At 72.6% G+C, this 57,671-nt stretch carries 50 protein-coding genes and 1 pseudogene (1 of these 51 running past the window's edge); 31 read left to right on the top strand and 20 right to left on the bottom strand.

Translation table 11 applies throughout. The annotated features are described in order from the left end of the window. The 4 genes from H299_RS35530 to H299_RS0121930 form a co-directional block, all read left to right on the top strand. A protein-coding gene (locus H299_RS35530) for a cytochrome P450 (RefSeq protein ID WP_037759991.1) crosses the window boundary here: on the top strand, window positions 1-705 show its 3' portion. Its footprint begins 540 nt before the window's first position; 705 of the gene's 1,245 nt are visible here — the last part of the coding sequence; its start codon lies off the left edge, out of view; the stop codon is at window positions 703-705. Window positions 706-759: 54 nt separating this feature from the next. Further along, complete coding sequence (locus H299_RS0121940; protein WP_027750156.1) at window positions 760-1,752, top strand: hypothetical protein; 993 nt, start codon at window positions 760-762, stop codon at window positions 1,750-1,752. Beyond that, window positions 1,752-2,960 (top strand): hypothetical protein, encoded by a 1,209-nt coding sequence (locus H299_RS37685; RefSeq protein WP_051262716.1) that lies wholly within the window; start codon window positions 1,752-1,754, stop codon window positions 2,958-2,960. The genes H299_RS0121940 and H299_RS37685 overlap by 1 nt, the downstream gene beginning before the upstream one ends. 125 nt (window positions 2,961-3,085) lie before the next feature. After that, complete coding sequence (locus H299_RS0121930; protein ID WP_027750155.1) at window positions 3,086-4,069, top strand: MBL fold metallo-hydrolase; 984 nt, start codon at window positions 3,086-3,088, stop codon at window positions 4,067-4,069. Between the two features lie 48 nt (window positions 4,070-4,117). Here H299_RS0121930 and H299_RS35520 read toward each other — a convergent pair whose 3' ends face one another. Next, window positions 4,118-4,915 (bottom strand): alpha/beta fold hydrolase, encoded by a 798-nt coding sequence (locus H299_RS35520; RefSeq protein ID WP_037759989.1) that lies wholly within the window; start codon window positions 4,913-4,915, stop codon window positions 4,118-4,120. A gap of 147 nt (window positions 4,916-5,062) precedes the next feature. Here H299_RS35520 and H299_RS0121920 point away from each other — a divergent pair, with 147 nt between their 5' ends. Both H299_RS0121920 and H299_RS0121915 read left to right on the top strand, forming a co-directional pair. Continuing rightward, window positions 5,063-5,407 (top strand): acyl carrier protein, encoded by a 345-nt coding sequence (locus tag H299_RS0121920; protein WP_051262715.1) that lies wholly within the window; start codon window positions 5,063-5,065, stop codon window positions 5,405-5,407. Then, window positions 5,404-7,176 carry an acyl-CoA dehydrogenase family protein gene (locus H299_RS0121915; RefSeq protein ID WP_027750153.1) on the top strand — a complete coding sequence of 591 codons (1,773 nt, stop codon included), beginning with the start codon at window positions 5,404-5,406 and terminating at the stop codon, window positions 7,174-7,176. Before H299_RS0121920 ends, H299_RS0121915 begins: the two co-directional genes overlap by 4 nt. 74 nt (window positions 7,177-7,250) lie before the next feature. Here the strand turns inward: H299_RS0121915 and H299_RS37680 are convergent, their stop codons facing one another. Continuing rightward, a complete protein-coding gene (locus tag H299_RS37680; RefSeq protein ID WP_486587369.1) occupies window positions 7,251-8,576 on the bottom strand; it encodes a helix-turn-helix domain-containing protein in 1,326 nt (441 codons plus the stop codon). A gap of 941 nt (window positions 8,577-9,517) precedes the next feature. On the opposite strand from H299_RS37680, the gene H299_RS0121905 reads away from it, so the two are divergent. The 6 genes from H299_RS0121905 to H299_RS35505 all read left to right on the top strand — a co-directional run bounded on the left by H299_RS0121905 (window position 9,518) and on the right by H299_RS35505 (window position 16,232). Next, window positions 9,518-10,429 (top strand): helix-turn-helix domain-containing protein, encoded by a 912-nt coding sequence (locus H299_RS0121905; RefSeq protein ID WP_158692370.1) that lies wholly within the window; start codon window positions 9,518-9,520, stop codon window positions 10,427-10,429. Between the two features lie 185 nt (window positions 10,430-10,614). Next, on the top strand, window positions 10,615-11,976 hold the full coding sequence (locus tag H299_RS35510; protein ID WP_486587368.1) for an MFS transporter: 1,362 nt from the start codon (window positions 10,615-10,617) through the stop codon (window positions 11,974-11,976). A gap of 67 nt (window positions 11,977-12,043) precedes the next feature. After that, complete coding sequence (locus tag H299_RS0121895) at window positions 12,044-13,093, top strand: 3-oxoacyl-[acyl-carrier-protein] synthase III C-terminal domain-containing protein (RefSeq protein ID WP_051262713.1); 1,050 nt, start codon at window positions 12,044-12,046, stop codon at window positions 13,091-13,093. Window positions 13,094-13,143: 50 nt separating this feature from the next. Then, window positions 13,144-13,440 carry a phosphopantetheine-binding protein gene (locus tag H299_RS0121890; protein ID WP_027750150.1) on the top strand — a complete coding sequence of 99 codons (297 nt, stop codon included), beginning with the start codon at window positions 13,144-13,146 and terminating at the stop codon, window positions 13,438-13,440. Then, window positions 13,437-14,957, top strand: coding sequence for an AMP-binding protein (locus tag H299_RS0121885; protein ID WP_037759987.1), 1,521 nt, complete (start codon window positions 13,437-13,439; stop codon window positions 14,955-14,957). Before H299_RS0121890 ends, H299_RS0121885 begins: the two co-directional genes overlap by 4 nt. Before the next feature lie 126 nt (window positions 14,958-15,083). Further along, entirely contained in the window at window positions 15,084-16,232 is a 1,149-nt protein-coding gene (locus tag H299_RS35505) for an AfsR/SARP family transcriptional regulator (RefSeq protein ID WP_051262712.1), read from the top strand. Between the two features lie 46 nt (window positions 16,233-16,278). On the opposite strand, the gene H299_RS0121875 is transcribed toward H299_RS35505, so the two are convergent. The 3 genes from H299_RS0121875 to H299_RS0121865 all read right to left on the bottom strand — a co-directional run bounded on the left by H299_RS0121875 (window position 16,279) and on the right by H299_RS0121865 (window position 20,056). Then, window positions 16,279-17,403: a branched-chain amino acid aminotransferase gene (locus tag H299_RS0121875; RefSeq protein WP_037759984.1), complete on the bottom strand. Its 1,125-nt coding sequence runs from the start codon at window positions 17,401-17,403 to the stop codon at window positions 16,279-16,281. 13 nt (window positions 17,404-17,416) lie between these two features. Beyond that, window positions 17,417-18,436: a methyltransferase gene (locus H299_RS0121870; protein WP_051262711.1), complete on the bottom strand. Its 1,020-nt coding sequence runs from the start codon at window positions 18,434-18,436 to the stop codon at window positions 17,417-17,419. Between the two features lie 261 nt (window positions 18,437-18,697). Then, a complete protein-coding gene (locus tag H299_RS0121865; RefSeq protein WP_486587367.1) occupies window positions 18,698-20,056 on the bottom strand; it encodes a D-alanyl-D-alanine carboxypeptidase family protein in 1,359 nt (452 codons plus the stop codon). Window positions 20,057-20,164: 108 nt separating this feature from the next. On the opposite strand from H299_RS0121865, the gene H299_RS40560 reads away from it, so the two are divergent. After that, complete coding sequence (locus H299_RS40560; RefSeq protein ID WP_051262710.1) at window positions 20,165-20,455, top strand: SCO4848 family membrane protein; 291 nt, start codon at window positions 20,165-20,167, stop codon at window positions 20,453-20,455. Beyond that, on the top strand, window positions 20,452-21,747 hold the full coding sequence (locus H299_RS0121855) for a metallophosphoesterase (protein ID WP_027750144.1): 1,296 nt from the start codon (window positions 20,452-20,454) through the stop codon (window positions 21,745-21,747). The genes H299_RS40560 and H299_RS0121855 overlap by 4 nt, the downstream gene beginning before the upstream one ends. On the opposite strand, the gene H299_RS35500 is transcribed toward H299_RS0121855, so the two are convergent. Next, on the bottom strand, window positions 21,713-22,762 hold the full coding sequence (locus H299_RS35500) for a helix-turn-helix domain-containing protein (protein ID WP_051262709.1): 1,050 nt from the start codon (window positions 22,760-22,762) through the stop codon (window positions 21,713-21,715). The two genes, H299_RS0121855 and H299_RS35500, sit on opposite strands and share 35 nt — an antisense overlap. Before the next feature lie 72 nt (window positions 22,763-22,834). Between H299_RS35500 and H299_RS35495 the strand changes: the two genes are divergently transcribed. After that, the gene (locus tag H299_RS35495) at window positions 22,835-24,160 is read left to right on the top strand and encodes an MFS transporter (RefSeq protein WP_486587366.1); all 1,326 of its coding nucleotides are present in this window, start codon (window positions 22,835-22,837) and stop codon (window positions 24,158-24,160) included. Window positions 24,161-24,175: 15 nt separating this feature from the next. On the opposite strand, the gene H299_RS39695 is transcribed toward H299_RS35495, so the two are convergent. Both H299_RS39695 and H299_RS0121835 read right to left on the bottom strand, forming a co-directional pair. Then, entirely contained in the window at window positions 24,176-24,688 is a 513-nt protein-coding gene (locus H299_RS39695) for a hypothetical protein (RefSeq protein WP_027750143.1), read from the bottom strand. A 70-nt stretch (window positions 24,689-24,758) separates the two neighbouring features. Next, complete coding sequence (locus H299_RS0121835; protein WP_027750142.1) at window positions 24,759-26,024, bottom strand: MFS transporter; 1,266 nt, start codon at window positions 26,022-26,024, stop codon at window positions 24,759-24,761. Window positions 26,025-26,096: 72 nt separating this feature from the next. On the opposite strand from H299_RS0121835, the gene H299_RS0121830 reads away from it, so the two are divergent. Next, window positions 26,097-26,609 carry a MarR family winged helix-turn-helix transcriptional regulator gene (locus tag H299_RS0121830; protein ID WP_486587365.1) on the top strand — a complete coding sequence of 171 codons (513 nt, stop codon included), beginning with the start codon at window positions 26,097-26,099 and terminating at the stop codon, window positions 26,607-26,609. Window positions 26,610-26,797: 188 nt separating this feature from the next. On the opposite strand, the gene H299_RS0121825 is transcribed toward H299_RS0121830, so the two are convergent. From H299_RS0121825 to sdhC, 6 genes are all read right to left on the bottom strand, one after another. Then, entirely contained in the window at window positions 26,798-27,409 is a 612-nt protein-coding gene (locus H299_RS0121825) for a HEAT repeat domain-containing protein (protein ID WP_027750140.1), read from the bottom strand. 201 nt (window positions 27,410-27,610) lie between these two features. Beyond that, window positions 27,611-28,414 carry a hypothetical protein gene (locus H299_RS0121820; protein WP_027750139.1) on the bottom strand — a complete coding sequence of 268 codons (804 nt, stop codon included), beginning with the start codon at window positions 28,412-28,414 and terminating at the stop codon, window positions 27,611-27,613. Between the two features lie 148 nt (window positions 28,415-28,562). Beyond that, entirely contained in the window at window positions 28,563-29,327 is a 765-nt protein-coding gene (locus tag H299_RS0121815) for a succinate dehydrogenase iron-sulfur subunit (protein WP_027750138.1), read from the bottom strand. Next, window positions 29,327-31,081 carry a succinate dehydrogenase flavoprotein subunit gene (gene sdhA / locus H299_RS0121810; RefSeq protein WP_027750137.1) on the bottom strand — a complete coding sequence of 585 codons (1,755 nt, stop codon included), beginning with the start codon at window positions 31,079-31,081 and terminating at the stop codon, window positions 29,327-29,329. Before sdhA ends, H299_RS0121815 begins: the two co-directional genes overlap by 1 nt. 22 nt (window positions 31,082-31,103) lie before the next feature. Next, window positions 31,104-31,574: a succinate dehydrogenase hydrophobic membrane anchor subunit gene (locus H299_RS0121805; RefSeq protein WP_027750136.1), complete on the bottom strand. Its 471-nt coding sequence runs from the start codon at window positions 31,572-31,574 to the stop codon at window positions 31,104-31,106. Between the two features lie 5 nt (window positions 31,575-31,579). Further along, complete coding sequence (gene sdhC / locus H299_RS0121800; RefSeq protein WP_037759982.1) at window positions 31,580-31,960, bottom strand: succinate dehydrogenase, cytochrome b556 subunit; 381 nt, start codon at window positions 31,958-31,960, stop codon at window positions 31,580-31,582. Between the two features lie 280 nt (window positions 31,961-32,240). On the opposite strand from sdhC, the gene H299_RS0121795 reads away from it, so the two are divergent. From H299_RS0121795 to H299_RS0121760, 7 genes are all read left to right on the top strand, one after another. Continuing rightward, a complete protein-coding gene (locus H299_RS0121795) occupies window positions 32,241-33,848 on the top strand; it encodes a family 20 glycosylhydrolase (protein ID WP_027750134.1) in 1,608 nt (535 codons plus the stop codon). 441 nt (window positions 33,849-34,289) lie between these two features. Further along, complete coding sequence (locus H299_RS0121790) at window positions 34,290-35,036, top strand: RNA polymerase sigma factor (protein WP_027750133.1); 747 nt, start codon at window positions 34,290-34,292, stop codon at window positions 35,034-35,036. Next, window positions 35,036-36,478: a hypothetical protein gene (locus H299_RS0121785; protein ID WP_027750132.1), complete on the top strand. Its 1,443-nt coding sequence runs from the start codon at window positions 35,036-35,038 to the stop codon at window positions 36,476-36,478. Before H299_RS0121790 ends, H299_RS0121785 begins: the two co-directional genes overlap by 1 nt. A 415-nt stretch (window positions 36,479-36,893) precedes the next feature. Next, window positions 36,894-38,474: a methylmalonyl-CoA mutase family protein gene (locus H299_RS0121775; protein WP_027750131.1), complete on the top strand. Its 1,581-nt coding sequence runs from the start codon at window positions 36,894-36,896 to the stop codon at window positions 38,472-38,474. A 111-nt stretch (window positions 38,475-38,585) separates the two neighbouring features. Continuing rightward, window positions 38,586-40,526 carry a hypothetical protein gene (locus H299_RS0121770; RefSeq protein WP_027750130.1) on the top strand — a complete coding sequence of 647 codons (1,941 nt, stop codon included), beginning with the start codon at window positions 38,586-38,588 and terminating at the stop codon, window positions 40,524-40,526. A gap of 257 nt (window positions 40,527-40,783) precedes the next feature. Continuing rightward, on the top strand, window positions 40,784-41,554 hold the full coding sequence (locus H299_RS37675) for a hypothetical protein (protein ID WP_027750129.1): 771 nt from the start codon (window positions 40,784-40,786) through the stop codon (window positions 41,552-41,554). A gap of 386 nt (window positions 41,555-41,940) precedes the next feature. Next, window positions 41,941-43,425 carry a GntP family permease gene (locus H299_RS0121760; RefSeq protein ID WP_027750128.1) on the top strand — a complete coding sequence of 495 codons (1,485 nt, stop codon included), beginning with the start codon at window positions 41,941-41,943 and terminating at the stop codon, window positions 43,423-43,425. Between the two features lie 78 nt (window positions 43,426-43,503). On the opposite strand, the gene H299_RS0121755 is transcribed toward H299_RS0121760, so the two are convergent. Further along, window positions 43,504-44,205, bottom strand: a complete 702-nt coding sequence (locus H299_RS0121755; protein ID WP_027750127.1) for a FadR/GntR family transcriptional regulator — start codon at window positions 44,203-44,205, stop codon at window positions 43,504-43,506. A gap of 127 nt (window positions 44,206-44,332) precedes the next feature. Between H299_RS0121755 and H299_RS0121750 the strand changes: the two genes are divergently transcribed. Continuing rightward, window positions 44,333-44,833 carry a gluconokinase gene (locus tag H299_RS0121750; RefSeq protein ID WP_027750126.1) on the top strand — a complete coding sequence of 167 codons (501 nt, stop codon included), beginning with the start codon at window positions 44,333-44,335 and terminating at the stop codon, window positions 44,831-44,833. Window positions 44,834-44,857: 24 nt separating this feature from the next. On the opposite strand, the gene H299_RS39250 is transcribed toward H299_RS0121750, so the two are convergent. From H299_RS39250 to H299_RS0121730, 4 genes are all read right to left on the bottom strand, one after another. Further along, window positions 44,858-45,013 (bottom strand): SCO1431 family membrane protein, encoded by a 156-nt coding sequence (locus H299_RS39250; protein ID WP_106965841.1) that lies wholly within the window; start codon window positions 45,011-45,013, stop codon window positions 44,858-44,860. A 158-nt stretch (window positions 45,014-45,171) separates the two neighbouring features. Beyond that, window positions 45,172-46,365 (bottom strand): acyltransferase family protein, encoded by a 1,194-nt coding sequence (locus tag H299_RS35485; RefSeq protein WP_078512927.1) that lies wholly within the window; start codon window positions 46,363-46,365, stop codon window positions 45,172-45,174. Continuing rightward, window positions 46,362-47,723 carry a polysialyltransferase family glycosyltransferase gene (locus H299_RS0121735; protein WP_027750125.1) on the bottom strand — a complete coding sequence of 454 codons (1,362 nt, stop codon included), beginning with the start codon at window positions 47,721-47,723 and terminating at the stop codon, window positions 46,362-46,364. The genes H299_RS35485 and H299_RS0121735 overlap by 4 nt, the downstream gene beginning before the upstream one ends. Beyond that, window positions 47,723-48,700, bottom strand: a complete 978-nt coding sequence (locus tag H299_RS0121730) for a glycosyltransferase family 2 protein (protein ID WP_027750124.1) — start codon at window positions 48,698-48,700, stop codon at window positions 47,723-47,725. The genes H299_RS0121735 and H299_RS0121730 overlap by 1 nt, the downstream gene beginning before the upstream one ends. Before the next feature lie 187 nt (window positions 48,701-48,887). Between H299_RS0121730 and H299_RS0121725 the strand changes: the two genes are divergently transcribed. The 5 genes from H299_RS0121725 to H299_RS0121705 all read left to right on the top strand — a co-directional run bounded on the left by H299_RS0121725 (window position 48,888) and on the right by H299_RS0121705 (window position 55,082). After that, window positions 48,888-50,456, top strand: a complete 1,569-nt coding sequence (locus H299_RS0121725) for a DUF6716 putative glycosyltransferase (RefSeq protein WP_078512926.1) — start codon at window positions 48,888-48,890, stop codon at window positions 50,454-50,456. Window positions 50,457-50,539: 83 nt separating this feature from the next. Then, on the top strand, window positions 50,540-51,868 hold the full coding sequence (locus H299_RS0121720) for an acylneuraminate cytidylyltransferase (RefSeq protein ID WP_078512925.1): 1,329 nt from the start codon (window positions 50,540-50,542) through the stop codon (window positions 51,866-51,868). A 19-nt stretch (window positions 51,869-51,887) separates the two neighbouring features. Beyond that, a complete protein-coding gene (locus tag H299_RS0121715) occupies window positions 51,888-52,826 on the top strand; it encodes an N-acetylneuraminate synthase family protein (RefSeq protein ID WP_027750121.1) in 939 nt (312 codons plus the stop codon). Between the two features lie 203 nt (window positions 52,827-53,029). After that, on the top strand, window positions 53,030-54,232 hold the full coding sequence (locus tag H299_RS35480) for a hypothetical protein (RefSeq protein WP_486587370.1): 1,203 nt from the start codon (window positions 53,030-53,032) through the stop codon (window positions 54,230-54,232). A gap of 85 nt (window positions 54,233-54,317) precedes the next feature. Continuing rightward, the gene (locus H299_RS0121705) at window positions 54,318-55,082 is read left to right on the top strand and encodes a YqjF family protein (protein WP_486587364.1); all 765 of its coding nucleotides are present in this window, start codon (window positions 54,318-54,320) and stop codon (window positions 55,080-55,082) included. A gap of 305 nt (window positions 55,083-55,387) precedes the next feature. Here H299_RS0121705 and H299_RS40555 read toward each other — a convergent pair. After that, window positions 55,388-55,681: pseudogene (locus H299_RS40555) on the bottom strand (flavoprotein); the annotation flags it as partial. A 157-nt stretch (window positions 55,682-55,838) separates the two neighbouring features. On the opposite strand from H299_RS40555, the gene H299_RS0121695 reads away from it, so the two are divergent. Next, window positions 55,839-57,083, top strand: coding sequence for a helix-turn-helix domain-containing protein (locus H299_RS0121695; RefSeq protein WP_027750118.1), 1,245 nt, complete (start codon window positions 55,839-55,841; stop codon window positions 57,081-57,083). A gap of 153 nt (window positions 57,084-57,236) precedes the next feature. After that, window positions 57,237-57,566: a DUF6415 family natural product biosynthesis protein gene (locus tag H299_RS0121690; RefSeq protein ID WP_027750117.1), complete on the top strand. Its 330-nt coding sequence runs from the start codon at window positions 57,237-57,239 to the stop codon at window positions 57,564-57,566. Window positions 57,567-57,671 lie beyond the last annotated feature (105 nt).

Below are 57,671 nucleotides of genomic sequence, written 5' to 3'. Positions count from 1 at the left end.
TCGTCGGCCGAGGGAGTGCCGACCGAGGAGGAGACCTGGACCTCCCGCAACGGCCTGCTCCTCTACTTCTCCGAGCTGGCTGCCGAGCGCCGCGCCAAGCCGTACGACGACGTGGTGAGCCTGCTGGTGACCAAGGAGATCGACGGGCGGACGCTGACCGACGAAGAGATCATCTTCAACTGCTACAGCATCATCATGGGCGGCCACGAGACCACCCGGTTCGCCATGATCGGCGGTCTGCTGGCGCTGATGGACAACCCGGCGCAGTGGAAGGCGCTGAAGTCCGGGCAGGTGGCGACGGCCTCCGCCGTCGAGGAGGTGCTGCGGTGGACCACCCCGGCCCTGCACAGCGGGCGGACCGCCACCCAGGACGTCTTCTTCGGCGGCCAGTTCATCGAGGAGGGCGACATCGTCACGACCTGGCTGTCGTCCGCCAACCGGGACGAGGAACTCTTCGCCCGGCCCGACGAGTTCGACCTCTCGCGCAGCCCGAACAAGCACCTCACCTTCGCCTACGGGCCGCACTTCTGCCTGGGCGCGTTCCTGGCCCGCGCCGAGCTGTCCGCGCTGCTGGAGAGCCTGACCGAGCTGGTGGCCGAGGCCGCGCCGGCGGGGGAGCGGCGCTGGGTCTACTCCAACTTCCTCGGCGGCCTCTCCGCCCTGCCGGTCACCCTGGCCCCGGAGCCGTCGGCGCCGCTGGACTGACTCCCCGGGCCGACCCGGTGAAACACGTGCCGTCAGCGGGTGGATCATCGGACGGTGGACAGCAGCACGGAGGACATACGAAGACTCTCGGACTGGCTGGAGCCGGTGCAGGAGATCCTCCTGCGGCACGGCTACGGCCGCTCCTTCGTCGGCGGCAGCAGCGCACGCGAGATCCTCGATCACGTCCTGCTGGGGAAGCCGCTCGCGCTGCGCGACCTCGACCTGTACCTGGTCCGCGGCGGCACCGTCCGCCCCCGGGATCTGCGTGTGCTCTGCGACGCCGTACGGGAACGCGGCCTGGCGCGCGTGGGCCGCCGCAGGCCCAAGTGCCGTGCCAACCCCGCTTTTTCGGGTGCCGACTGCTACGCGTACCTCGTCGGCTACGGCGCCCACCTGTTCACGCCCGGCCTGCCGATCCTCAGCCTTGGTGTGCTGCACCACCCGAGTGACCTGGCCCTCAACGGCCTCTTCGACATCGACGCCGTCTACCTGACCCTCGACAACGAGCAATCCCTGCGTACCTACGCGGACCGGGTCGCGCGCGGCGGCCCCACCACCGGCCTGGTGCTCGACCCGTACGGCGGCTACGGCGCCTGGCGGCGGAAGGCACCGGCGATCGTGCACTGGGCGGAAGTGGAACGCTGTCTCGTGCGCAACGCCTACCGCATCGTGCGAAGCCTCGCCAAGGTGCGCACGCTGCACCTGCCGGACGGGCTGCGCGAGGCATACCTCAGCCGCGGCCCCGGGGCGGTCGCCGACGACGAAGTCCCCGAACTGCACCGGGACTTCCTCAAGGTGCTGGGAGACACCCACTGGGCGGAGGAACTCGGCATGCTGGCCCGGCTCCGCGCCCTCGCACCCCTGTGGCCGCCCCTGCAGGCGGAATTGGAACAGTCCACACCCCAGGGGCTGCGCCGGGCGATCCCCTCCCCGCCGGGCGCGGGCCCGCACGAACTCTCCTGCCTCCGGGCACGTGCCCTGTGCCGCGACCCGGCGATCCTCGCTGCCGTCCTCTCCGTCGCACCGCTTGTCTTTGGAGCCCCATAGTGCGTGCTTTCCGCACCCTTGAGGAGGCGTCGGCCTACCTCACGCCGCTGCTGGACCGGCCCGTCCCGGCCGGACACGCGCAACTCACCCCCGACATCGGCTTTTGTGCCGAACCCCTCGGGCTGGGCGGCGGCACCTTCACCAACTCGTACACGATCAGCTGGAGCGCTGCGGCGGCCTCGGAGATCCTCGTCGCCGAGCCGCCGACGTGCACGGCCGAGTACGCCCGGCGGCACGAGGCCGCCGTCACGGCCACCGGCGGATTCTTCTTCCTCGCCGACCGCTCCCGCTACCGCCCCCGGACCCTGAGCCTCAACCTGGCGGTCCGGGACGGGAAGGTGCTCAGCCTGCCCGCCGCGGACCAGGACGCCCTGGTCGACCAGGGCGGCACGCTGTCCGTGCGCGAGGTGCCCGCCCGCGGGCGGCTGACGCTGGACGGCCGCACCCTGCACTGGGCGGGCACGCGGACCGGGGCGGAGGCCGAGTGCTACGCCTACGGGAACGCCAACTGCGTCATCGTGCACGAGCCGGACGCGCGGACCGGAAAGGTCCGCACACTCCGTGAGGACTCCCGGCTCACCCCCGTGATCACCGGCGGCCGGTGGAGCGACCTCGGGTTCACCGCCACCCGGGACGGCCGTTTCACGGCCACGGCCCGCAGCGATCACGGGCGGCTCGACATCTTCGACCATGACATCGTCCTGCGCTGCCCCAGACCCCTCGCCCGGGTAGGCGCCCTGCTGGAACCACACACGATCGGGCCGCTCTCGCTGAGCCCCTCCCTGCGCGGCGCGATATCCGTGGGCCCGTCCCTGTTCCACCCCGACCCGCAGGCCCATCCGCTCAACACCGACCGCTCGCTGGGCAGCTTCCCACTGCTCAAGGACCGCGCGACGACCCGTCTGGTCTTCTACGGGACGGCCGACGGCCGACAGCATCTGCGGCTGTTCGACGGGCGCCCCGGAAGCCCGGTCTTCCCCGGCGTCGGCCTCGACCAGGCGATCTCCCTCGTGCTGGCGGGCGGTGACGTGACCTCTGGGTGTCTCCTGGACTCCGGCCACTCCTGCCGGCTCAACATCCGGCAGGACGGCCGCGTCACGAGCTTCGGCAACCGCCACTACCTGCGCTGGCCCACCGAGCGCGACCCGCGCTTCGTCTGGAACCCGGACCAGGGGCGGCAGGTGGCCAGCCTGATCGTCCTGCGCTGACCCGGCGCGGCCTGGTGGCGGCCGGGCGGAAATCCGCGGCGCCCCTGCGGGCGGTGCCGTTACGATCGGCCCTCGTGCGGACGGCGGACGGCCTCGTCCGCCGCGGGTCGGGGAAGGGCGCATCCATGAGGCAGGCTCCGCAGGCGCAGACAGACAGCCCCCAGCGGCTCGAACGGGGGCACCCGTTCCGGCAGTGGAAGACCTGGCGGATTCCTGGCACCCGGTTCACCCTCACCGGCTATTCACGTGCGAACGACAAGACGTTCTTCCACATACCCGAGCTGCGGTGCACCCTCGACGCGGGGCTGTGCGAGGGGCGTCAGGCGGACACGGTGCTGCTCACCCACACCCATCACGACCACGTGAAGGATCTGGACTTCCTCGCCTCCCGTGCGGGCACCGACATCTATCTGCCCGCCGACGCCGTGCCCTACGCCGAGTCCTTCCTGCGGTCCTCGGCGCAACTGAACCACGGAGCGGGCTACGACCCGGCACTCGCCGGCGGCTACCGGCTGCACGGGGTACGGCAGGACGACGAGTTCACCTTCGGCCGTCAGGCACACCATGTGCGGGTGGTGGAGTGCGCGCACAAGGTGCCCTGCGTGGGGTACGCCGTCTCCGAGGTCGGCAAGGCGCTGCTGCCCCGCTACGAGGAACTGCGCCGCTCGCTCGTGGCGGAGGGGCGTGGCGGCGAGTTCGGCCGGATGATGGCGCGACTGCGCAAGGAGGGTGCCGAGGTGGACGGGCAGGTGCGGCGACCGCTCTTCGCGTTCCTCGGCGACACGCACGTCAGCGTCTTCGAACGGAACCCCTGGCTGTTCACGTACCCGGTGATCATCACCGAGTGCACGTTCCTGCACGACAGCGAACGGGAGCGGGCGGACCGCGTCGGGCACACCGTGTGGAGCGGGCTCAGGCCGTTCGTCGAGGCGCATCCCGAGACGCTGTTCGTGCTGACCCACTTCAGCCTGCGGCACTCGGACCAGGAAGTGCGGGACTTCTTCGGACGGGAGGGCGGGGGCGCGGGCGGGCCCCGTCTGGACAACGTGCTGCCGTGGGCGCACGCGGCGAGCCTGCTCCCCGAACAGCACCAGCACGGCGGCACGTAGGGGCGCCACCCGGCCTCCGCGTTCCTCCGGAACTGCCCCGGCGAGGCACTACCCCGGCGTGGCGCGGCCCGTCCCGGTGAGCGCGGTGTGCAGGGCCGCCACCGTCTCGCCCGGATGCGTCTGGGGAAAACCGTGGCCGCCGGGCAGTACGTGCGCGTCGTGGGCGGCGCCGGCGTACTCGGCCCAGGGCGCCACCAGGTGTGGCGGAGCCACGGCGTCCGCCGCGCCCGCGAGGGTGATCAGCGGACAGTCCACCGGCACCGGGGCCGGGATCACATACCGTTCGGCGATGCCGACGTCCGCCCGTACCGAACGCAGGAGCACTTCCAGGAAGTCCGGGAACTCCAGCAGTTCCTCGGGCAGACCGCCGTTGGCGCGCAGCCAGTCGGTCAGCCCCGCGTCGGTGGCCTCGGCCACCGGCTCGCGCTCCAGCGGCAGATGCGGCGCCCGCGCGCCGGAGACCACCAGTGCCTCGGGGGCCCGCAGCCCCTCCCGCCGGGCGCGCAGTGTCAGCTCGTAGGCCAGTACGGCGCCGAAGCTGTGCCCGAACAGCACGTAGCGCAGGGAGAGTTCGGACGCCAGCCCGGCCGCGAGCGCCTCGGTCAGCGGCTCCAGGAGGGCCGGCGGCGGCTCCTCCATGCGCGAGCCCCGGCCGGGCAGTTCCGCGGGGGCCAGCTCCCAGCCCTCCGGCAGGTGGGCCCGCCACGGGCGGTAGGAGGCGGCGCTGCCGCCCGCGTGCGGCAGGCAGATCAGCCGCAGCCGGGGCGTACCGGCGGCGTACCGGGTGGTCACCCAGCTGCCGCTGCTGGTGCTGCGGTCTGTCGTGCGGGCATCGGCTCTGCTCATGCAGGCCAGCCTGGCCCGTGACCGCCGGGGCGGCCAGGCAGTACGGCGGCAACTTGGCGCCGCCGGGTGCGTGCGGCGTGAGTTGCCGTGTGCTTGCCGGGTCTGTTGCCTGGGGTGCCCGCCGCGGGGAGTCCTACGGTCGGTGCCATGACTGACTCTCCCGATACGATCGGCGCCGAGGCCGTAGGCCCCCTGGTGAAGGGCCTGATCCAGCTCACCGCACCGGCTCGGCCGGAGCAGGTCGAGGACTCCCACCACTTCGTGGGCGATCTCGGCTTCCACTCCCTGCTCCTCGCGGAACTCAGCTACAACCTGGAGGAGTTGTTCGAACTCGGGGAGATCGGCCCCGGGGTGGCGATGACGCTGGAGCGCGTCGCCGACCTCGTCCAGTTGGTCGAGAAGAACGTCGCCGACGGCGAGGCGGTGCTGCCGGAGCGCGAGCTGATCGAGGACCTGTTCTCCCGCTACGACGCCAAGGCACCGGTGCTGTGACCGGCCGGCCGCCGGCCCGCCCCTCCTACGACCTGGTCGCCGACCTGGAGCGCCTCCTGGGCGATCCGCTGGCGCCCGGCGGGCCGTTCAGCTTCGCGGAGATCGTGGCGCACGAGGAGGCGGACGAACTGCCGCCCGGCGCGGTGGACCTCCTGCGGTCCTGGGGGTTCGCGGACTTCCTCGTGCCGGAGCCGTTCGGCGGGCGACTGCGGAACCTGGAGCAGATCTCCCTGCTCACCCGCTCGCTGGCGCGCCGCAACCTCACCCTCTCGGTGATGTTCGGCTCGGCGCTGCTGGGCGTCAACTCCGTGTGGCTGTGGGGCACCGAGGAGCAGCGCGGCCGGGTCGCCCGCGGCCTGATCGACGGGGACCTCGCCTGCTTCGCGGTCTCGGAACCCGACCACGGCAGTGACCTGGGCACGAACGAGACGACCGCCACCGGCAGCGGCGAGGACGGCTACCTCCTCAACGGCGAGAAGTGGCCCGTCGGCAACGCCACCCGGGGCCGGTTCGTCACCGCGTACGCCTCCGTGGAGGGCGCCGGGCCGTCGCTGCTCCTGCTCGACAAGGAGCGGATGCCACAAGGGAGTTGGACCAACCGGCCGGTCGTGAAGACGGTCGGGCTGCGCGGCCACGACCTGAGCGGCATTGCCTTCCACGACGTCCCGGTGACCGCCGGCGACGTGCTGGGCCGGCGTGGCGCGGGCCTGGTGGGCATCCTCCAGGTCCTCCAGATCACCCGGACCGCCATCGGCGCGCTCTCCTTGGGCACCATGGACTCCGCGCTGCGCATCGCCCTGCGCTACGCGGTGCGCGAGCGGCGCCTGTACGGCCGGGAGATCTACCAACTCCCGGTCATCCGGCGGCATCTGCTGGGCGCTCACCTGGACCTGCTGATCGCCGAGTGCACCGGGCTGCCGGTGGCCCGCTCGCTGTCGGCGGCACCGTCCCGGCTGAGCCTGTGGTCGTCCGTGGTCAAGTACCTGGTGCCGACGCTCGGCGAGGAGGCGGTGCGCGAGGCCGGGCTCGTCCTGGGCGCGCGCAGCTACCTGCGGGAGGAGGTCGCCTCCGGCGCGTTCCAGAAGCTCCAGCGCGACCACGCGATCGCGAGCATCTTCGAGGGCACCACGCACGTCAACCTGCACAGCATCGCCACCCAGCTGCCCGCGGTGGCACGGCGCGCGGAGCACCCCGTACGGGGCGGCGAGGAGCTGCTGCGGCAGCTCTTCGACGACGCGGAGGAGGCCCCGGTGTGGCAGCCCTCGGGCCGCGCCCTGCGGCTGACCAGCGCCAGCGAGGACGAGATCACCCGCGGCTGGCCCGCGGCCTCCCAGGAGGCGTGCCGGATCGCCGAGCGCGAGCTGCCGGGCGCGGAGGCCGCCGCGCTGTCCGAGGTGATCGGGGAGTTCTCGGCCCGGCGCAAGGCGTTCTACCAGCGGGCGGGCACCGAATCCTTCGACGCTTCCTCCGCCGAGGGGCAGGACCTGGCCACCGAGCACTGCGTACACCACGCGGCGGCGTCCTGCCTCTACACCTGGCTGTACGGCTTCGGTGAGGTGCGGGGACGGGAGGGCGGCAGCGGCTGGCTGGTCCTCGTGCTCCAGCGGCTGCTGCGGCGGCTGGACCCCGCGGCGCCGCTGGGCGCGGAGGGCCAGGCGTGGCTGGAGGCCCACATGTGCGAACTGCTGGACGGCGGCGAGTACTTCTCGCTGCGGTCCGTCCGGGAGGCCGCCGCGCGCGAACCCGTCGCGACCCGGCTGCACCCCTAGCTGGAGGGGCGGGTGCGGCGGGGACCCGTCGCACCCACCCCCTCCTCGTCGCCGGTCCTCCCGTGCTGCCGGGATCAGAAGCTGCCCACGACCGCCGGTCTTCGGGAGGTGCTGGGGGTGTCCCGCAGCATGCCGTCACGCGGATCGCAGCCCGCCTCGCAGACGAAGTGCCGCAGCAGGGCGTGGACCCGGTAGCGGTACTGCTGTCCGCGCTCCACCTGTACGAGCGAGGCGTCCGCCAGCTCGGCCAGCAGATGCGCGACCCGGGTGGCCTCGAACCCGCCCGGCGGACGGGCCTGCAACGCGTCCTCCAGCGTGAACACGTCCGGCAGCACGGCCAGTTCACGCAGCAGCTCGCGGTGCGCGTCGGGCAGCAGGTCGTAGCTCCACCGGACGTTGCCCCACAGCGTGCGGTGCCGGGAGAGGTCCCCGGCGTCGATCCGGCCCAGCAGGTGGAAGAGCGTGTCCTGCCGGAGCAGGGACGCCAGGGGGAGCGAGCGCAGGCACTGGGCGGCGATCTCGATGGCCAGCGGCACGCCGTCGACCATCCGGCACAAGGTGGTGATCGGGCCGAGATCGGCGCCCAGGTCGAGCGCGGGAAGGCTGGACTGCGCCCGGCGGAGGAAGAGTTCGACCGCGCTGGGCACGGACACGTCGCCGTCCTCCGGCCGGTCCACGCGCAGTGGGCCCACGTCCCAGGTCTCCGCCGCGCCGACCGCGAGGGCGCGGCGCGAGGTGATCAGCAGGTGGAGGCCGGGGTGTTCGTCGAGCAACTGCCGCGCGATGCGGGAGGTCTCGCGTACCAGGTGTTCCGCGCTGTCCAGGACCAGCAGCCGTGGTCCGCGCTCGGAGACGGGCGTCGCCGACCCGTCGGGAGTTAACTGCTGCCGCACCGTACGTGCCACCGCCGCACGGGCGGCGTCGGGGGCGAGGTGCTCGGGCGGGCAGTCGTGCAGCTCGGCGATGCCCACGCCGTCCCGGAAGAGCGGGCGCAGCCGGGCGGCGACGGCGAGCGCCAGGCGGGTCTTGCCCACCCCGCCGGGCCCGGTGAGGACGACCAGGCGGCTGCGCTGGGCCGCCGCCAGGACGTGCCGCATGTCGCTCTGCCGGCCCACCAGCGGGTCGTACGGGGGCCTCGGCCCCCGCCAGGGCGGCGCGGCTCCGGCGGTGCCGGTGGCGGCGGGCCGGGGCGGCTCCCAGGCGGGTTCGGGCATCCGCGGCCAGCCGCCGCTCCACAGGGCCATGTCGGGACGGCCGGCCGCCGTGTCGCCGAACGCGGCGAGGAGCAGGGAGATCGAGCTGCGGCGCGGGTTGGTGTTCGCGCCGGTCTCGAGGTTGCGGATGGTGCGGACGCTGACGCCGGAGCGCTCGGACAGCTCCTCCTGTGTCCAGCCGTTCACTCTGCGTTGGTTGACCAGGAAATCGCGTAGATGATGAATATCCGCGCGACTGACCGGGAAGGCATTCTGTGGTATTGCCATGTGCAAATATCCCCCGATAAAGCCTTTGGTGTTCCTACTCGGCTCCATACTTTGCATACGCTCGGTGAGGTGCAAGAAATCCGCGACGCCACCGTGCGCATGAGTGCTGCCACGCCACCGGCGGATCACGTCGTGCGGCGAGTTCGCTTGGCCGACGCTACTCCACGGATCTCCGAGTGGGGAGTCACCCGCTTGGCAGGAAACGTCCGTGGCCGCTTGGTGCCAAGCCCGGCAGCCGTGTGCCGCCGGGCCGGAAGGTCCTCGGGAATGGCGCGAGAAGGTTACTCGCGCACCGCTGCGAGGGCCTGTGCGGTCCCATGATCAAGGGCCGCCAAGTGGGTACTTTAATCCGGGATTACTCGGTGTGGAATTCATGGGTGTATCGGTTCAACGCAACTTGCGGGCCGACTCGTCCAGCGGTCTATACCACAGGAATGGCTACCCGGGGAATATGGTTTCGGCGACGGCCGTGCCACTGCTGTGTCACCGTTTCGTGAAGTGGCGGCGTGATAGCGGGTGTTCCTGGTCGGCCCCGGGATCGGTGCCCGTCGATGGAGGGCGGGGGTCCACACCAGTGGCGGTCCACCGGCAGAACCGGCAACTTCCCGGCAGGATGTGGGGTGGTTGTGCGGATAATCCGGATCGTCGGTAGGATGATCTTCACACTTGCATCACCGCGGTACTACTGTGGAACGCTGAGTCTCCGTAGGGTGTGCTGTGGAACGTCGCCGTCCATCCCCCTCGTGTGACCAAACGATTCTCTGCGGGGTGGCCCGGCGAGGGCTCACGGGCATGCTAGGGGGCGTACGGTGTTGCAGCGCTTGGGCTTGGACGGCCACGCGGAGACTGTGTACCAGTGCATGCTGACTCGCCAGTGGCAGGACGCCGAAGAGCTGTCCGCGCATCTGGCGCTGCCCGTCGAGACCGTGCGGACCGCGCTCAAACGCCTGGAAGATCTGGACCTGCTGCGCCTCTACGGTGACGGCGTCGGGCAGTTGGTCGATCCGCGCCTCGGTCTGACGGCGCTGCTGCTGCGGCAGATCTCCGCCTTCGAATCCCGCCTGGCCGACTTCGAGGAGGACCGCGCGGCCGTGCTCGGGCTGCTCGACCGCCACCGCGAGCGGCACCCCGGCGGCACGGGCGCCAGCGGCGAGTACGTGGTCGGCCGCGACGCGGTCAACGAACGGCTGCTCGCCCTCATCTCCGGTGCGGAGCACGAGATCGTGGCCTGCGTACAGGGCGGCGCCGCCTCCGCGGGCTGGCTCCACTACGCCTGGCGGCTGGACTGGCAGGTACGCCGCGGCGGCGTCTCGATGCGCGTGGTCTCGACCGACAGCATCCGCAACGACCAGCGGATCGCCCGGCGTTCCGCCCTGACCTGGGTGCGCACCGTCCCCTCCCTCGCGGTGCCGATGATCGTGGTGGACCGTGCGGAGGCACTGCTGCCGGTGGACGTCTCCGACCCCGGCGGCGGCGCCGTACACCTCACCACGCAGGGCACCGTCGCGGCGATGACGGCGCTCTTCGAGGAGGTCTGGAGCAAGGGCGTGCCCCTGACCACCGACACCGAACGCGACGAGCACGGACTCAGCCCGCAGGAGCGGGAGTTGCTGCGGCTGCTCTCCCGGGGGCTCACCGACGACGCGGTGCGCCGGCGCCTGGGTGTCTCGCTGCGCACCGTGCGCCGTATGGTCGCCGACCTGTCCGCCCGGCTGGACGCCAGCAGCCGCTTCGAGGCCGGGTACCGCGCCGCGAAGCGGGTCTGGATCTGACGGCGGGACGCCCCCTGCGCGCCGGCGGCAACTTGCCGAGGTGAGTTGCCGAGCCGAGTTGCCGGTGCTCTGCCTGGCACCACCGGTGACGCATCGACCAGCATCCCTGTCAGAGCCGGTGGGCCTCAGGACGAGGCCCTGGCGACAGGCCCAGTGGGCGCGGTGATTCAGCGGATGGGGGTCGGATGACCACGGCGCACATGCGTCCCGCCGAGGCCGAGAGCCCACCGCCGAAACCCCCGTCGCTGTGGAAGAACCGCGACTACATGTTCTGGTGGACGGCGAGCGGCATCTCCAAGCTGGGCAGCAGCGTCTCGGCCATCGCCTTCCCGCTGCTGATCATCTACACCACCGGTTCCGCGGCCCAGGCCGGCAGCGTGACCGCCTCGCACATGGTGGGCGTCCTGGCCACCACCGCGCTCGGCGGTGTCCTCTCGGACCGGGTGTCCCGGCGGGCCATCATGGCGGTCACCCCGCTGGTGCAGGCGCTGTCCATGGGCAGCATGGCCCTGCTCGTCTACCGGGGCGACCCCTCGATCCCGGCGCTGTGCGGGCTCTCGCTGGCCGGCGGCCTGGCCGCCGGGCTGGGCAGCGGGGTGGCCCTCTCCGCGCTGCGCCGCCTGGTGCCCAGGGAGCAGGTGGCCAGCGCCACCGCGCAGGGGATGGGCCGCGACATGGTCGCCGAGATGGCGGGGGCGCCGCTGGGCGGTGTGCTCTTCTCGCTCTTCCGCTGGGTGCCGTTCCTCTTCGACGCGCTCTCCTTCCTCTTCCTCAGCCTGGGCGCCCTGCTCATCCGCCGCCCCCTGGGCCCCGACAAGCAGCCCGGGCCCCGTGCCACGGTCCGCTCCGACATGGCGGACGCCGTACGCATGGTGCGGCGCAGCGACTACCTCGTCTTCACGATCATCTGGGGCGCGCTCCTGAACGTGGTGGCGGAGGGCGTCATCCTGCTGTTCATCGTGCTCGTGCACGAACGCGGCGGCGGACCCGCGGCGGTCGGCGTCGCGACCTCGATGGCGCTCCTGGGCGGCGTCATCGGCGCCGTCATCGGGCCGGAGCTGATGCGGCGGATGGGCGCCCGCAAGGTGCTGGTCCTCGCCGCCTGGGCGTTCGTCGTGTCGTTCGCCGTGGTGGGTTTCGTGCCCGAGCCGTGGCAGGTCGGCGTGGTGCTGATGTTCGGCATGATCAGCATGGTGCCGCTGAACGTGGTGACCGAGTCCTACGAGGTACGCCTCGTCCCCGACGAGTACCTGGGCCGCGTCGCCTCCATGAACCGCTTCTGCATGCAGTCCGTGCAGTGGATCGGCCCGCTGGGCGCCGGGTTCCTCGCGGACTCGCTGGGCGTGAGCGTCGCCGTACTGATCCTGGCGGGCTGCATGGCGCTGCTGGCCCTCGCGCTGCACCACTGGCGGAAGCGGCTGCGGATTCTGGACACCCCGATCTCCGAGGTGGAGCCGCTGCCGCTGCCCGGCGGCGCGTCAGCTGCCGAACGGCACGCCGGGGGCGGCCCCGAGGCCCCCGAGGCCCCCGAGGGCGAGCGGACGTAAGGACGGCACCGGCCCCGGCGCCGGTCCGAAGACTGTTCTGTCACCCCGATGTGAGGAGTCTGGTCACGTGGCAGCGGAAGGACGACGGGCGGATTCCGCCGACCGGCTGGGGATCGTCACCACCGGCACCGCGTTCGGCGAACGGCGCGACGTCGCCGCGACGGCGGGGGAGTACGTCCCCGATCCCGAGGTCGTCCTCGGCTGGGGCTACCAGACGTACCACCGCGCCACCGGACCGGGCGCCACCGCGGCCCTCGGTGCCGCGGCGGCCCGTGAGGCGCTGGAGAACGCCGAACTGTCCGTCGCCGACGTGGACTTGATCATCGTCGGCATCTCCGACGTCCCCGACTACCTCGGCTGGGACCCCTCCGCCGCGGTCGCCCGCGAACTGGGCGCCACGGACACGCCCACGGTGCTCTTCACCCAGGCCTGCGCCGCCTGGTCGTTGGCGCTCGACCACGCGGCGGGCGCCATGGCGCTCGAAGGGGAGACCGAGACCGTGCTGACGGTCATGGTCAACGTCATCAGCGAGGCGCACAGCAACCGGATGGCCTTCAACCCCACCGTCGGCAGCGACGGCGCCGTCGCCGCGGTCCTGCGGCGCGGCCACCCCAGGCTGCGCAGGCTGTCCTCCGCGCACCTGACCCGGCCCGCCTACGTCGACCTCTACCGCATCGAGTACGGGGGCGCCGCCGTACCCGTCCCGCCAGAGGGGCAGACGCACCTCGACGTCGACCCGCTGGCCTCGGTCTACCGCCACTTCGACTGGGACCCCGAGCGGTTCGAACTCTTCCTCAAGGAGATCAACGAGAACGTCGGCGCGGTCGTGGACGAGGCGTTACGCCGCGCCGGGCGCGACCGGACCGACCTGGCCCGGCTGATCTTCCTGAACGACAACCAGCAGGCGATCCAGGAGGCGGCCGACGCCGTCGGCGTACCGATCGACCGCACCAACGCCCGACTGGCCCGCTCGCTGGGCCACATGGGCACCGCGGACCAGCTCGTCTGCCTGTGGCAGCACATCGAGGACGGCGATCTCGGCCTCGGGGACGTCGTCGCGCTCGCGGGCGTCGGCGCTCCGGGCATGCACTGGGTCTGCACGCTGATCGAGATCTGACAGGACGGGGCGCGCCCGGAGTGCCGCGTCCGCCGGAGAGAGGAAGCACTATGTCCCCCGAGTCCGAGGCCGCCACGGTGGCCTCCGCCGCGATCCCCGCGCAGGAGATCGCCCGGTTCGTCGTGGAACGGTTCCTGCCGGGCGTCGCCGCGGAGGAACTCGAGGCGGAGTACGACCTGTTGACCACCGGGGTGATCGACAGCCTCGGCGTGCTGCACGTCGTCGCCTGGCTCCGGCGCGAACACGGCGTGCAGCTGGCGGAGTCCGCGGTCAACATCCGCAACTTCCGTTCGGTCGCGGCCATCCAGCGGACCGCGGCCGACGCCTCGGCGGGAGACCCGGCATGACGGCACTGGTGGACGCGATCCGACAGCAGGTCACGATCCGGCCCACGGCCACCGCACTCATCTGGCAGGACCGGCACGTCAGTTACGGCGAGCTGCACGCCATGGCCCGCCGGGCGCGGACCCGGATCGAGGAGGTGTCACCGGACCCGGAACGCCCGGTGGCGCTGTCGCTGGCGGAGTCCCCGGAGGCGGTCGGGGTCATCCTGGGCGCCCTGTACGCCGGACGCGGCTTCCTGCTGCCCCCGGTGGACCTGCCGGCGGAGCCGCTGCGCCGCCTGTGCGCCCAGTCGCGCTGCGGCGCGGTCCTGGGCCTGAGCGCGGGGCCGCTGGTGGACCACGTCGTCGACCCGCACGGCCCCGACTCCGGCCCCGACTCCGGCTCCGGCCCCGGCCGCGAGCCCGAGCCCGACCGCGAGCCCGCCAAGGTGTCCGCCGACACCGTCGGCTTCATCTCCACCACCTCCGGCTCCACCGGCCCCAGCAAGCTGGTGCCGCACTCCTACGGCGCGGTGGACCGCTTCCTCCGGTGGGGCGCGGACACCTTCGGCATCACCGTCGGCACCCGCGTCCTCAACCACGCGCCGCTCAGCTTCGACGTCTGCCTGCTGGACGTGTGGACCACCCTCGCCCACGGCGGCACCGTGGTGATGGTCGACCCGGACCGCGCCACCTTCCCCGACCACCTGCGCGACCTGATCGCCGGCCACGCGGTCGAGGTCATCCAGGGCGTCCCGATGCTCTTCCAGCTGCTGGCCGAGGCGACCGGGCAGAGCGGGCCGCTGACCTCCCCCCGCCATGTCTTCTTCCACGGCGACAAGTTGCCCTCGCGCACGCTGGAGGCGCTGCCCCGCGTCTTCCCCGCCGCCCGCCGGTACAACATGTACGGCACGACCGAGACGAACAACAGCTTCCTCTACGAGCTGCCGCGCGACCGCCCGCCCCGCTCCCCGCTGCCGATCGGCGAGCCGCTGGACGGCGTGCACTGGCTGCTGGAGGGCCCCGACGGGCGTGCCATGACGGGCCCCGGCGAGGGCGAGCTGCTGGTACACACCCCCTACCAGTCCGCCGGCTACCTCAACGCCCCCGCGACGGGCAAGTACGGCACGCACCCCGACGGCCTGCCCGGACTGACCTACTACCGCTCCGGCGACCTCGTCCAGCGGCACGAGGACGGCGCGCTGAGCGTCGCCGGGCGCACGGACCTCCAGGTCAAGGTCCGCGGCATCCAGGTCAATCCGCAGAACGTCGAGCGGGTCCTGCTCGACCACCCCGGGGTCGCCGAGGCCGCCGTCGTCGCGCTGCCCGACCCGCTCGCCGGGCACCGGCTGCACGCGCGCCTGCGCCTGACCGGGCCGGGGGCGGCGTCCGTACTGGCGCTGCGTCAGTACTGTGCCGGGCGCCTGGTGCGCGCGGCCCTCCCCGCGGTCCTGGAGCTGGTCTCCGAGCCGCTTCCGCGCACCGCCAGCGGCAAGGTGGACCGGCTGCGGGTGCGGGACGGCCTGCTGCCGGGCGGCTGACCGTCCGGCACCCCCGGCACCCCCGGCACCCCCGCCACCACCCCGACTACTCGGCGGGCGCCCGCAGCGGGCGCCCGCACATCCACTATCCAGGGAACGGGCTTCTTGACCACGGTGGGAGAAGGCGTGAAGTTCAGAGTTCTGGGACCGACGGAGCTGTACGACGACGTCAACCGGCGCAGGGTCGCCCTCGGCAGCCAGAAGCAGCGCACCCTGCTGGGCGCGCTCGTCCTCCGGTGCGGCTCCGCGGTCTCCGCCGAGCAGCTCAGCGACGAGATCTGGGGGGACGCGCGGCGGCCCCCGTCCACCGCCAACGCCCTCCAGGCGCAGATCTACCGCCTACGCCGGACGCTGGACCAGCTCGGCGGCGAGGCGGACGGCTCCTCGCAGTGCCTGGTCACCGAGGAGTCCGGCTACGCGCTGCGCGCCGACCCCGCCGAGACGGACAGCGGGCGCTTCGCCCGCGCCGTCGAGCAGGCGCGCCGGCTGGCCGACCAGGACCCGGTGCGGGCGGAGCGCACGCTCCGCGACGCGCTGAAGCTCTGGCGCGGCCCGGCCCTCCAGGGCAGCCGGGGCCCCCTCTGCTCCGCCGGGGCGGCGATGTGGGAGGAGGCGCGGCTCAGCGCCCTGGAACTCCTCTACGACGTCTCGCTGCACGGCGGCACGCAGCCCGGGGTCATCTCCGAACTGGAGGAGCTGACCCGCGCGCACCCGCTGCGCGAACGCTTCTACGACCAGCTGATGGTCGCCCTCTACCGGTCCGGCAGGCAGGCACAGGCACTGGGCGTCTACGAACGCGTCCGCCGTCGCCTGGCCGACGAACTCGGGGTCACCCCGGTGCCCGCGCTGCATCAGCGGATGCAGCAGATCCTCACCCACGCACCGGAGTTGCTCGAACCGCACGGCGAGATCCGCGCGGTCCGCGAGGCCCGGGAGCGCCGTCGGATCACGCTGCGCGCGGCGGGCCCGGCCGCTCCGGCCGCAGCGACCGGTGCCGCCACGCAGGCCCGCCCGGCCGTGCCGACGGCGCCGACCGTACCGTCCGCGCCGGGTGCCGTACGGGCAGGGCGCGACGCCCGCTCCGCCGCCCGCGCGGCGGAGCCCCGGGCGGCGGAGTCGCCGGTGGAGGCGGAGCTGCGCCGGCTGCGGCGGCAGGTGAGCGAACTCACCTCGCAGCAGCAGACGTTGCTCTCGTCGGTCCGCAACTTGTCGACCCAGCTCAAGGAGGCGATCGAAACCGTCGAGGAGCGCCGCCTGCTGCCCCAGGGACCGTAGGGGCCGCGGGCCCGCGCGGACGGGTGCCCGCGCGGGCGGCAGCCGCTCAGCGGTCCACGAGGTGGCACCAGCCGTGCGGGTCGGCCGCCTCCCCGCGGTGTACGGCGGCCAGCGCCGCGGACAGCCGGGAGCTGACCGGCCCCCGCGTGCCGTCGCCGACCGTCCACTCCCCGTCCGCCTCCAGCACGCGCCCGACCGGGGTGACCCGGGCGGCGGTCCCGCACGCGAAGACCTCCGTGATCCGGCCGTCGGCGCAGTCCTGCCGCCATCCGTCGAGCGACACCCGGGCCTCGGTGACCCGGTACCCCAGGTCGCGGGCGAGGGTCAGCAGCGTGTCCCGGGTGACGCCGGGCAGGATGGTGCCGGTCAGCGACGGGGTGACCAGTTCGGCCCGGTCCCCCTCGCCGTGGACGAAGAACAGGTTCATCCCGCCCAGTTCCTCCACCCAGCGGCGCTCGGCCGCGTCCAGCCAGACCACCTGGTCCGCGCCCCGGCGGGCGGCGTCCTCCTGGGCGAGGTACGTACCGGCGTAGTTCCCGCCGAACTTGGCCGCACCGGTGCCCCCGGGGGCGGCGCGCACGTACTCCTCGGAGACCGCCACCGTCACCGGGCGCCCGCCCGCGCCGAAGAAGTTGCCGGTGGGGAAGGCGAGGAGGACGAACAGGCAGGCGCGCGCGGGCCGCAGGCCCAGGTGCGACTCGGACGCGAACAGCACGGGCCGCAGGTAGAGGCTCTCGTCCTCGCCCTGCGGGACCCAGTCCATGTCCTGCCGGACGAGGGCCTCGGTGGCGGCGAGGAAGAGTTCGGCCGGCAGCTGAGGCAGGGCCAGCCGCCGCGCCGAGTCGGCGAGGCGGCGGGCGTGTGCCTCGGGCCGGAAGACGGCGGCCCGGTCGGGAGAGCGGCCGTGCGCCTTGAAGCCCTCGAACACGCTCTGGCCGTAGTGCAGGGCCACCGTGGCGGGGCTCAGCTCCAGCGGGGCGAGCGGGGCGAGGACGGCGTCGTGCCAGCCGCGGTCGGCGGACCACCGCGCGGTCACCATGTGGTCGGTGAACACCTCGCCGAAGTTCGCCCCGGCGGCCGCCGCCCGGCGCCGTGCGGCGGAGGAGGGCGCCGGGCGGGCGTGAAGGGCGACGGCGGGAGGGCCGGCGCCGTTCGTGGTGTCGATGCTCATCGGTACGGTCCGGTCAGCGCTTCGCGAGGAAGAGACGGCCGGTGGGGAAGGCGTGGGTGATCGCCTGGACGTCGGAGAAGCCCGCGTCGCGCAGCTTGCCCAGCCACTCGTCCTCGCTGAGCAGCCGCCGTCGCATGAACTCCCCGTGGAAGTAGGAGACCGCGGCGCTGAACCGGCGCTCCCGGTCGTTGCGCAGGTACGGCACGGCGTCGGTGATGGCGAGGAAGCCGCCGGGGGCGAGCTGGTCGCGGCAGTTGGCGAGCACCGCCTCGAAGGTCTTCTCCTGCTCCGGCAGCATGTCGTGGAAGACGAAGCCCGCGTGGATGACGTCCGCCCCGGCGAGGAAGCCGGGGTCGTCGGCCACCGACTCGATGGTGCGCTCCAGCACGCCGATCCGGTCGGACAGGCCCGCCTGCGCGACGGCCGTCTCGGCGGCCCGGCAGGCGTCGGCGGCGAAGTCCAGGCCGATCCCGGTGGAACCCGGCACGGCGTTGAGGACGTCGATCAGCAGGCGGCAGGTCCCCGCGCCCAGGTCGACCACCTTGCTGGGCTTGGCGTCCACGATCGTGTCGAACGCGGTCGGGTAGAAGGCGTGCGACCCCATCCACTGCGAACTGACCGCGACCTCGCGGTAGTCGCGCACGTAGGTCTCGGCGGCCTTCTCCCAGTCGGTGAAGAACTCCCGGGCGTGCTCGACGAAGGGCCGGTTGGCGTTCATCGTCCAGGAGACGTACCCGGCCTGGTGCCGCACGGTCTCGAAGTCGGGGCAGCCGCGGTAGCGGCCCTCGCCCTCCTTGAGGACGAGGCCCGCCGACTCCAGGGCGTCCAGGTAGCGGATCAGCGCGGGCTCGGGCAGGTCGGTGGCGGCGGCCGTCTCCCGCGCGTCCAGGACGGTCTCGCTGCTGAGGTGCGCGACGACGCCGACGCGGTCGCCCATCTCCAGCAGGGCCGCCGCGGCGGCCAGGTCGGGGGCGGGGCCGCTGGCTTCGATGCCGTTCCGCAGGTTTCTCTCGGCCACTTCGTGAGATGCCACGCGCTTGTCTCCTTCTCGTCACTGCGACCGGGTGGGAGTACGGCGCCGTGTCGTCCGGCGTCCGGGTGGGACGGTCGCGCCGGCCTGTTGCTCCGGCCTGTGTTCCGGCCTGTCGCGGTGAACAGTAGGAGAGGGGTATGACGTGGGGCTGACGGTCTGACGGCCGGCTGATGCCCCGGGGGAGAGGTCCGCCCCGGGGCGTCAGCCGGCCGTCCGCCGCGTGTGCGGGTGCCGTCCGTACGGGAGGTGCCGCGTGTCCGGCTACTTCCCGTCGCCGCGGCGGCGCAGCCCCCGGGACAGCTCCGGCAGCGGCCAGCGGCGGTGCACCACGTAGCCTCCGACCCCCAGCACCGCCAGGGCGCAGCCCGTGATGCCGAGCGGGACGCTGACACCGCCCGGGGAGCCCTCGGCGCGCGGCTCCGCCTGGGCGGCCGACGCCTCGCCGGGGCCGCCGGCCGGCGCGGTGTCGCCGTTCTTGCCGCTGCCCCCCGCGTCACCGGGGGAGCCGCCGGACCCGCCCTCGGCGGGCGGCACCAGCTCGCCCACCGGACGCACCTTGTCGGCCGCGGCGAAGCCCCAGTCGAAGAGCTTGGCGGTCTCGCGGTAGACCTTGAGCGGGCCGCCCTCGGGGTGCAGGACGGTGACCAGCAGCACCCGGCCGTCGCGCTCGGCGACACCGGTGAAGGTGCTGCCCGCCTTGGAGGTGGTGCCGTTCTTCACTCCGGCGATGCCCGGGTACGGGTCGAGGCCGACGTCCCCGGTGAGCAGCCGGTTGGTGTTCTGGATCTCGAAGTACTCGCGCTTCTTGCCGCTCTCGTCGGAGCCCTTGTCCTTCTCGTCGTCCTTGTCGTCTTTGTCGTCCTTCGCGAAGCCGCCGGGGAACTTCGCGCGCACCGTCGAGGCGTACGTGCGGAAGTCCTCGTTCTGCATCCCGGCGCGGGCGATCAGCGACAGGTCGTACGCCGAGGAGACCTGACGCGGCATGTCGTACCCGTCCGGCGACACCACGTGGGTGTCCAGGGCGCGCAGCTGCTTCGCCCGGGCGTTCATCTCCCGGACGGTGTTGGCCTTGCCCTCGTTCATCGCGGACAGCACGTGCACCGCGTCGTTGCCCGAGCGCAGGAAGACGCCCCGCCACAGGTCCTGCACGGTGTAGGTCAGGCCCTCCTTGACGCCGACCAGGCTGCTGCCCTCACCCATGCCCTCCAGGTCGGAACGCTTGACCTTGTACTTCTGGTCCTTGGGGAAGTGCGGCAGCACGGTGTCGGCGAAGAGCATCTTCAGCGTGCTGGCGGGGGGCAGCGGCCAGTGCGCGTTGTGCGAGGCCAGCACATGGCCGGTTTCCGCGTCCGAGACGATCCACGAGCGCGCCGTCAGCTTCTTGGGCAGCGCGGGTGCGTCCGCCGCCGGGCGCGGGTCGACCTGGGTGCCGGACTGGCCGAGGCGCGCGCCGCCGAGGGTGGACATCTTCGCGGGCGGCGCGGGCGCGGGCTTGTCGTCGTCGCCCGGGGCCGCGTGTGCGCCCGGCACCAGCAGCAGGGGTGTCAGGAATGCGGCAGCCGCGGCGGCCAGCGGCAGGGCACGGCGAGGACGGCGTACGGCGGAGGAAGTCGTCGGCACCCGTTGAACGTACAGGCACACAAGTCCGAACGGGGCGCTGCGGGGTGCTCGGGCGACACAGTAGCCCCCATCAGCGATCAGATTAGGCCGATAGCCATACTTGCCTTTATGCACCAGCCTTCCGGGGGGACACCCCCGCGTCCGCGCGTTCTCACCCGGCCTGTCTCCTGGTTCCTGCTCTGCTTCGGGGTGTGGTCGTGGTTCGTGTGGATCACCTTCGCCAAGAACCTCTGGAAGGACGGCAGCGGGCTCGCCTTCGACGACGCGGGTGACCCGACCGGGTACTTCTGGGTGCATCTGCTGCTCGCGATCACCTCCTTCGGGCTGGGTACGGCGATCGGCGTGCTGGGCTGGCGGGGGCTGCGCGCGCTGCGGGCCACGACGGGGGAGCGCGCGTGATCGTCGTGTTCGTGCTGGTCGCACTGGCGGTCCTGGCACTGCTTGCGGGGGCGCACTGGTACCTGTGGCGACGGCTTGTTCGCGACGTTTCCCGGCCGGGCGGCTGGTGGCGCCGCACCGGCACGGTGCTGGTCTTCGCGTTGCCGCTCCTCACCGTCGCGACCTTCGTCACCGGGCGGGGCGGTGCGCCGTTCTGGCTGGAGCGGATACTCGCCTGGCCGGGGTTCCTGTGGCTCGCGGTGCTGATGTACCTGCTGCTGGCGCTGCTGGTCGGCGAGTTGGTACGGCCGCTGCTGCGGTGGTTCCTGGCCCGCCGGGACGAGCGGCGCACGGCGGACGCGGCTCCGGCGGGCGCGGACGGTGACGGCGGCGGTGACGGTGACGGCGACGGCCTTCGGGACGGCGCGGACGGCCCGGACGCGGCGGGCGCCCCGGCGAGCCCCGCTGCCGCCGACGCAGTGCCGCCCTCCCGCCGCCTCTTCGTCGCCCGTACGGTCGCGGTCGGCGCCGCCGCCGTCTCGGCCGCCACCGTCGGCCTCGGCACGTACAGCGTCCTCAACGGCCCCGCCGTCAAGCGCGTCACCGTGCCCCTGGCCAAGCTGCCGCGCAGCGGGCACGGCTACCGCATCGCGGTGGTCAGCGACATCCACCTCGGCCCGATCCTCGGCCGGTCGCACGCCCAGCGCGTGGTCGACGCGATCAACGGCACCCAGCCCGACCTGGTCGCCATCGTCGGCGACCTGATCGACGGCACCGTCGAGGACCTCGGCCCCGCGGCCCGGCCGCTGGCCCGGCTCCGCTCCCGGGACGGCACGTACTTCGTCACCGGCAATCACGAGTACTTCGCGGGCGACCCCGCGCCCTGGATCGCCTACCTCCGCGACATGGGCATCCACACGCTGGAGAACGCCCGCACCGAGCTGCCCGCGTTCGACCTGGCCGGGGTCAACGACCTCGCGGGCGAGAGCGAGGGGGAGGGGCCGGACTTCAAGAAGGCGCTCGGCGGACGGGACCCGGCGCGGGCCTCCGTACTGCTCGCGCATCAGCCGGTGCAGATCCACGACGCCGTCGACCACCACGTCGGCCTCCAGCTCTCCGGCCACACCCACGGCGGGCAGCTGTGGCCCGCCAACTACGTGGCCGCGCTCGCCAACCCCACCGTCGCGGGGCTGGAGCGCTACGGCGACACCCAGCTGTACGTCAGCCGGGGCGCGGGGGCGTGGGGGCCGCCGGTGCGGGTGGGGGCGCAGTCCGACATCACGGTCGTGACGCTGGCCTCCCCGCAGGCGTGACGGACGGCGGCCCGGCCCCGTCCGCCTGCCCCGCCCCGTTGGGGCGGAAGGTGCGCCGGTAGGCGGCGGGCGTGGTGTGCAGGGCCTCGTGGAAGCGGCGGCGCAGGTTGACGGCCGAGGAGAGGCCCACGCGGTGCGCGATGGTCTCCACCGGCAGGTCGGTCTCCTCCAGCAGCACCCGCGTGGCGGCGATCCGCTGGTCCAGCACCCAGCGGGCGGGACTGACGCCCAGCTGCTCGGAGAAGCGACGGGTCAGCGTGCGCGCCGACATCTGCGTGCAGGCCGCCATCTCGGCCACGCTGACCCGCTGGTCCAGGCGCTTGGAGAGCCACTCCATCAGCGGGGCCAGCGAGTCGGGGACGGGCCCGGAGGTGGGCATCTCCGCGTACTGCAACTGGCAGCCCTCGCGGTGCGGCGGCATCACCATCTGGCGGGCGATCCGCATCGCGTACGCGGCGCCGTGGTCGGCGCGCACCAGGTGCAGGCACAGGTCCACCCCGGCCGCCGATCCGGCGCTGGTGGCGACGTCGCCGTGGTCCACGTAGAGCACCCCGGGATCGACCCGGACCCGCGGGAAGCGGGCGGCCAGCTCGGCCGTACGGCCCCAGTGGGTGGCGGCGCGGCGGCCGTCCAGCAGCCCGGCGGCGGCGAGCACGAAGGCGCCCGAGCAGATCCCGGCGATCCGCGCGCCGCGCTCGTGCGCCCGGCGGACCGCCGCGACCACCGGCGGGGGCACCTCGGGGTCGCCCTGCTGCCGCCAGCCGGGGACCAGCACGGTGTCCGCCTGCTCCAGCGCCTCCAGGCCCGCCGTCACCATCAGGTCGTACCCCGCCTGGGTGCGCAGCGGTCCGGGTCGCTCGGCGCAGATCCCGAACGTGTAGCGGGCGGGGATCGCCGGGCCGTGGTCGCCGAACACCTCGGCCGCGCAGGCCAGCGCGAGGGTCGACTGCGGCGGCTCCAGCAGGGCCACCACCCGGTGCGGTGCCGGGGGCTGCGGCTGTGTGCGAGACGTCATGGCGCGAAAGTACCCCTTCATGTCGTTCAGGACACTGGGGAGAGTCTATTGGTGCAGACCAATATCTGTGGAGTGACCACCGCACAGACGTGTACGCAGACCCTTCCCCCGACCCCGCGCCCGACCGCCCAGCCCCCACTGTGGGACCGGCGCTTCACGCTGTACTTCATCGCCCGCACGGTCTCGCTGCTCGGCGACGCGATGATGCCGGTGGCCGCCGCGATCGCCGTGGGCGCGCTGTACGGGATCTCCGGTGTCGGCTTCGTCCTGGGCACCTGGACCGGGACGTTCGTCGTCCTGGTCCTCTTCGGCGGGGTGCTCGCCGACCGGTTCGGCGCGCGCCGGATGATGGTCTACGCGGACCTCGTCCGGGTGGCCACCCAAGGGGTGCTGGCCGTCGCGTTCTTCGCCGGGACGCCGCCCTTCTGGCTGCTGGTGACCATGGCGGCGCTGGCCGGAGCGGCCGTCGCGATGTTCCTGCCCGGGGTGAACGGGATGGTCCCGCTGGTCGCCCGCGAGCCGCAGCGCGCCAACGCCACGCTCAAGGTGGCCGACGCGCTGGCCCACCTGCTCGGCCCCGCCCTGGCCGGGATGTTGATCGTGCTCGTCGGCGCCGGGACGGTCTACACGATCGACGCCGCCACCTTCGCGCTCAGCGCCCTGTGCCTGGGGCTCATCCGGTTCGCGCCGTCCGCCGCGCCCACCCGCCCTGCAGCGGGCACCGGCTCCCCGGCCCGCACCGGCGGCGCACTCCGACGCGACCTGCGCCAGGGCTGGTACGAGTTCCGCTCCCGCACCTGGATGTGGGCGGTGATCCTGATCTGGATGGTCTACGGCGTGCTGGTCTTCGGCCCGCTGGTGCCGCTCAGCTCGGAGCTGGTCGGCGAGCGGCTCGGCGCGAACGCCTACGGCGTGGCGGTCTCCTGCCTCGGCATCGGTACGGCGCTCGGCGGGCTGGTCGCGCTGCGGGTGCGCCCGGCCCGGCCGCTGGCGGCGGGCGCGGTGGCGATGGCGCTGTACACCGTGCTGCCGCTCTGCGTGGCGCTGGGCGCCGGGCTGCCGCTGCTGCTGGCGGGCCACGTCCTCGGCGGCGGCGCCATGGCGTTCTGGTCGGTGATGTGGGCGACCAGCGTGCAGACCCACACCCCGCCGGAGGCGCTCAACCGGGTCTCCGCGTACGAACTGGCCGGATCGGTCTCCGGGATCGCGATCGGCCAGATCGTGGCGGGCCCGGCCCTCGCGCTGGCCTCCCCGGAGCGGCTCCTGCTGGTGTCGGCGGGCGCCTGCCTGGCGGGCTGCACGGCGCTGTTCGCGATCCCGGCGATCCGTACGCTGCGCCGCGCTGCACCCCTGGGCACCGGCGGGCCGGAGGCGGCGGGCGGGCCGCACACCGGGTGACCCGCCGATGTGCGCTCAGACGCTGAGCGAGCGGGCGTACTGGAGGTGGCCCATGACCAGGCCCACGGTCGCCGGGTTGTCCACCGGCACCATCGTGGTGTGGTATCGACCGCCGCTGCTCACCGAGACCTGCACGAAGCCGATCGTCACGCGCTCCTTCATCAGCAGGAAGAGCAGGCCCAGCAGGCAGAAGGCGAAAAAGACGACGGCCAGCACGATCGCGTGCGGCGGGATGCGCTCGTCGGTGCGCGACATGTCGGTGGCCGTCCAGACCGCGCCCCTGAGCGGGAGCGGCCCGCCGGGGGTGACGATCTGGTCGTCGACGATCGCGATGTCCCCGAGGGCCAGCCGCACCGTGCCGCCCCCGGCGGGGCCGCCGCCCGGCGGGGGCGCGTCGTACGGCTGTCCGAAGCCGTACGGCTGCCCCGGGCCGGCGGGCTCCCGGTAGCCGGGCGGGGGACCGTACAGCGGCCCGTAGCCGGGGGGCGGCCCGTAGCCGGGCGCGCCGTAGGGGTTCGGGGTGTCCATGGAGGACATCGTGTCAGCGGCGGACCCCGGCGGGCAGCACGTGCGCGCGCATTGTGGCGGGAGTGTGACGTCACGCCACCGGCCGCCGGGCGCGGTCCGCGCCGCCGGCGGGCTCCGTCGCGGCAGCCCCGTCGCCCCCGCCCGGCGGCAGTGTGAACCGCCGTACGCCCGGCACCGCCGCCGTCGCCAGGCAGGAGGCCCCCACCAGCACCGCGCAGGCCGCCAGCGGCACACCCGGCCCCCACGCCTCGGCGGCGAGCGGCGCCAGCGCGTAACCCAGCGGCATCGCGCCGAACGAGACCAGCCAGTCGTACGAGGTCACGCGCGCCTGCGCGGCCGGCGGGATCACGCTCTGCACAGCGGTCTCCCAGACCGGGTTGAGGAAGCCGAGCCCGATCATCGCCACCGCGTAGCCGCCGATCAGCAGCGGGGCGGGCGCACCGGCGGCCAGCAGGGCGAGCGGGAGCGCGAAGAGCGTGCCGCCCAGGTTGGCCGCCAGCACGGGGCGCCGGGGCCGGACGCGGCCCGCGAGCAGCGAGCCGAGCAGCAGTCCGATCGCCCCGGCCTGGAGCACGGCCGCCCACACGCCCTCACCGCCCAGTTCGCGGACGGCGATGGCCGGGCCCAGCACCATCATCACGCTGGAGGTGAAGTTCCACACCGCGTGCACGATCAGGCTCGTCCAGTACCAGTCGCGGGAGCGCACCTCCGACCAGCCCGCCACCAGGTCGGCGCGGAACGACCGCTTCGGCGGTTTCACGTGCCGCACCCGCAGCGGGGCGAGGAAGAGCGCGCTCAGCGCGAGCACCAGCCCGTCCAGCAGGAACGCGCCGCCCGGCCCCGCCGCCCAGACCAGCAGCGCGCCCAGCGCCGGTCCGCCCAGCCGGGCGACGCTGCCCGCCATGCCCAGCAGGGCGTTGGCCTGCTGCCGGGTGCCCTCCGCGATGGTGCCGGTCACCAGCGGGGCCATCGACGGCATGGCGAACGCGGCGGCGGCCCCGCTCACCACCTCCGCGCCCGCGATCAGCGCCAGGGAGGGCTCGCCGCTCAACAGCTGCACGCCGACCAGCAGTTGTGCGGCCCCCCGGACCAGCGCGCTGGTCAGCATCACCGTACGGGCGTTGAAGCGGTCGGCGACCACGCCGCCCACCGGCAGCAGCACGAGCTTGGGCGCCATCGCGCACGCCAGCACGAGGGCGAGCGCGGAGGGGGAGTCGCTGACGCGCAGGACGGCGAGGGTGAGGGCGACCGGGATCACCGCCTCGCCGAGGAGGGCAAGGGAGCGGCCCGCGAAGAGCAGCCGGAAGTTGCGGTCGCGCAGAGGTGAGGGGGCCATGACGGAGAATGTATTTCGGTACCGAATTATTCGTCAACGAAATTCCTCTCCCCGCGAAGTACGATGCCTGCCATGACGCCGCAGCACCAGGACTGGACCGACCGCCACGTCGCACGCTGGAGCGCCGTCCTTGAGGGGCTCGACCCCGACGTCGAGGGTGCCGTCACGCGCATGCAGCGGCTCGTCACCCACCTCAAGCGGGTCCACGAGCAGTCGCTCGCGGACTACGACCTCCAGAAGCACGAGTACGACACGCTCCAGGCCCTCGCGGGCCGCGGCGGCGGCGCCACCCCCTCCGCGCTCGCGGCCGACCTCGACCTCGCCCCCGCCTCCGTCACCGGCCGCCTCGACGGGCTGCACGGCCGCGGCTTCGTCCGCCGTACGCCCTCGCCCACCGACCGCCGCCGGGTGGACGTGGAGCTGACCGAGGCCGGACGCGCGGCCTGGCTGGGCGCCATCGACGCCGTGGGTGACGAGGAACTCCGCCTCCTGGCACCCCTCACCCCGGCCGAACGCCACACCCTCTCCGCCATGCTCCGCCGCGTCCTGCTCCCCGTGGAGTCCGCCGCCCCGCCCCGCGACTGACGGTGCGTCAGTCGCGGAGCAGCCGCACCACCTGCCGGCCAACTCCCGGCGCGCGAGCGTGCGTTGGCGGCACGGCTGCCGCCGAGGTCGATCTCCTCGCCGTCCAGCGGTGAACCCCCGTCGTGGCCCGCGTGGGTGGCACTCCACCAGCCGGTGGCGCGCGGCACTGCGATCCGGTCGGCGAAGCCTCAGGGCTCGCCCAGCGGGTTTGCTGTCAGAAGGAGTTTCAGGGCTTGGCCGGCGAGATGACGCACTTCGCCGTCCGCGTCGCTTTCGTAAACCCTTGCGAGGTCACTGGCCAACACCGGCCATTGGGTGAGGCTTGCTGCTTCCACAGCCATGAGACGTACCTTGCGATTCCCGTCACTGAGCCCTTTCCGGAGAATCTCCAGCGAGTACGCATCTGATGCTTGGTGCGACGCGATCGCCAGCTTGACGAGAAGCGTCGGGTCCTGCTGCATCTCGTCTCTCGCCAGGTCCTGCCATTCTCGCAAGAATCGCACGGGAAGCTTTCCAGCGAGCAGGTTGCCGGATCGACGTACGTCTGTTTCGTCGCCTTCGAGCAGGATGTATAGACACTTCAGATTCTCGTCCTCCGTGACCGTCAAGAGAATCCGGGCGTCGTCGGAAGCGTAGAAGTGAGAGGTCTGGCCGTGGCCGAGGCGGCGAGTTTCCGTGAATCGGACATCGAGGGACAGGTCGGCCTCAAGGACCCCCAGCGCTTCCTCCAGATCGAAGAAGAAATCGCCTGGTATTCCTCCGGAAAGAACAAAGTACTGGCGCGTCGTCGATTCACTCACCAGGGCTCCTCATGTGGCCGACCCGGAAGGCGGCGCGGCTTTCGGGAGTGGCCGTGGAGGCCACGTAGGCAGTCGACGCGATGCGCTGCGTCGGCCGTCGCGGATTGCTGGCGGCGTGCTGGGGAGCGTACGTCACCGTTCGCGGTCCCGAATACGCGCCGACGGCATCGTCGCCAGGCCTCGTCCGGGGGCTTCGGGGGCTCAGGGGTAGAGGGTGCTGCCTGCCTTGCGTGCGAGCTGGGCGGCCCACGCAATGGCGTGCTCGCGGCCCGAGTTCAAGCCGTCCGAGACGGTGAGCAGCACACCGCCGACCCGGGCGTGCACCGTGTAACTGGTGTGCCGGCCCTCGTTGTTCAAGGTGTGGGTCTCCAGGAACGCCTCGTCGCCGATCCCCTCCAGCGGCTCCACCGTGTATTCCTTGCTCGCGGTACCGGCTTCCGCGTCGGCGGCGAAGGACGGACAGTGCCGCATGATGTCCTGCTCTACGTGCAGGAGGGCGCGGGCCGAGGCGACCGTCAGCGACGTGAGCGTCTGGGAGCCGACCTCGCGCCATGCGTTGGCCTTGCGGTCCACGTGCACCGAGATGGCTGTCACGACGGTTCCGCGGTAGGAGTCCGGGCCCAGCCAGGCTGGGTTCTCGCCGGGGGAGAGGCAGTCCTGCCAATGGCTCCGGCGCTGTTCGCGGGTGCTCTCGAAGGGCATCGTGTGCGACTCGCCCGCTCGCAGCTTCGGGCCGAAGGCGGAGTCCGGCAGCAGTACTTCGCGCAGTTCCCCGCCCGTGAAGGTCCGCCGGGGCGGGGCGGCGTCATCGCGGCCGGGCGCGGTCGCCGGCCCCCGGGGCGTCGTCACCACGGGGCCGGGGCCGGGGCTCTGCCGTGCGGCGGCGGGGCTCGCGGAGGGTGAGGGGGCACCGTCCGCCCGGCCCTGGTCGTCACCGCACCCCGTCAGGCCCGCGGCTGTCACCAAGGCCGCCGCCAGCGTCCCGATCGCTCGGTGTGCGTTCACCGGTTCCCCCTGCGCTTGCCGATCTCGGTCGCGCCACCTTAGACGACGGCCGCCGCCCGCGGCGCTGCCCGCAGCACGCGAGGGGTCCGGGTCCGAACCGGCGGCGGTTCGGACCCGGACCCCTCGTGCGTACGGCCGTGCGGAGTGCTCAGAAGCGGCGGGTGATCAGCGCCCGCTTGACCTCCTGGATCGCCTTGGTGACCTCGATGCCGCGCGGGCAGGCGTCCGTGCAGTTGAACGTCGTACGGCAGCGCCAGACGCCGTCCTTGTCGTTCAGGATCTCCAGGCGCTGTTCGCCCGCCTCGTCACGCGAGTCGAAGATGAAGCGGTGCGCGTTGACGATGGCCGCCGGGCCGAAGTACTGCCCGTCGTTCCAGAAAACCGGGCAGGAGGAGGTGCACGCCGCGCACAGGATGCACTTGGTCGTGTCGTCGAAGCGCTCCCGGTCCTCGGCGGTCTGGAGCCGCTCGCGCGTCGGCTCGTTCCCGCTGGTGATCAGGAACGGCATGACGTCCCGGTACGCCTGGAAGAACGGGTCCATGTCGACGACCAGGTCCTTGAGCACCGTGAGGCCCTTTATCGCCTCGACGGTGATCGGCTTTTCCGGGCTCAGATCCTTGATCAGCGTCTTGCACGCCAGCCGGTTGCGGCCGTTGATGCGCATCGCGTCCGAGCCGCAGATGCCGTGCGCGCAGGAGCGGCGGAAGGTCAGCGTGCCGTCGACCTCCCACTTGATCTTGTGCAGCGCGTCCAGCACCCGCTCCTTCGGATCGATCTCGATCCGGAAGTCCTCCCAGGAGGGCTCGGCCGCGATCTCCGGGTTGAACCGGCGGATGCGGAAGGTGGCGGTGATCAGGTGGGAGGTGTCGGACGTGGCGGCCCGCTCCTCCTTGTCCATGACGGGGGTGCTCATCAGTACTTACGCTCCATCGGCTGGTAGCGGGTCTGGACGACCGGCTTGTAGTCGAGCCGGATCGACTCGGCGCCGTCGTCGCCCACCTCGCGGTACGCCAGGGTGTGGCGCATGAAGTTGACGTCGTCGCGGCTGGGGTAGTCCTCGCGGTAGTGGCCGCCGCGCGACTCCTTGCGGGCCAGCGCCGAGACCGCCGTCACCTCGGCCAGGTCCAGCAGGTTGCCCAGCTCCAGGGCCTCCAGCAGGTCGGTGTTGAACCGCCTGCCCTTGTCCTGGACGCTGATGTTCTTGAACCGCTTGCGCAGCGAGCCGATCTCCTCGACGGCCTCCTTCAGGGTCTGCTCCGTGCGGAAGACCATGACGTTCTTGTCCATGGTCTCCTGGAGCGCCTTCCGGATCTCGAACACCCGCTCGTTGCCGGTCGCGTCGCGCAGGTTCTCGACCTCGTCCTCGACGAACTTCGCCGGCTCCTCCGGCAGTTCGACGAACTCGGCGGTGGCCGCGTACTCGGCTGCCGCGATGCCCGCGCGCCGCCCGAAGACGTTGATGTCCAGCAGGGAGTTGGTCCCCAGCCGGTTCGCGCCGTGCACGGAGACGCACGCCACCTCGCCCGCCGCGTACAGGCCCGGCACCGGGGTGCTGGTGTCCGAGAGGACCTCGCCCTGGACGTTGGTCGGGATGCCGCCCATCGCGTAGTGCGCGGTGGGCTGGATCGGGATCGGGTCGGTGTACGGCTCGATGCCCAGGTACGTACGCGCGAACTCGGTGATGTCCGGCAGCTTGGCGTCCAACTGCTCCGGCGGCAGGTGCGTCAGGTCCAGGTAGACGTGGTCCCGGTCGGCGCCGCAGCCCCGGTTCTCGCGGATCTCGGTGTAGATCGCGCGGGAGACGACGTCGCGGGAGGCGAGGTCCTTCATCACCGGGGCGTACTTCTCCATGAAGCGCTCGCCGTCGCGGTTGCGCAGGATGCCGCCCTCGCCGCGGGCGCCCTCGGTGAGCAGGATGCCCATCTTCCAGATGCCGGTGGGGTGGAACTGGAAGAACTCCATGTCCTCCAGCGGAAGCCCGCGCCGGTACGCGGCGGCCTGGCCGTCGCCGGTGAGCGTGTGCGCGTTCGAGGAGACCTTGAAGAACTTGCCGTTGCCGCCCGAGGCGAACACGACCGCCTTGGCGCGGAAGATGTGGATCTCGCCGGTGGCCAGCTCGTAGGCGACCACGCCGGCGGTCTTGCGTACGCCGTCGACCTCGGTGAGCAGCAGGTCCAGGACGTAGAACTCGTTGTAGAACTCCACGCCCTCCTTGACGCAGTTCTGGTACAGCGTCTGGAGGATCATGTGGCCGGTGCGGTCCGCGGCGTAGCAGGACCGGCGGACCGGCGCCTCACCGTGGTTGCGGCTGTGGCCGCCGAAGCGGCGCTGGTCGATCGTGCCGTCCGGGGTGCGGTTGAACGGCAGGCCCATCTTCTCCAGGTCCAGGACGGAGTCGATGGCCTCCTTCGCCAGGATCTCGGCGGCGTCCTGGTCTACCAGGTAGTCGCCGCCCTTGATCGTGTCGAAGGTGTGCCACTCCCAGTTGTCCTCCTCGACGTTCGCGAGGGCGGCGGCCATGCCGCCCTGCGCGGCGCCGGTGTGGGAGCGGGTCGGGTAGAGCTTGGTGAGCACGGCGGTGCGGCTGCGCTTGGTCGACTCGATCGCCGCGCGCATGCCGGCGCCGCCCGCGCCGACGATGACGGTGTCGTACTTGTGGATCTTCATAGCGTTACCTCAGCCCGGCGCTCTATCGGATGTCCGGGTCGAAGGTGAAGATCACCAGCGTGCCCAGCAGGACGGTGAACACCGTGGCGGTGTACAGCAGCATCTTGAGCCACATGCGGGTGTTGTCCCGCTCGGCGTAGTCGTTGATGATCGTGCGCAGGCCGTTGCCGCCGTGCAGCATCGCCAGCCAGAGCATGACCAGGTCCCAGGTCTGCCAGAACGGCGAGGCCCAGCGGCCGGCGACGAAGGCGAAGCCGATCTTGGTCACGCCGCCGTCCAGCACCAGCTGGATCAGCAGGTGGTAGAGGACCAGCACGAAGAGCAGGATTCCGGACAGCCGCATGAACAGCCAGCCGTACAGCTCGAAGTTGGTCCGGGTGGACTTGGGCGTCCGGGGCGTACGCGCCCGCGGCGGCTCGATCACCGGCGCGGGGTTGTCCGGGCTGTAGCCGGAATCGACGGTGGTGCCCGTCGTCTCGATGTCTGTGGCCATGTCGATCAGCTCCCGAACAGCTCGCGCAGAGTGTGCTGGAGGACGGGGTAGAAGGCGCCGGCCATCAGGACGGCCCAGATGCCCATCACCGTCCACAGCATCTGCTTCTGGTACTTCGCACCCTTCGCCCAGAAGTCCACCGCGATGACCCGCAGGCCGTTCAGCGCGTGGAAGAGCACGGCGGCGACCAGGCCGTACTCCATCAGGTTGACGAGGGGCGTCTTGTAGATCGCGACTGTGTCGTCGTACGCCTCGGGGGACACGCGGACGAGCGCGGTGTCCAGGACGTGCACGAACAGGAAGAAGAAGATGAGGACGCCGGTGACTCGATGAGCCACCCAGGACCACATTCCTTCCCGGCCGCGATACAGCGTTCCAGCCGGCACGGAAAATACCCTCCGGGAGCGAGGATGAGCGGGGACAGGGCCTGCCGCCATCTCCTCACTCGAACAGGTTCAGCGGTGTCGGTCGGGCCCGGCCGGGTGCGGACCACCGGCCGCGGCCATCGTAGCGACGGTTTGCGGCCACCTTCGTGCCGGGGCCTGAAGGTGTGATCAAACAGGCACGTACGGCGTAGCCGCCATCCGGTCGCAGCACCGGTGCCGCACTACCCCGAACGCGCCCGTGGAAGCGTCGGAGCGGCGGAAGACTCCCTAACGTAGCGGTATGGCACCTCACCGGCAGAAGATCCTGATCATCGCCCTCGCCGTGCTCACCGCCTGCGCAGCGCTGGGGATCACCCTGTCCGTGCTGCCGGAGGACTCGGACGAGGCGCAGCCCGCGCCCACCCCCCGTACCTCCCTGCCCGCCTCGCCCTCCGCCGGCGCCCCCCAGGGGCCGCAGCGGCTCGGCCCCGCGCCCTCGGCCGTCCCCGCCGTACGCGACTGGGAGCCGGTGCGCGGCCCCGGCTGGAAGCCCGGACCCGGCACCCGGGTCATCGCCGACCCCGGCGGCCCGCTGGCCGGGGAGGCGCGGCTGCTGGCCGGTGAGCTGAAGGTGTCGCTGGGCAAGGGCCCCGCCCGCACCGGCGACGTGGAACTGCGGCTCTCCCGGGAGGCGCGGACGGGCCGGGAGGGCTACCTGCTCGCCAGCCGGAACGGCCGGATCAAGATCACCGGTTCCTCCGACGCCGGTGTCTTCTACGGCACCCGCACCCTGCTCCAGACCGTACGGGCGCAGGGCCGCTTCGCCGACGGCCTCGTCCGCGACCGGCCCGACCGCGCGCAGCGCGGCTTCCTGCTGGACGTCGCGCGCAAGCACTTCAGCGCGGAGTGGATCAGGACGCGGATCAAGCAGATGGGCGACCTCAAGCTCAACCAGTTCCAGCTGCACCTCTCCGACGACCAGGCGTTCCGGGTCGAGAGCGACTCGCATCCCGAGATCGTCTCCGATCAGCACCTGACCAAGAAGGAGATCCGGGGGATCGTGAAGCTGGCCGAGGAGCGGCACATCACGGTCATTCCGGAGATCGACTCGCCCGGCCACCTGGGCGCCGTCATCAAGGCGCACCCCGGTCTCCAGCTCAAGGACGCCGCCGGCAATCCGGTGCGCGGCGCGGTGGACATCTCCGACCCGGCCGCCGCGAAGATCCTCGACGACCTGACGAAGGAGTTCGCCGGCCTCTTCCCCGGCAAGTACTGGCACCTGGGCGGTGACGAGTACCTCGCCCTGACCGTCCAGGACCCGGAGGCCGACTTCCCCGCGCTGGCCGCCCGCGCCCGCAAGCTCTACGGGGGCAACGCGCGCGTCCAGGACCTGGCCACCGCCTGGCTCAACGACCGGGCCGCCGCCGCGCGCAAGCAGGGCAGGATGCCGCAGGTCTGGAACGACGGCATGCACGCGAACGGCACCGTACGGCCGGACAAGCCGCGCGAGGTGACGTACTGGACGGGCAAGGAGATCGGGTCCCGGGAGCCGATCGAGTACCTCAAGGAGGGCTGGACGGTCCTCAACCTCAACGACGAGTACCTCTACTACGTACTCGGGGAGCCGAACGAGTTCACCTACCCGACCGGCGAGCGCATCTACCGGGAGTGGACCCCGGCCGTGCTGCGCGGCACCGAGCCCGTACCCGCCGAGCTGGCCGGGCCGGACCGCATCCCGGGCGGGCGGTTCGCCGTCTGGTGCGACCTGGCGGACTCGCAGACCACCGAGCAGGTCGCCGACGGCATCCGGCTGCCGCTGGCCGCCACGGCGCAGAAGCTCTGGGACCCGCGCGAGCCCAAGGTCGGCTGGCAGCAGTTCACGGCGCTGGTCGACCGGGTGGAGGGCTGACGGCGGCGGGTTGACGGCGCTGGGCTGACGGCAGCGGCGGGCTGAGCCCGGCGGTGCGGCCGGGTGCCGGAAATGGACGACGGCCGAGGTCGCCACCCCCCACAGGAGAGACCTCGGCCGTCATCGCGCTACGGACGCACCAACCAGCAGCAGGTCCGTACTCTCCTCAGCGCCGTCACCCGAGTTTGTGTTACGCGCCGACCAGCGGGAGCTGATTCCGGGGCGCGTCGAGCGTCGCATCCGGCATGGACGCGGACAGGTTCTTGGTCGTAGCGTGTTGCCGAACATCGATGCGGATCGATCCAGAGATCCGGACCGGTGCGGCACCGGTCCGTCGTGGACCGGTGCGGACGACCAAGCAGCGGCAGCACACGGGCTCGGCCAGGGGCACCGTGCGGCGGATTCGCCGAGGTGCCGCGGAGTTGGGGCGAGGACACGGGCGTGCAGGGGGACGACGCGCAGCTGACGGACGCGGTGCGCGCGGCGCAAAGCGGGGACGAGGGTGCCTTCCGCGTTGTGTACCGCACCGTGCATCCCCGGCTGCTCGGATACGTCCGGACGCTGGTGCACGACGCGGACGCGGAGGACGTCGCCTCGGAGGCGTGGCTGCAGATAGCCCGCGACCTCACCCGCTTCCACGGCGACGCCGACCGCTTCCGCGGCTGGGCCGCCCGTATCGCCCGCAACCGCGCCCTGGACCACATACGGATGCGCGGCCGGCGGCCCGCCGTCGGCGGCGACGAGACCGAACTCGTCGCCCTGCCCGGCACCGCCGACACCGCCGGTGAGGCCCTGGAGGCGCTCGGCACCGGACGCACCATGCGCTTCATCTCCGCTCTCCCGCGCGACCAGGCCGAGGCGGTGGTCCTGCGGGTGGTGCTGGGCCTGGACGCCAAGAGCGCGGCCCAGGTCCTCGGCAAGCGGCCCGGCGCGGTGCGTACGGCCGCACACCGGGGACTGCGGAAGCTCGCCGAGCTGCTCGACGCGGACCCGGACGGAGATCCGGAGCCGGGCCCGGCCACCGGCCCGGACCGGGAGACCCGCGGAAGCGGCGGCCCCGGAAGCGCCGAGGGCGCCGGAAGTGCCGAAGGAGAGGCCCGGGACTCCGCACCACCCGGTACGCCGCCACAGCGCGACCTGCCGCCCGGTGTGACGCACAACGCCGCGCGAACGCTGAGGGAAACGTGATGTCCGACGACCGGTACGCATGGCTGGACGAGGAGACCGCGGAGCGCCTGCTGCGTGGTCTGCCGGTCGACGGCTCGCACCCCGGCACTTCCGCGGACGGTTCCGCCGCAGGTCAAGACGGTGCCGCAGACGCTTCCCAGGGTGCGACGCCCACCGGCGACGCCCCTTCGGGCGCCGCCGCGGACGAGATCTCCGGCAGGCTGGCGGCGGCGCTGGGCGCTCTGCGCGCCGCCCCTGCCGAGGGGCTGCTGCCCCCGCCGCCCGGCTCTCCCGCGGGCCCGTCCGGTGATGCCTCCGGTACGGCCGCCGCCGCTACGGCCGCGGCCTCCCCTGCCTCCGCCCACGCGGGAGCGGACGGCGAACTCGCGGGCGAGGCCGCCGCGGTGGCCGCCTTCCGCCGGGCGCAGTCGGGTGTACTGCGCAGTGGTTCGGTGGCCGCGTCGGCGGCGGGCGACGCCCGCCGGTCTCCCAGACGCAACGTCCTGCGCGCACTGCCCGGCCTCGCCGGCCGGCCGCTGCGCGCGGGGCTCGCCATGGCCGTGGCGGGGTGCGCGCTGGGCGGTGTCGCGGTGGCGGCCGGGGCGGGCGTACTGCCGACCCCGTTCGGCACCGGCAGCGGCGCACCGGCGAAGCCGGGCATGAGCGTGTCCTCGTCGGACGACGAGGACGGCGGCGCGTCCGGCAGCGACGGCCGCGAACGGCAGGGCGGCAGCACCGAACCGGGCGGGCCCGGCGCCTCCGGCGACCCGCGCGACGGGGACCGCACCGGCGAGGGCGGGGGCGAGGACGACCGGCGCGAGCGGGACACCGACGACCGCGGGGACAGCCGCCTGCCCGACGGGTGGAACCGCGGCGACGTACCGGACGACGCCGATACGCAGGCGATAGTGGCCGCGCTGTGCAAGGCGTACACGACGGGCCGGCTGGACGCCCGCGAGCGCGCCAGGCTGGAGCGCGCGGCGGGCGGCGCGGCGGCCGTACGGACGTACTGCGTGCAGCCCACCGGCGTCGCCTCGGGCGGCACTTCGGGCGGGACCGACGGCACGGGCGGCTCCGGTGGATCGGGCGGTTCGGGCGGTTCGGGCGAAGAGGACGGCGACGGCAGCACCGGGACCCCCGGCGGCAACGGCGGGTCCACCCCGCCCGGCGGCGGTCCCTCCGAACCGGGCGGCAACGGCGGCTCGACGGGCCCCTCCGAGCCGGGCGGCAACGGCGGCTCGGACTCCGGCGGCGGCAACGGCAACGGCGGCTCCACCGAGGGCGGCGACGGTGACGCGGACGGCGGCACCACCAGCAGCGGCGGCTCGGACGGCGGCGACGGCGACGGCGAGGACGCGGGCGGGACCGGCGCGGCGGACGCTTCCGGCGGGTCCGGTGAGTCGGGCGGCTCGGACGCTTCCGGTGGGCCGGGCGGGTCCGACGAGGACCTCCCGGACGACTGAGAACGGCCGGTGTGACACTTTCGCTGCGCGTGACGCAGTAGTAGTTGAGCCGACTGGTCATCGGCCGCGCGGCACCCCCGAGGTTCCCCCCGTACCTCCGGGTTCGCGCATACGGCGCGGGCGGGACACGTTCCCCCGGTCCCGCCCGCGCCGCTCGGGGGTTACGGGGGTCGTCCCCCGGAAGATCGCAGTCCCCGGTCCCGCCCGCGCCGCTCGGGGGTTACGGGGGTCGTCCCCCGGGAGACCGCAGCCCCGCCCGTCCGGGGTTCGCGGCGCAGCCCCCGCCCTGCCTCCAGGCCCAGGCGCGTGCTGTGAGCAACGTCCCAGCCTGTGGGTCTCCCACCGCGCGCACGCCGATCGCTACAGTCCGTGGCGGTTGCACCCTCACTCCCGCGCGACTTACGGAGGCACCTCCATGGCACGCCACTCGGAATCCGGCCGCCCGATCGAGCCGGTCTACGGCCCGGCGGCGCTCCAGGACTGGGACCCCTCCGAGAAGCTGGGCGAGCCCGGCTCGTACCCGTTCACCAGGGGCGTGTACCCGTCGATGTACACCGGGCGACCGTGGACGATGCGCCAGTACGCCGGGTTCGGCACAGCCGTGGAGTCCAACGCCCGCTACAAGCAGCTGATCGAGAACGGCACCATGGGCCTCTCGGTCGCCTTCGACCTGCCGACGCAGATGGGCCACGACTCGGACGCGGCGATCTCGCACGGTGAGGTCGGCAAGGTCGGCGTCGCGATCGACTCGCTCGACGACATGCGGGTGCTCTTCGAGGGCATCCCGCTGGACAAGGTGTCCACGTCGATGACGATCAACGCGCCCGCCGCCCTGCTGCTCCTGCTCTACCAGCTCGTCGGCGAGGAGCAGGGAGTGGATTCGGCCAACTTGACCGGCACCATCCAGAACGACGTGCTCAAGGAGTACATCGCCCGCGGCACCTACATCTTCCCGCCGAAGCCGTCGCTGCGGCTGATCGCGGACATCTTCAAGTACTGCAAGGCCGAGATCCCCAAGTGGAACACCATCTCGATCTCCGGCTACCACATGGCCGAGGCCGGTGCCACGCCCGCGCAGGAGATCGCCTTCACGCTGGCCGACGGCATCCAGTACGTCCGTACGGCGGTCGCCGCCGGGATGGACGTGGACGACTTCGCGCCCCGCCTGTCGTTCTTCTTCGTCTCGCGCACCACGATCCTGGAAGAGGTCGCGAAGTTCCGTGCGGCCAGGCGGATCTGGGCGCACGTGATGCGCGAGGAGTTCGGCGCGCGCAATCCCAAGTCGCTGATGCTGCGCTTCCACACGCAGACCGCGGGCGTCCAACTGACCGCCCAGCAGCCGGAGGTGAACCTCGCCCGGGTCACGGTGCAGGGGCTGGCGGCCGTCCTGGGCGGTACCCAGTCGCTGCACACCAACTCCTTCGACGAGGCCATCGCGCTGCCGACCGACAAGTCCGCCCGGCTGGCGCTGCGTACGCAGCAGGTGCTGGCCTACGAGACCGATGTCACCGCCACCGTCGACCCGTTCGCGGGCAGCTACGTCGTCGAGGCCATGACGGACGAGGTGGAGGCGGCGGCGCTGGATCTGATGCGCCAGGTCGAGGACCGGGGCGGCGCCGTCGACGCGATCGAGCAGGGCTTCCAGAAGGGCGAGATCGAGCGCAGCGCCTACCGGATCGCGCAGGAGCAGGAGTCGGGGGAGCGCGTGGTCGTGGGCGTGAACCGGTTCCAGAGCGCGGCGGAGGAGCCGTACGAGCCGATGCGCGTCGATCCGGCGATCGAGGCGCAGCAGGCCGAACGGCTGGCCCGGCTGCGGGCGGAGCGCGACCAGGAGGCGGTGGACGCGGCGCTGGCGGCGCTGCGCAAGGCGGCGGAGGGCACGGACAACGTGCTCTACCCGATGCGGGACGCGCTGCGCGAGCGCGCGACGGTCGGCGAGGTGTGCAACACGCTGCGGGAGATCTGGGGCGCCTACGTCCCCACCGACGCGTTCTGAGCCCCCGCCGGGTTCGGCGTTGCCTCACCGCGGTGCCGATCCTCACCTCGGTCCGCGTGACACCGTTCGGGGACTGTGTGAGCCTGCCGAGGTGAGCACGAAGGAGGTCCGGTGAGCGAGGACGAGAAGTTCCGCCTCGGGGAGTTCAGCGTCCGGCTGGCGAGTGACGACCTCGACGTCGTCAGCCAGGCGCTGGACGACTACCAGCAGGCGCAGGCGGACACCAGGTGGGGTGTGGACAACCCCTACCGGCCGCTGGCGGACGAGGCGCGCTCCGCCGCCCGGACCCTCCTCGGTCTGCCTCCGTCCGGCCGCAGCCATGACAGCGCCCTCACCGTGCTGATGCACCTCGCTGAGGGACAGGACGCGGACCTGATCGCCGACGCCCTCGAAGGCGCCCCGGACGCCGGCGTCCGGGAGGACGCGCTGCTCGCGGCCGGCACCGCTTTCGCGGAGGGCGAGGAGCCGAACCGGCGGCTGCTGGCCCTGGTCACGGCCCTCGTGCTGGACGAGGGCCTCGAGGTGGAGGAGCGCAAGGTGGCCATGATGGCCCTGGACGGTCTCGACACACCCGAGGTCGAGGACTTCCTGGTCGGGCTCAGCGAGTCCCCCGAACTGGAGATCCAGGTGTGCGCGGCCGGTTACCTCGCCACGCCGCTGCGGCTCCGCGTCCACCGTGAGCGTGTCGGGCGGCTCGTGAAGTCCTGGCCCGCGGACGCGGGTTGGGAGGCAGAGCAGGTTCGGGAAGCGGTCGAGGGCTTCCACAGCATCTACTGGAAAGACGCCCAGCCGTACGATCCGGCGCTCCGGAAGGCCCATGACGAGCTGAGGTTCCCGCTCAGCGACGAGGACGCTCTGCGGGCGTTCACCACCCTGCTCCGCAGCGAGGACCCAGCCGCCGTCGGTATCGCGCTCGACCACTTCGAGTCCTCGGAGGGGCTGCGGCATGTCCTGGAGGACGAGGAACGTGCCGACGCCTACCTGCCCGAGGTGCTGGCCCGCGCGCGTGAGGTGCTCCGGCGTCCGCTGCCTCCCGCCGAGGTGAGCGCCCTGAACATGCTCGGGAGGCGGCACTTGGAGCCCGCCGACGCGGGCCTGCTCCTGGACGTGCTGACGCGTACGGACTCGGCAGCGGTGCGCGACAAGGCCGTCTGGATGGCTTCCGGTGTGCTCGGCGAGGCCGAGGGGCGGGACGGGAGGCTCGTCGCCGCCCTGGGCGACCTGGTCCTCGACCCGTCCGCCGGTACGCAGGAGACCGCGATCCGCGTCCTGGCCGAGTGCCTCGGTGCGGACGCGGACGACATCCTGCTGCGGGCGCTCCGCGAATGCGAGCCGAAGGTACAGGCCCATGCGGCCTACTACCTGCTCACCACGGGAGCGCTGGACCGGCACCGCGCCGTTCTGGAGGAGGCCGCCGAGAGCTGGAATGACCGGCCTCCCGCGAGGCCCTGGGGCACGGACCTCCTGGGGCGGATCTTCGGCCTGCCGCACAGCGTCCACTGGGAAGGGCACCGGCTGGCCGGACCGGACCTGCATCGCGCACACAGGAGGCTGCGGGCACCGAGGGTGGACGAGTCGTACCACCAGGCGCTGCGCACGCTGCTCGGCAGCGATGACCACGCGGCCGTGGGCATCGCCCTCGACCACTGGTCGGCTCCCGGCGGTGCCGTGGAGCGGGGAGGCGAGGAAGCACGCTGCCCGGAGCGGCCTCTCGTCCTGGACCGCGTCCGGGAGGTGCTGCGGCAGCCACCTGCGCCGGGACACTTCAGCCGCACGTACGGGCCCGACGCCCTGCACTTCAGCGCACTGTCCGCGCTGGACGTCGTGGCGGCGGAGGAACCCTCGCTGCTGGCCGAGGTCGTGGAGGCCGCCGGGAGTGATCACGTCCGCCGGCGGGCCCTCGACGCGGTGGAGGCGGTGTTCAAGGACGCGGTGCAGGCTGACCCGCGGCTCGTCACGGCCCTGGGGAGTCTCGTCGGCGATCAGAGCGTGCCGTCGGACGACCGCGCCAGAGCACGGGCACTCCTGGACGAGGTGCCCCGAGCCCGGTGACGCCCACAACGACTTGGCCGATCCCGCGCCTTGCCGCGTGAACCTCCGGTTCGTCCACCCGCTCCTCGCGGGGGACTTCGCGCGGTATGCGGGCCACGGCGGCATCCTCCGCGAGCAGAACAGGCAGACCGCCGCAACCGCCTGGTTGCGGGTCGGTACCTCAACCACCCTGGCGGAACGGCTTGTTTGCCCCCGTGATCGACTGGCGGGCGGCGCTTGTATCGTCATGTGCCCAGAGTTTGACGGGAGATGGGTTCGTGACCGCTTTTGAGGACCGGCTGATGGCTCTGGTCGCCGAGTTGCGCGCGGCAGAGGGAATCACCGTGGTTGACGAGGATGAGGGTTCCCTCGCGACGTGGCTTACGGGCCCGGGGCATGCGCTCGATCTGATCGGCAAGGTTGCGGGAGACCGCCTTCCTCCTGTCATGGCGGAGAACTTCCACCGGTACGAATATCTGGACTGCTTCTGGAGCGGGGAGGATGCCGACGGCGCCGTCGGCGGCGAATTCTCGCTCAACCATCTGGTGAACGTCTGCGTGGGAGTAGCTCCCAAGGAGCTTCCCGACGCGGAGTGGCCGGCCGGGGCACGTGGCCAGGGCGGGATTCTGTGCAACATGATCGACGTGTACGGGCCGCAGGACGGGTACGAGGAGGATCGCGGCCTCCACGCGTTCGACTCACAGGGTGCCTCAGGGATCGGCGCGGTTGCCGGGTTCCTCGCAGGTGACGACGGATTCGAGACCGTCGAGGGAACCTCCGGGCACCCCGAGATCTGGTTCTCCGTCAACACGGAGGGGACCCTCGTGCGGCTCGACCTCACGTATCCCGAGTATCTGGAAACGCTGTTGCTGACCCGGGGGCTGTTCGGCTGGCAGTACCTCTACGCCGATCCGCACGACCCCGGGTTCGGCTGGTCCAGCCCGGATCTGGGACCGGGCCTCGACTTCCTGGAGCGGACCTTCCCCCACGACGACTTCTCCGAGCTGCGCGCCAGATCGGACTTGCTCGTCCAGGCCCGCGCCGAGTAGCGGGCTGCCTGCGCGGGATCACGCTGCCCTGCCTCGGCGTACATGCAGGCTGCGAGGATGTCCGCAGTCCCACGCACTGCGGTCCTGTGGCTGATCACCGCTCCGCCGGAGCTGCCGTCGTCCGCGACTGTCCGGACGATTCGCGTGCTGCCCGTCTGCGCGCGCGGGCCTCGGCCCAGTCCGCGGTCGTCGGTTCCCAACCGGAGGCCGACGCGGACACCTGCTGAGCTTGCGGTGCGCGTGCGTGGCGACTCTTCAGGGCCGCAAGCGGAATCTCGCACGTCCACTCGCGGACGCTATCGTATGACTTTTTCCGTCGAACCCTTGAATAGGTACTACCTATGGCGTAGCTTCCGGTTTCCGGCCCTCGGTATGGAGATGTGCATATGGAAGCGATGGACCCGGCCTACGGCACGGCGACGCTGCTGCTGATCGCGGCGGGCGCGGTGGCGGTGCTGCTGTTTCTGATCATGAAGGTGAAGCTGCACGCCTTCGTGTCCCTCGTCCTGGTCAGCGTGGTGACGGCGATCGCCGTCGGCTTCCCGCTCGCCGACATCCCCGACGTCCTGATGTTCGGCTTCGCCGACACCATCGGCTCGGTGGCGCTGCTGGTCGCCTTCGGCGTGATGCTCGGGCGGCTGCTGGAGGTGACCGGCGGCGCCCAGGTGCTGGCCGACACGCTCATCTCCCGGTTCGGGGAGAACCGGGCGCCGTTGGCGCTCGGCGTGGCCGCGCTGCTGTTCGGCTTCCCGATCTTCTTCGACGCCGGGCTCGTGGTGTTCCTGCCGATCATCCTGACCGTCGCCCGGCGGTTCGGCGGCTCCCTGCTGCTGTACGCCCTTCCGGCGGCAGGCGCTTTCGCGGCCATGCACGCGATCGTCCCGCCCCACCCCGGCCCGGTCGCGGCGGCCGAGCAGTTGGGCGGCGACATCGGGGTCACGCTGCTGATCGGCATCCCGATCGCGGTCGCGGCCTGGTATGTGGGCGTCTACCTGATCTCCCGGGTCCTGGGAGCCCGGGTGTACGTGCCGGTGACGGCGGCAGTCTTCGGGCAGGCCCGCGACGAGCTGGGCCGTACCCCGGAGGCCGCCGCCGAACAGGACGCGGCCGAGCGAAAGGGCGCCGCTGGGGAGGGCGCCGGGCAGGGCACCGCCGGGCAGGGCACCGGACCGGAGATCGGCGACCGCCCGCCCGCCTTCCTCACCGTCCTCCTCCTGCTGCTGATCCCGCTGGTGCTCATCTCCGGCGACACGGTGCTCGACACCCTGGTCACCGCCGGCGCGCTCGGCGAAGGACAGGGCTGGGTGGCCTTCTTCGGCCTGCTGGGCACCACCCCCGTGGCGCTGATGATCACCGTCGTGGTGGCGACGCTCGTGCTGGGCAAGCCGCGCACCTCCATGGAGGGCGTGCGGAAGATCGTCGACGACGGGCTGGGCCCGATCTGCGCGATCATCCTGATCACCGGCGCGGGCGGCATGTTCGGCGGCGTGCTGGAACTCAGCGGCATCGGTGGCGCGCTCAGTTCTTCGCTCTCCGGCCTGGGCATCTCGTTGATCCTCCAGGCGTTCATCATCGCCACGCTGCTGCGCGTCGCGCAGGGTTCGGCGACGGTGGCGCTGACCACGACCGGCGGGCTGATCGCCGGAGCGGTGAGCGAGGCGCAGTTGGGCGATGTGCAGATCGCGCTGCTGGTGGTGGCCATCGCGGCCGGCGCCACGGTCCTCTCGCACGTCAACGACTCGGGCTTCTGGCTGGTCAGCAGGTTCTTCGGGATGGACGAGAAGACCACACTCAAGACCTGGACCGTCGTGGAGACCACGCTCGGGCTCTCCGCCTTCGCCATCGCCCTGGGGCTGTGGGCGGTGGTCTGACCTTCAGCCGGCCCCCGGCTGCCCCGGCCCGCCCCCGCGTCACCCCCGTGGCGCAGGGGCGGGCCACCGCTTCCCAGGTCAGGGGGCCAGTACGTCCAGTTCCGCCATCGCGCCGACGGTGATCTGCCGGGTCAGCTCCTCGGCACGCGCCGCGTCCCCCTCCCGTACCGCCTCCGCCACCTGCACGTGCAGGGTGACGGCGGGCGGGTCCGGGTCGGTGAACATCACCTGGTGCTCGGTGCGCCCGGTCAGCACGGCCGCGACGACGTCGCCCAGCCGCGCGAACATGTCGTTGCCCGAGGCCCGCAGCACCACCCGGTGGAAGGCTATGTCGTGCACGAGATACGCGGCCAGCTGCTGGCCGCGCGAGGTGGCGACCATGCCGAGCGCGTGCTCGGTCAGTTCGGCGCACTGCCCGGCGGTGGCGTGCTCGGCGGCCAGCCGGGCGGCCACGGGCTCGACGGCGGAGCGCAGCATGGTCAGTGAGCGCAGCTGGCGCGAGCGGCCCTCGCCCTCCAGCCGCCAGCTGATCACCTGGGGGTCGAAGACGTTCCACTCCTCGGTGGGCCGCACCGTCACCCCGACCCGGCGGCGGGACTCCACCAGGTTCATCGACTCGAGCACGCGGATGGCCTCGCGCATGACCGTCCGCGACACCTCGAACTGCGCCTCGAGTTCGTCGGTGCGCAGCACGCTGCCGGGCGGGTACGCGCCCCCCGTGATGGCGGGCCCGAGGGAGGCGAGGACCTTCCCGTGCAGGCCGCGCCGCTGTGGTTCCATGCCCTCAGCCTACGGGGGAGGGCCGCACAGGCACTCGCATTATGTATGACTTTTAGGTCAACTATTCTGGTTACGTCGTACGTATCGCGCGTGCGTCCACGGGAGACAGGAAGACGGTGAGCTGCTGATGTCCGTTGCGCGCGTGGTGGTCGTGATGGGGGTGTCCGGCACGGGGAAGTCGACCGTGGGGCGGCTGCTGGCGGACCGGCTGGGCGTCCCGTACGCCGAGGCGGACGACTTCCACCCGCCGGGCAACATCGCCAAGATGTCCGCCGGCACCCCGCTGGACGACGCGGACCGCGCGCCCTGGCTGGACGCCATCGGCGCCTGGGCGCGCGACCACGGCGGCGGGGGCGGCGTCGTGAGCTGCTCGGCGCTCAAGCGGGTCTACCGCGACCGGCTCCGCGCCGCCGCGCCCGAGCTGTTCTTCCTGCATCTGACGGGCCCGCGCGCGCTGGTCGCCGAGCGGCTCGCGCACCGCCGGGGCCACTTCATGCCCAGCACGCTGCTGGACTCGCAGTACGCCACGCTGGAGGGGCTGGAGCCGGACGAGCGGGGGGTGGAGGTGTCGGTGGAGGCCGACCCGCGGACCCTCGCCGCCGCCGCGCTCGCCCGGGTGACCGGGTGACCGGGACCCGCGAGGGGTGCGCGGCTACATCAGGCCGAGCCGGGTGACCAGCACCGCGACGAGCACCAGCAGGGTCCAGCCCAGCAGCTCCTCGAGCAGCTTCTCGCGCCTGTCCCCGGACGGTCCGCCGGTGCGGGCGCGCGGGGCGGCCACCGAGGGGGCCGCGATCGCTTCGGTCATCGTGGGCTCCTGTGCTCGGTGAGGTGGGCTCGGTGAGGTGTGCTCCGGGACGCGGTGCCCGAGGGCGTGGTCGTGCCGACCAGCGTGCGCGGCCCGGGACCCGATCCACCAGGGCCCGGCCCGCTCTGTGAGCATTCCCACGCGCCTGCCGGGCCCGTTCAGCGGGTGAACTCCCGTTTCAGCCAGGGTGTCATCGGCCGCTCCACCAGCCGGTGCAGCAGCCAGGCGAGGACGAGCAGGCCGCCGACCGTCAGCGGCAGCACCGCCCAGGCGGGCATCCCGAACCCGCGGTGCAGGAACCGCACCGCCACCCAGCCCAGATGCTCGTGCACCAGGTAGAACGGGTAGGTCAAGGCCCCCGCGAGCGTCAGCCAGCTCCAGTTCGCCCACTGGAACCGGCCCAGCGCGATGGCGGCCACCAGCGCATAGCTCAACGTGACCACGGCGATGATCCCCACCGAACTGCGGTACGCGAACCCCGCCTCGGCCGCCGGGCGCCACAGGTCGGCCACCGCGTAGTGCTGCCCGATCAGCCAGCTCGCCAGCACCAGCCCCCAGGCCGTCGCGTCGTGCCCGAAGCGGTGGATCAGGTAGAGGCCCATGCCGCCGATGAAGAACGGCGCGTACTCCGGCATCGCCACCAGCTCCAGCGGCGGCCAGGCCGCGGCCTCACCCAGCACGGCGACGATCAGCCAGCCGCCGCAGAAGACCACCACCCGCCGCCGGGTGACGCCGGGGAAGACCACGAACACCAGGAAGAGGACGTAGAACCGCATCTCGACCCAGAGCGTCCAGCACACCCCCAGCACCCGGTCCACGCCCAGCGGCTGCTGGAGCATCGTCATGTTCACCAGCAGGTCGCTGGGGGTGACCGTCTCGAAGACCACCCAGGGCAGCGCGAATACCCCGGCGACCAGCAGCACCGACACCCAGTAGGCGGGCAGCAGCCGGGAGACGCGGGACGCGACGAAGGCGCGCGGTCCCCGCCCCCAGGCGCTCATGCAGATGACGAAGCCGCTGATGATGAAGAAGAGGTGCACGCCCAGGCAGCCGTACGCGAACAGCTTGTGCAGCGAGGGGAACTGCTGCGCGGGCGAGCTGCCCCAGGCCACCGAGATCTCGCCGCTGCGTCCGCCCAGGTGGTACGCGGCGACCATCAGCGCGGCCACCAGCCGCAGTCCGTCCAGCGCGCGCAGCCGCCGGTGCGCCGGGCGGGGCTCGGTGCCGGGCACGGTGCCGGGCACGGTGCCGGTGCCTGGGCCCGCCGCGCCCGGCGTCCGCGCCGACTGCGGGGGCAGCGGCCCCGGGTCCGGCGAGGGCAGGCCGGGCCGCCGCTGCGCGGGAGCGCTCACCGGCGCGCGCCGCGCTTGATCGCGCGCGCCCGGCGGGCCACCCGGCGCACCACCGCGTTGCGCGGCAGGAACGCCAGCTGCGAGGGGACCGCGCCCGGCAGCGCCAGCGCGGTCAGCCGCCGCCGCTTGAAGTAGCGCCAGGTGTGGTCGGTCAGCCGGGTCGACAGATACCGCTCCGCGTCCTTCCGCAGCCCCGGGTAGATCTGCGCCTGCATGCAGAAGCCCACCGCCCGTACGAGGCCGGTGACCTCCTCCTCGACGTGCGCGGCGGACGGTACCTTCCAGGACTCGACGGCCGCCGCGTCCTCGATGTCCGGCAGCAGCGCGTCGACCAGGGTGACCGGTATGCGGTTGCTGTTCTGGTACGGCGTCAGCCGCTCCAGCAGCAGCCCCGTACCGCTGCGGGCGACCGGCAGGCCGTAGAGCGCGGCGGCGGTCATCAGCGCGGTGGAGAAGCAGCCGACGACCAGGGCCGGGCGCAGCCGCTCGTACAGCACCTCCGCCAGCAGCGGGGTCTCCAGCACGGTCAGCTCGACGCCCAGCTCGCCCGCCTCCTTCTCCAACGCCCGCGAGAAGCGGGCCGGGGCGACCGGGTGCGGCTTGAACAGGACGCGGCGGTGGCCCAGTGCGGCGGCGCCGCGCAGCATCGTCACGTGCAGCTGCTCCTCCTCCTCGGCGCTGAGGATGCCCAGCGCCGAGAGGTACTGGCCCAGCAGCAGCACCGGCCGCGTGCCCACCGTGCCCGCCGGTGCGGGCGGCGCCTCCTGGGCCAGTTCGGCCAGTACGGCGGTGAACGCCTGGGTGGGCACCACCTCCGGCGCCACCGCGAACTCGGTCAGCAGCAGCGGACGCAGCCCCGGCAGCAGGTCCAGGTGCAGCAGCCGCCGCACCCGGGTGCCCACCAGCGGGTCGAGCTTGTTGCGGGTGGGGCCGTAGCTCATCAGGCCGTCCGCGTACACGTCGACGGGGGCGTCGGGGAAGATCTGCGTCAGCGCGAGCGCCGGATTGACCTGGAGGGACTCCACGATCAGCTCGACCGGGTCCTGGTGCGGCTCGCCCAGCCCCCACAGCAGCCGCAGGTGCCGCTCCCACAGCGGCACGTCGTCCGCGCGGGGCGACCAGCCGCTGGGGTGGAAGGGGCGGATGGTCTCGTTCCACGACAGCACCCGGTCGAAGCGGGTGCGCAGCCGCTCGAAGCCCGCCATGCGGTCCAGCGGCGGCGTCGTCTCCGGCGTCGCGGCGTTGTTGGCCACCAGCAGCAGCCGCCGGTCGGCCGGCGCGAAGCACTCCGCGTCGATCGCGGCGGCCAGCGTGGCGGCGCCGTACAGGGTGGAGGCGAAGAAGATCTGTGTACGCATCAGGCAGCGGCCTCCCCTGCGGACGTCGGACGCCGGCGCAGCCGCCGGAGCTTGGTCGCGCGCTGGACGTCCATCGAGTCCAGCGCGCCGGTCAGCACGTCGGAGGGCAGCCTGCGCAGCGCGGCGGCGCTCATGGCGCGCAGCTTGCGAGCCACCTGCGGCTCGAACCTGCCGCTGTTCAGGTGGTGGGAGATGATCGCGCAGTAGGTGCGCACCGCCTTCGGCAGCAGCACCTCCGCCTCCCGGTCCCGCGAGGTCTCCTCGATCACCTGGTCGAAGGCGCGGATGAAGTCCAGCTGCCGCACGTCGCCCACCTGGGTCAGCGACGAGGCCACCCCGCGCCGGTAGAAGACGCCCATCAGGCCGACCACGGCGAAGGAGCGCGCCTCCCGGTGCAGCCGCCAGATCCACGGCCGGTCCTCGGCGGTGCGCAGCCCGTCGGTGAAGTGCAGCAGCCCCTCGTCCAGCAGCCTGCGGTGGTAGACGCCCGCCCAGGCGTAGGCGTAGTCGACCGAGGTGCTGCGGTCGGCGGGGAGGATCGCGCCGCGCGGGTCGGCGGAGACGCCCCGGCGGCCGTGCGGGACGCGGGAGAGCGTACGGGCGCGCGCCGTGCACTGGACGTGGTCCGTGCGCACGAAGTCGCAGCCGAGCTGCTCGATGGCGCCCACCAGTTCACCGTAATAGCCGGGGGCCAGCCAGTCGTCCCCGTCGAGAAAGGTGACGTACTCGCCGTTCGCGGCATCGAGGCCGGTGTTTCTGGCGGTGGCGAGACCGCCGTTCTTCTGGTGCCGCAGCAGGACGGCGCCGGGAATTTCGCGCGCTGCGCGCTCCAGAATTTCCGGAGTCCCGTCGGTCGAGCAGTCGTCGACAAGAAGGAATTCGAAATCCGCCCGGGTGTTGAGCCGGAGACTTCTCAGGGTGTCCGGGGCGTACGACTGCACGTTGTAGAACGGCACGATGACGGAGAGCTTGACCACTCGCGTGACATTAGGCGGCCCCCCGGCATCCGTCTTGACTTCCCGAGTACGCAGAGGTGAACGACGAATGGCGGGATGGTTAACCAGGTGACTTCCGGGCCGGGTTGGCCGTACGTCGATCCGCTGTTAACCGTCTGTTGTAGTCCCGTTGGGCCGGGAATCGAAATGCCTTCCTAGCGTCTGGGACGTGCCCTCTCGTACCTCTCACGCCCCTCTCGCTTCGCCATCTCCCGCAGTGCGGATCGCGGTTCTCGCCGATTCCGACACCCGGTGGAAGTGGGGCGCGCTCACCGCCCGCCGCCTCGTCCCCGAAGCCCGGATCGACGGGCTGCTGCTGCGCGGACGCGCCACCCCGACCCCCCGGCAGCTCGCCGAGGTGGGTGTGGAGGCGGACTCGGTGCGCGAGGTGACCGGGACGCAGTTCGTCCGCGCGGCGGGGGACCGCACTGCGTACGACGTGGTGGTGCTCGCCTGCGTCGGCGGCGCCGTGCAGGCGATGCTGCACGGACTGGCCGCGCACGTGCGCGCCGCGCACCCGCGGGGCCTCGCGGGGGCGGGGGTGCCCCGGCCGGTCCTGGTCACCGGCTATGTGGGGATCGTCTACGAGAAGCTCGCCGACGGGCTGCTGCTGCGGCACGGCGCCGACCTCGTACTCGCCAACTCGCGGCACGACGCGGAACGCTTCCGCGCGGTGTACGAGGGCGTCGGCGCCTCTGCGGAGTCCGTCGTCGAGTGCGCGCTGCCCTTCCTCGACGGGTCGGGACGCCCGGCGCGCCGCCCGGCCGGGGGGACGGGCGGCGGGCAGGACGGTGCGGGGGAGGACGGTGGCGCGGCGGCGGACCCGCCGTCGGCCGTGCCCGAGGCCGTGCCCGTGCCCGAGGCCGTGCCCGTGCCCGCGTCCGAGCACGGCGTCGGGCACGGCCCGTTCACCGTCGTGTTCGCCGTGCAGCCGTCGGTCCCGGACAACCGCACCGACCGCGCGTACCTGCTGCGCCGTGCCGTCGAGCACGCCCGCAGACACCCCGGCCGCGAGGTGCTGGTCAAGCTGCGCAGCAAGCCCGGCGAACACACCACGCACATCGAGGAGGAGCCGTACCAGAAGCTCGCCGCCAGGCTGCCCGGCGGGCTGCCGCCCAACTGCCGTCTCGTGTACGGCCACATGGGTGAGGTGCTGGACCGCAGCGACCTGCTGGTGACGGTCAGCTCCACCGCCGCCCTCGAATCCCTCCACCGCTCCGTGCCGACCGCCGTCCTCACCGACCTCGGCGTACGCGAGGCGCTCGGGAACCATCACTTCCTCGGCTCCGGCTGCCTCGCCTCCTGGGACGAGCTGGACGCGGGGCTGCTGCCCGCCGCCGACCCGGCCTGGACCGCCCGCCAGGGCGTCTGCCCCGCCGGCGCGGACGCGGACGCGGACGGCGACGCGGACGCCGACGGCCGCAGCGCCTACGACGCCGCGTTCGACGCCGCCCGCACCCGGGTCGCCGACCTCGTCGCCCGCGCCGGACGCGACGGTCTGCCGCTGCCCGCTCCGTACTACACGCCCACCACCGCGCCCGGCTACCTGCCGCGCGTGCTCGCCCGGTACGGCCTGGAGCCCGACGGCACCCCGCGTCCCGGCGCGGCAGACCCGGAGGCGGACGACTCCGGGGTCCGCAGGGCCGTGCGCAACGCCGTGCGCGAAGCCGCCCGGGGCGCGTACCGCCACGGCGTGCAGCGCGTCGCGCCGGTCATCCGCCGGATGGGGCAGCTGTGAGCACGCCCCGGCGCCCGCGCTCCGCCGCCACCGAAGAGCAGGCCGCACCACAGGCCGCACCACAGGCCCCGAAGGGAACCCCGATGGCCCCCGCCGAGCAGCACCCCGAGTACCCCGAGCAGGCCGAGCATCCCGCCTGCCCCGCGCGGCGCGTGCTCGCCGTGATCCCGGCGCGCGGCGGCTCCAAGGGCGTGCCCGCGAAGAACCTCGCCGATGTCGGCGGCGTACCGCTGGTCGCCCGCGCGGTGGCCGCCTGCCTGGCCGCGCCGCTGGTCACGCACGTCGCGGTCTCCACGGACGACGCGGGCATCGCCGAGGTGGCGCGCCGTGCCGGCGCCGAGGTCGTCGAGCGGCCGGACGACATCGCGGGCGACCTGGCTACCAGCGAGGCGGCCGTACTGCACGCGATGGACACGCACGAGGCGCGCCACGCGCACCCCGTCGACGCGGTGCTGCTCGTGCAGTGCACCAGCCCGTTCCTGACCGCCGACGACATCGAGGGCGTGGCCTCGGCCGTGGTCGAGGCGGGCGCGGACAGCGCGCTGGCCGTCGCCCCCTTCCACGGCTTCGTCTGGCGCGCGGGCGACGGGAGCGCCGCCGCGCCGCGCGAGAGCGCCGGGGGCGACGGCGTCAACCACGACAAGTCCTTCCGGCCGCGCCGTCAGGACCGCCCGCAGGACTACCTGGAGACCGGCGCCGCGTACGCCATGGACGCGCCCGGCTTCCGCAAGGCGGGGCACCGCTTCTTCGGCCGCACCGAACTGGTGCGCACGGACCCGGCGCGCGTGCTGGAGATCGACGACCCGCACGACCTCGCCCGCGCCCGCGCCCTCGCACCGCTGCTGGACCCCGGCGCCGGCCGGGACGGCCGGTGGGGCGGAGCGTACGCCGCGTCCGTCCTGCCCGCCGCCGTGCGCCCCGCGCCCCAGGCGTCGCGCCCCGAGCGCGAGGACATCGACGCGGTCGTACTCGACTTCGACGGCACCCAGACCGACGACAGGGTGCTCGTCGACTCCGAAGGACGGGAGCTGGTCGCCGTGCACCGCGGCGACGGCCTCGGCATCGCCGCGCTGCGCCGCGACGCGCTGAAGCTCCTGATCCTCTCCTCGGAGAAGAACCCGGTCGTCGCCGCACGGGCGAACAAGCTGCAGGTTCCCGTGCTGCACGGCATCGACCGGAAAGACCTCGCGCTCAAGCAGTGGTGCGAGGAGCAGGGCATCGCGCCGGAGCGCGTGCTCTACGTCGGCAACGACGTGAACGACCTGCCGTGCTTCGGCCTGGTCGGCTGGCCCGTCGCGGTCGCCGACGCGCATGACGTCGTGCGTGACGCGGCCCGCGCGGTCACCTCCGCACCTGGCGGTGCGGGAGCGATCCGCGAGATCGCCTCGTGGATTCTCGGCCCTTCCCTCTAGCAGAAAGAACCCTCTCCCCATGACTTCCAGCCACCGCCTTCGGACCCTGGGCGACAAGACCGCCGGCCCCGGCCGTCCCGTGTACGTCACCGGTGAGATCGGCATCAACCACAACGGCGAACTCGACAACGCCTTCGCCCTGATCGACGCCGCCGTCGATGCGGGCTGCGACGCCGTCAAGTTCCAGAAGCGCACCCCGGAGATCTGCACCCCGCGCGACCAGTGGGACATCGAGCGCGACACCCCCTGGGGCCGGATGACCTACATCGACTACCGCCACCGGGTGGAGTTCGGCGAGGACGACTACCGCAAGATCGACGAGTACTGCCGGGAGCGCGGCATCCACTGGTTCGCGTCGCCGTGGGACACCGAGGCCGTCGCGTTCCTGGAGAAGTTCGACGTCCCCGCGCACAAGGTGGCGTCCGCCTCGCTCACCGACGACGAGCTGCTGCGCGCGCTGCGCGGGACCGGCCGCACGATCATCCTCTCCACCGGCATGTCCACGCCGAAGCAGATCCGGCACGCGGTCGAGGTGCTCGGCAGCGAGAACATCCTGCTCTGCCACGCCACTTCGACGTACCCGGCCAAGGCCGAGGAACTCAACCTGCGGATGATCCACACCCTCCAGGCCGAGTTCCCGAACGTGCCGATCGGCTACAGCGGCCACGAGACCGGCCTCCAGACCACGCTGGCCGCCGTCGCCCTGGGCGCCACCTTCGTCGAGCGGCACATCACCCAGGACCGTGCCATGTGGGGCTCCGACCAGGCCGCCTCCGTCGAACCGCAGGGCCTCCAGCGCCTCGTGCGCGACATCCGCACCATCGAGGAGTCGCTGGGCGACGGCGTGAAGAAGGTGTACGACAGCGAGCTGGCGCCGATGAAGAAGCTGCGCCGGGTCAAGGGCGTCATCGCGGAGTCGGCGGAGACCGGCGCCGAGCGCGAACCCGCAGCGGTCTGAGCGGACCGGCGGAGTTGAACCACCTCCCAGCCCCCGAGCCGGACCCGGGAACGGCCGCACCGCGCACCCGTGTGCGCGGTGCGCGCCGTGCCGGGGCTGACGCCGGTGCCGCGGTCGCGACGGGGGCGGCCGCGGCACCGGGGGCCGCTGGAGCCGCGGGGGCCGCGCACACCCTCGCGTTCGTCGAGAGCCCCGTACAGCTGCTGAACCTGCTGGAGTGGGCGCACGGGGACGCGGTCCGCCGGGGCGCGTCCCGGCCGTCCGCGCATGGGGGCGGGGGCGGCGACGGCTGGGGGAGCGGGCCGCCGTCGGTGCCCGACTGCGAGACCGGGCCCGGCGCCGGACGGGGGAGCGCCGCGCCCGTCGCCGCGCCCGCGGTCGTGGCCCGGCCGGTGGTCGGGCCGTCGGTCGGCGCGGTGCCGCCGCCCGCCGCACCACCCGCCGCCGCAGCTGCGTCGGCCCCCGCGCTGACCGTCGTCGTGCTGCCGCCGCACGACCCGATGACGCGCGGTCAGCTGCGCCGTATGGCCGAACTCGCCCGCGACGAGGGGCACACCGTCCAGTGGGCCGAGGCGCGCGGCGGCGCCTCGGCGCCGGTCAAGACCATCGCCTCGCTGGCCCGCCCGCTGCGCCGCGCTCACCGGATCGTCATCGGCGACCCCTTCTCCCGCTACGTGCAGCTGCTGCTCAACCTCACCCCCGCCACCGACGTCGTGGTGGTCGACGACGGCACCGCCACCATGGAGTTCGTCGCCCAGCTGGCCAGCGGCGAACGCCTCACCCGCTGGCACCGCAAGGGCGCCGGGGGCCCGCGCGCCGCGCTCTTCGCCCCCGTCTCCAGACGGGCGCGCCACCGCCTCACCCCCGCCGACGGGCGCCGCGTCGAGGTCTTCAGCTCCATGCCGGTGGACGCGGCCGTCGCCGGACTCGGCGTCACCGTCACCGCCAACGACTTCGCCTGGACCCGTACCCGCTTCGGCCCGCCCCGGCTGACCAAGGGCACCGACCTGGTCGGCACCTCCCTGGTGGAGACCGGCGTGGTCGACGCCGAGCGCTACCTCGAAGCGGTCGCCCAGCTGGCCCGTACGCACGGCGCCACCCGCTACTTCGCGCACCGCCGGGAGAGCGCGGAGAAGCTGCACCGCGTCTCCACCGAGGCGGGCCTGGAGGTCGTACGGCCCGACCTGCCGCTCGAACTGGTCGCCCGGCGCGGCCCCATCGGCCATACGATCCTCAGCTTTCCCTCCACCGTGGTGCATACCCTTCCCCTGGCGCTGCGCGGCACCGGCGTCCAGGTCGCGGTCTGCGACGTGGACCCGGCCTGGCTGACCGACACGGCCTCCCCCCGCGCACAGGGCTTCCTCTCCGGCGTCACCCTCACCGCCCGCGCGGCCCGCCGCCTGTGAGACCCCCACGGCCCGGGCAGCGCAGCGGCGAGGACGCGGAACGACCTCGCCACGGGCGCGCGCATACCTCTGGGATGCTGGGGTGGTGACGTTCACCCCGCTGCCCCCGGAGCCGATATCGGCCGACGCGCCGGGGGCGATCGAGAGCCCGCTGCTCACCCAGTCCTGGCTCGACCTGACCTTCCTGCACTGGGCCGTGGACCCGGCCAAGGTCGCCGGACTGCTCCCGCCCGGTGTCCGGCCCGACACGCTGCACGGGATGACGTACGTGGGGCTGGTCGCCTTCCGCATGTACCGCGTGGGGTGGTTCCGGCTCCCCGGGACGCCGTATCTGGGCACCTTCCCCGAGACCAATGTGCGGCTCTACTCGGTGGACGCGCGCGGGCGGCGCGGCGTGGTCTTCCTTTCGCTGGACGCCTCGCGCCTGGTGCCGGTGGTGATGGCCCGGCTCGGTTTCCGGCTGCCCTACCTGTGGTCCCGGATGGCCGTCCGCGACGGCGGGGACACCCTCACCTACACCAGCTCGCGCCGCTGGCCCGGCCCGCGCGGCGCGCACAGTCGCCTCACCGTACGCAAGGGCGTACCGCTCGCGGAGCCGACCGAGCTGGAGCACTTCCTGACCGCCCGCTGGGGCATGCACAACGCCTTCTTCGGACGGCCCCTGTACCTGCCCAACGCCCACCCCCGCTGGGCACTGCACCGGGCGGAGCTGCTGGAGTGCGACGAGGACCTCGTACGGGCGGCGGGCCTGCCGCAGCCGGTGGGGGAGCCGGTGAGCGTGCTGTACTCACCAGGCGTCCCGGTGCGCTTCGGCCGTCCGGCCCGCCCGGCAGGCATCCCGACCCCCTGAGGGCGCTGCCACCCGGCGGCCCGCAGCTCCGGCTGCCCGCGCTGCCGATCTCGCGCTGCGTCAGAACGCGCCGCCGACGGCGCGCCGCGCTGCGGCCAACCCGAGGTGCCAGGGGAACCCTCCGGGTCGCCCTGCTTGGGCGGATGCGGTTCGCCCGGGCCCCGTACGATCCGGACGCCCTGCTCCTCCAGCGTTGCCAACGCCCGGGGCACGGCCGGTTGTGCGTCCAGTGCGGCGCTCCAGAACGGCATGGCCACCACCGGCACGCCCAGATGCACCGTCTCGGCCGCGATGCCCAGGGCCACCGTGTCGGTGATCCCGGCCGCCCACTTGCACAGACTGGCGCTGGTCAACGGGCTCACCACGATGGCGTCCGCCTTGGGCAGGGCATCGGTCTCCCACGGCAGTTTGTACTGTGACCGCACCGCGTGCCCCGTCAACTTCTCCAGCTCGAGCTTCCGCGCCCCCCACCAGCGAGCTGCGGAAGGCGTGAGGATCACGCACACGTCCCATCCCTGCCGCTGCGCTTCACGCACCGGGGCATCGATGTACCGTGCGGGTCCCGCCGCGCACGCGATCAAGTAGAGCACTCGGGTCATACCCCGCAGTCCACACCGGCCGGTTCAGTCCGGTCAATGGGCCCTGGGGGGAGCAGACTTCCACCAGCTGCACCACGGGTGAGCCGAGCCCGACCGTGCCACGCGACGGGGGTCGTGGGCGTACCGTTCTGGTGTCGAGTCAGGAACGGAGCGCAGCATGTCGCACGCCTCTGGGAGCTTGGGAGAGAACGTCAGGGCGCACCGGCGCACGGCAGGGTTGAGTCAGGAACGGCTCGCGCACGACGCGGGTTTGTCGGTTTCCGTCATCCGCAAGATCGAGCAGGGCGGGCAGGCCCGGGTGGAGACCCTGCACAGGGTCGCTCGTGCCCTCTGTGTTCCCACCTCAGCCCTTTTCGGCACCGCCGCCCCTCAGCCCGTCATCGGGGACGAGGCCAATCGCCAGATCCTCGCCGATCTCCGTAAGACACTGATGCCTCCGGTCGGCCTGGCCGATGTCGTGCTCGCACCCGGCGATGCCGACGCGCTGTCGGCGCTGCGGCGACGCGTGCGCGACGGACACGCGCTCTACCACGCCGACCGCTACCACGCGGTGGCGCGCATGCTTCCGCAGCTGTTGCGCGGGACGGCAGCCACCGCGTCCGCAGCCACGGGCGAGGAGTTGCGGGAAGCTCTCGCCCTCCGGAGCCAGGCCCTCCTGCTCGCGGGGAAGTACCTGACCCAGGTGCGGCAATACGACATGGCGTACCAGGCACTCGCCGAGGGCATCCGCGTCGCGCGTGAGGCGGACAGGACGCTGGCTGCGGCCACCGGCGTGGTCGGCATGTGCTGGCTGCTGCTGCGCCAGGACCGCTTCGACGAGAGCGAGCAACTGGCAGTCGCCACGGCCCGGCTGGTCGAGCCTCGGATCTCCGGTGCGTCTGCCGGTGAACTCGCCGTGTGGGGCGAGCTGTCGTTGCGGATCGCCTCGGCCGCCCTGCGCAACAACCGGCCGGACGACGCGGCAGAGGCCCGGCGCATGGCGGCGGCAGCGGCGGGCGCGCTGGATCAGGAGCACCTGGACCACCAGACCCACTGGACGACCTTCGGGCCGGTGACGGCGGAGCTGAAAGCGGTCGAGGATCTGTCGGTCGCGGGAGACGCTCGGGGAGTGCTGCGCCGCACGGACGAAGGGCGCCTGTCCCCGAAGGCGTTGCGGAAGTTCGGCAAGCCGAGCGCGAACAACTGGGACCGGCACCGCCTGGACGTGGCGCGAGCGTACGTGGGGCTGGGCTCGACACAGGACGGGATGGACGAGCTGGCTCGGCTCAGGCGAACATCGGGGCACTGGCTCCAGCATCAACCGATGGCGCGGTACGTCATGCAGGATCTGCTGAAGGCGCGGAAGCGAACGTTGACGAAGGAGATGCGCGAACTGGCGGTTCACCTGCGGGTCCACGCCTGACTACCACGAGGCGTGGCAGTGCGCGGAAGGCTTGTGCCGAACTGCCCCCGTCCGCGCGTGGTCTCGCACCAGGCCACTTCCCTACGGTCTGTGAGTACTTGATCGCTCACTCTCCGGAGGTGCCTGATGTCGCCTGCCCTGCCTGTGCCTGCTGTGCCCGATGCGGCTGTGGTGCGGGCGGTGATAGAGCGGGCGCAGGCCGCGCTCGCCGATCCGGGGCGGCCGGATCTGGCGTTGCTGGAGGCGGAGTTGCGTGCGCACGCGTCCGCGTTGCTGGTGGCGGCGGAGGCAGCCGCGAAGGCGGAGGATCTGTGGCGCGGCTCGCTGGTGTGGTGGCAGAAGCGGTCGCGGCTGGACATGGTGCGGCACACGTTGGAGTGGCCGCCCGCGACCACACCGGTGATCGCGCACGCGCATGTCTTCTTGCTGACCACCGACTGCGGTGTCCTGCTCGGGTTTCTGGAAGAGGGGGACGCGCGGTGACGCGGCGGCCCGAAGCGGTCGTGACGGCGCAGACGGTGCACATCGGGGACACCGTGCGGGTCTACGGCGCCCCGCGCGTCGTACTCAACCTCCGCGCACTGCCCG

Source organism: Streptomyces sp. CNH287 (genome assembly GCF_000424825.1).
The sequence above is the reverse complement of the archived record's forward strand: the minus strand, read 5'-3'. Positions and strand labels throughout refer to the sequence as shown.

Excerpts from the sequence above, each read along its gene's own strand:
- H299_RS39250 (WP_106965841.1), bottom strand. The coding sequence starts at position 45,013 with ATGACCGAAGCGATCGCGGCCCCCTCGGTGGCCGCCCCGCGCGCCCGC.
- sdhA (WP_027750137.1), bottom strand. The coding sequence starts at position 31,081 with ATGAAGATCCACAAGTACGACACCGTCATCGTCGGCGCGGGCGGCGCC.
- H299_RS0121885 (WP_037759987.1), top strand. The coding sequence starts at position 13,437 with ATGACGGCACTGGTGGACGCGATCCGACAGCAGGTCACGATCCGGCCC.
- H299_RS40560 (WP_051262710.1), top strand. The coding sequence starts at position 20,165 with ATGCACCAGCCTTCCGGGGGGACACCCCCGCGTCCGCGCGTTCTCACC.
- H299_RS0121815 (WP_027750138.1), bottom strand. The coding sequence starts at position 29,327 with ATGAGCACCCCCGTCATGGACAAGGAGGAGCGGGCCGCCACGTCCGAC.
- H299_RS35520 (WP_037759989.1), bottom strand. The coding sequence starts at position 4,915 with ATGAGCAGAGCCGATGCCCGCACGACAGACCGCAGCACCAGCAGCGGC.
- H299_RS0121890 (WP_027750150.1), top strand. The coding sequence starts at position 13,144 with ATGTCCCCCGAGTCCGAGGCCGCCACGGTGGCCTCCGCCGCGATCCCC.
- H299_RS39695 (WP_027750143.1), bottom strand. The coding sequence starts at position 24,688 with ATGGACACCCCGAACCCCTACGGCGCGCCCGGCTACGGGCCGCCCCCC.
- H299_RS0121930 (WP_027750155.1), top strand. The coding sequence starts at position 3,086 with ATGAGGCAGGCTCCGCAGGCGCAGACAGACAGCCCCCAGCGGCTCGAA.
- H299_RS0121905 (WP_158692370.1), top strand. The coding sequence starts at position 9,518 with ATGCTGACTCGCCAGTGGCAGGACGCCGAAGAGCTGTCCGCGCATCTG.
- H299_RS0121760 (WP_027750128.1), top strand. The coding sequence starts at position 41,941 with ATGGAAGCGATGGACCCGGCCTACGGCACGGCGACGCTGCTGCTGATC.
- H299_RS0121875 (WP_037759984.1), bottom strand. The coding sequence starts at position 17,403 with ATGAGCATCGACACCACGAACGGCGCCGGCCCTCCCGCCGTCGCCCTT.
- H299_RS0121695 (WP_027750118.1), top strand. The coding sequence starts at position 55,839 with ATGTCGCACGCCTCTGGGAGCTTGGGAGAGAACGTCAGGGCGCACCGG.
- H299_RS0121735 (WP_027750125.1), bottom strand. The coding sequence starts at position 47,723 with ATGCGTACACAGATCTTCTTCGCCTCCACCCTGTACGGCGCCGCCACG.
- H299_RS0121805 (WP_027750136.1), bottom strand. The coding sequence starts at position 31,574 with ATGGCCACAGACATCGAGACGACGGGCACCACCGTCGATTCCGGCTAC.
- H299_RS0121750 (WP_027750126.1), top strand. The coding sequence starts at position 44,333 with ATGTCCGTTGCGCGCGTGGTGGTCGTGATGGGGGTGTCCGGCACGGGG.
- H299_RS0121795 (WP_027750134.1), top strand. The coding sequence starts at position 32,241 with ATGGCACCTCACCGGCAGAAGATCCTGATCATCGCCCTCGCCGTGCTC.
- H299_RS0121835 (WP_027750142.1), bottom strand. The coding sequence starts at position 26,024 with ATGGCCCCCTCACCTCTGCGCGACCGCAACTTCCGGCTGCTCTTCGCG.
- H299_RS35500 (WP_051262709.1), bottom strand. The coding sequence starts at position 22,762 with ATGACGTCTCGCACACAGCCGCAGCCCCCGGCACCGCACCGGGTGGTG.
- H299_RS0121785 (WP_027750132.1), top strand. The coding sequence starts at position 35,036 with ATGTCCGACGACCGGTACGCATGGCTGGACGAGGAGACCGCGGAGCGC.
- H299_RS0121715 (WP_027750121.1), top strand. The coding sequence starts at position 51,888 with ATGACTTCCAGCCACCGCCTTCGGACCCTGGGCGACAAGACCGCCGGC.
- H299_RS0121920 (WP_051262715.1), top strand. The coding sequence starts at position 5,063 with ATGACTGACTCTCCCGATACGATCGGCGCCGAGGCCGTAGGCCCCCTG.
- H299_RS0121830 (WP_486587365.1), top strand. The coding sequence starts at position 26,097 with ATGACGCCGCAGCACCAGGACTGGACCGACCGCCACGTCGCACGCTGG.
- H299_RS35510 (WP_486587368.1), top strand. The coding sequence starts at position 10,615 with ATGACCACGGCGCACATGCGTCCCGCCGAGGCCGAGAGCCCACCGCCG.
- H299_RS0121720 (WP_078512925.1), top strand. The coding sequence starts at position 50,540 with ATGGCCCCCGCCGAGCAGCACCCCGAGTACCCCGAGCAGGCCGAGCAT.
- H299_RS0121755 (WP_027750127.1), bottom strand. The coding sequence starts at position 44,205 with ATGGAACCACAGCGGCGCGGCCTGCACGGGAAGGTCCTCGCCTCCCTC.
- H299_RS0121775 (WP_027750131.1), top strand. The coding sequence starts at position 36,894 with ATGGCACGCCACTCGGAATCCGGCCGCCCGATCGAGCCGGTCTACGGC.